Source organism: Variovorax sp. Soil_C_33 (assembly GCF_057656935.1).
On the sequence record NZ_JBDGJK010000006.1, the window covers coordinates 112696 to 166628 of the forward strand.

Genomic DNA, 53933 nt, shown 5'->3' on the forward strand with positions numbered 1-53933 from the left:
AGCGCTCTACCAGGCTAAGCTACACCCCGATGGTTGCAAGAAAAAGAATCGTCCCGGGTGCCCACTGTCGTGAGGTGTCTAGGCGCGTCGCTCAAGCAACTGAGCCGCCAATTGTAGCAAACCGGCAGAGTGCGAATTCGCGGGAAAGCCGGCGAGTGCATCCATCGCGCGCTGCGCTTCGGCTGCTGCTGCTGCCCGCGTAGCGTCCAACGCACCCGTCTCACGCACGATAGCGACGATTTGCGGCAGTTGTGCCGTATCGCCCGCCTCGATGGCGGCGCGAATGAGTTCGCGCTGCGCCGGGGTGCCGCGCTGCATGGCCAGAATCAGCGGCAGCGTCGTCTTGCCTTCGCGCAAGTCGTCGCCGACGTTCTTGCCGGTCTCGTTCGCATCGCCTGCGTAGTCGAGCACATCGTCGATCACCTGGAAGGCGGTGCCCAGCGCCTGCCCGTAGGCGGCACATGCTTCTTCCACCTCCGGCGTGGCACCTGCCAATACCGCGGCGAGCCGGGTGCTGGCTTCGAACAGCTTCGCCGTCTTCGAGCGGATCACCCGAAGGTAGGCTTCCTCATCGAGCGAGGCGTCGTGCATGTTCATGAGCTGCAGCACCTCCCCCTCGGCGATCACGTTGGTCGCTTCGGCCAGTATTTCCATGACCCGGACGTTGTTGGCATCCAACATCATCTGGAATGCGCGAGAGTAGAGGAAGTCGCCGACCAGCACGCTGGCCGGATTGCCGAAGGACTCGTTGGCTGTCGGGCGGCCGCGCCGAAGCGTGGATTCGTCGACGACATCGTCGTGCAGCAAAGTCGCGGTATGGATGAATTCCACCACGGCGGCCAAGTTGAAGCGCTGTTCTCCACGATAGCCCAAGGCACCGGCCATGAGCAGCAGCAGCGCGGGGCGCAGCCTCTTGCCGCCGGCCGAGATGATGTACTTGGAGACTTGGCGCACCAGCGGGACGCCGGTATCGAGGCGGCGGGCGATCACGAGATCTACCCCTGCCATGTCCTCTGCAATCAGGCTGAGTACGGCGGCAGCGGGGGAGGAGTCGGCGGGGGGGACTGACAAGGCAGGGGCGCTTTGTGCGCTGCGTGAGGGACGAGATGGCGCAGGGCCGGAAGGCGCAGATTATAGGGAGCCGGGTGCCTGGACGGCGCGACGCGGCGTCGCCCTATGCCGGCAAGTGCCCTCCGTGCTAGAATCTTGGGCTCTGCGGAATTCGCCGTAGAACCATCTTACTCCAAGAGGTCCACATGTACGCGGTCATAAAAACCGGTGGCAAGCAATATCGCGTTGCTTCCGGCGAGAAAATTAAAGTAGAACAGATTGCTGCGGACGTAGGCCAGGAAATCGTGATCGACCAAGTGCTCGCAGTCGGCGACGGCAGCGCAATCAAGGTTGGTACGCCCCTGGTGTCCGGCGCATCTGTGACAGCCACGGTGCTGTCGCACGGCAAGCACGACAAGGTTCGCATCTTCAAGATGCGCCGTCGCAAGCACTATCAGAAACGTCAAGGCCATCGCCAGCAGTTCACCGAGCTGCAAATCGGTGCGATCGCCGGCTAAGGAGCGAACACCATGGCACAGAAAAAAGGCGGCGGCTCAACGCGAAACGGGCGCGATTCCAAGCCCAAGATGCTCGGCGTGAAGCGGTTCGGCGGTGAACTGATCAGCGCCGGTTCGATCATCGTGCGCCAGCGCGGTACCCAGTTCCACCCCGGCGTCAACGTCGGCGTGGGCAAGGACCACACGCTGTTTGCCCTGGTCGACGGCCATGTGTCCTTCGGCACCAAGGGCGCCCTCAACAAGCACACGGTCAACGTGACCCCGGCGTAAGCCAGTCACTTCGATCTGCTCGAAGCCCCGCTTTGCCGGGGCTTCTTCATTTGTAAACTGGACATCTCATGAAGTTCGTGGACGAAGCCTTCATCGACATCGCCGCCGGCGATGGCGGCAACGGCTGCGTGTCGTTCCGGCATGAGAAGTACAAGGAGTTCGGCGGCCCGAACGGCGGCGACGGCGGGCGCGGCGGCCATGTGTTCGCGGTGGCCGATCCGAGCCTCAACACGCTGGTGGATTTCCGCTTCGCGCGCCGCCACGAAGCCAAGCGCGGCCAGCACGGCATGGGGTCCGACATGTTCGGCGCCGCCGGCGACGACATCACGCTCAAGATGCCGGTCGGCACCATCATCACCGACGCCGAAACCGGCGAGGTGCTGTACGAGCTGCTGACGCCGGGCGAGGTGATCACGATCGCCAAGGGCGGCGACGGCGGTTTCGGCAACATGCGCTTCAAGAGCGCCATCAACCGCGCGCCGCGCCAGAAGACACCCGGCTGGCCCGGCGAGAAGAAGAGCCTCAAGCTCGAACTGAAGGTGCTGGCCGACGTGGGCCTGCTGGGCATGCCGAACGCCGGCAAGTCGACGCTCATCAGCGCAATCTCCAATGCGCGCCCGCGCATCGCAGACTACCCCTTTACCACTCTGCATCCGAACCTCGGCGTGGTGCGCGTCGGTCCGGAGCAGAGCTTTGTCGTCGCCGATCTCCCGGGCCTGATCGAGGGCGCCTCCGAGGGTGCCGGCCTTGGCCATCTGTTCCTGCGCCACCTGCAGCGCACCCGGCTGCTGCTGCACGTGGTCGACATCGCGCCCTTTGACGATGCCGATCCGGTCGCGCAGGCCAAGGCGATCGTCGGCGAGCTCAAGAAATACGATGCGGCGTTATACGAAAAGCCGCGCTGGCTGGTGCTGAACAAGCTCGACATGGTGCCGGACGACGAGCGTGCCGCGCGTGTGAAGGACTTCGTCAAGCGGCTGCGCTTCAAGGGTCCGGTCTTCGAGATCTCCGCGCTCACGCGCGAAGGCTGCGAACCCTTGGTGCAGGCGATCTACCAGCACGTCAAGGCGCAGCAGGTGGCCGAGCAGCCGCCGACCGAGATCGATCCGCGTTTTGCCTGACATGACTTCAAGCTCCACCACCGGTTCCACCGCCCTGCGCGACGCGCGCCGCGTCGTCGTCAAGGTGGGCTCCAGCCTTGTCACCAACGAGGGCCGGGGCCTGGATGAGAACGCCATCGGCGAATGGTGCCGGCAGCTCGCGACATTGGTGCGCGACGGCCGCGAGGTCGTGATGGTGTCGAGCGGCGCCATCGCCGAAGGCATGAAGCGGCTCGGCTGGCGCACGCGCCCGCACGAGATCCACGAACTGCAGGCCGCCGCAGCGGTCGGGCAGATGGGCCTGGCCCAGATCTACGAGACCAAGCTGCGCGAGAACGGCATGGGCAGCGCACAGGTGCTGCTGACGCACGCCGACCTGGCCGACCGCGAGCGTTACCTGAATGCGCGCTCGACGCTGGTGACCCTGCTCGCGCTCGGCGTGGTGCCGGTCATCAACGAGAACGACACGGTGGTCAACGACGAGATCAAGTTCGGCGACAACGACACGCTGGGCGCGCTGGTCGCCAACCTGGTGGAAGCCGACGCACTGGTGATCCTGACCGATCAGAAGGGCCTCTACACCGCCGATCCGCGCAACAACCCCGACGCCCGCTTCGTGCACGAAGCGGCGGCGGGCGATCCGGCGCTCGAAGCCATGGCCGGCGGCGCCGGCAGCAGCATCGGGCGCGGCGGCATGATCACGAAGATCTTGGCAGCCAAGCGCGCTGCGGGCTCCGGCGCCTCGACGGTGATCGCTTGGGGTCGCGAGCCCGATGCGCTGCTGCGCCTTGCGCGCGGCGAAGCTATCGGCACGCTGCTGCTGGCGCAGACCGCCAAGCACCAGGCGCGCAAGCGCTGGATGGCCGACCACCTGCAGTTGCGCGGCGCGGTCACGGTGGATGCCGGTGCCGCCGCCAAGGTGCGAGGCGAAGGCAAGAGCCTGTTGCCGATCGGCATGACCAGCGTCGAGGGAGAGTTCTCACGCGGCGACGTGATCGCCGTACGCGACGCGCAAGGCGTCGAACTCGCTCGCGGGCTGGCGAACTACTCGAGCGCCGAGGCCAGGCTGCTGTGCCGCAAGCCTTCCGCCGATTTCGAGCGATTGCTGGGCTATGTCGCGGAGCCGGAAATGGTGCACCGGGACAACATGGTCCTGATGCCCGGCGGCCGCTGAGGCTTCACGGGAGCTCGCGCAGCGGATTTTTCATCTGCTGGACCATCTCGCCCACAGATGCGCGCGGCGCGTGGCCGCGGCACAGGCCCTGCGCAGACAGTTCCTTGGCATAGCGCGAGTTGCGTTCGTCGATGCGCTTCCATTCCGGATTCGTCACGTGGTGCCAGGCGCCCTGATTGAAGCGGGCGTATTGCTTCACTTCCTCGGTCGCGCAGCGCACGCCTTCGTAGAAGGCATTGGTGGCGCTGCCGGCCTTGTTGCTGGCCACGACCACATAACGCACCGTGCCGTCGCTCCCCAGCGTGATGGTGCCGGGATCGACGCCGTACTTGAGGCTCAGGTAGGGCGGCATCTCGATCGGGAGCAACCGCCTTTCGTCGAAAGCGGGAGGCGGCGGCACTTCGCCTTCCTTCCACTCGTCAGCCTGAGCCGTCACCTTCGGCGGCGGCGGCATGCCGGCTTGTGCCCAGTCCGGATTGTCGGTGTCCCGTGGGCCCGAGCCGCAGGCGGCAAGCACGCATGCGAAGGTGAAGGAAAGAACGTGCCTAGCGCGGCACATGAAGAGGATCGGTTGGGTCGGGCGCTTGATGAGGGGCATTGGGATTCGGGTCGAAACTCGCCCCGGGAGGCAGTTCGAAGTTGGATTCATGGCCTGCAGCGGGCGGGTGGCGCTCGAATTCGCGGGCGCGCACATTGCTGCGCAGGAAGCGGTTGCGGAAATCCTGCCGAGGCAGGTAGCGTGCGAGCTCGGTCAGCGCCATTTCATAGACGCCGCGCTTGAATTCGACCACCACGTCCAGCGGGACCCAGTAGTCATGCCAGCGCCAGGCGTCGAACTCCGGATGGTCGGTGGCGCGAAGGTTGAGATCCCAGTCGTGGCCGATCAGCTGCAGCAAATACCAGATCTGCTTCTGGCCCTTGTAGTGGCCCCGTGCGTCACGGCGGATGAACCGATCCGGCACCTCGTAGCGCAACCAGTCGCGGGTACGGGCCACGATGCGCACATGCTCCGGCTGGAGGCCCACCTCCTCGTGCAGTTCCCGGAACATGGCCTGTTCAGGGCTCTCGCCGCGATCGATGCCGCCTTGCGGGAACTGCCAGGAATGAGTGCGGATGCGTTTGCCCCAGAAAACCTGGTTTCTCTGGTTGAGCAAGATGATGCCGACGTTGGGCCTGAAGCCGTCCCGGTCGAGCATAATCAAACCCCAATTTTTTGAACTGAGTCGATTATGCATGCCGGGTTGCACTCGGCAAGCGACCGGTTCCGGGCCCGCTCGTGGCTCGCCCTTGCCCCTGTACCTGGAACCCTCTCTCGCGACCGATGAAAGCTTCCCGATTCTTTATTTCCACCCTCAAGGAAGCGCCGGCCGATGCCGAGGTCGCAAGCCACCGGCTCATGATGCGCGCCGGCATGATCAAGAAGCTCGGCACGGGCATCTACACCTACATGCCGATGGGGCTGCGCGTGATCCGCAAGGTCGAGGCGATCGTGCGCGAGGAGATGAACCGCGCCGGCGCGGTCGAGCTGACCATGCCGGTGGTGCAACCGGCCGAACTTTGGGAAGAGAGCGGTCGCTTCCAAGGCTACGGCCCCGAGCTGCTGCGCATCAAGGACCGCCATGAGCGCGGCTTCGTCGTGCAGCCGACCAGTGAAGAGGTCGTGACCGACATCGCGCGGCAGGAAATCCGCAGCTACAAGCAGCTGCCGAAGAACCTCTATCAGATCCAGACCAAGTTCCGCGACGAGCGCCGTCCCCGCTTCGGCCTGATGCGCGGGCGCGAGTTCGTCATGAAGGACGCCTATAGCTTCGATCGCGACCTCGAAGGCGCGAAGGCCAGCTACCAGGTGATGGCGGACGCCTACCGCAGGATCTTCGACCGCTTCGGCCTGCGCTATCGCGCGGTAGCAGCCGACAGCGGCGCGATCGGCGGCGACGTGAGCCAGGAGTTCCAGGTCATCGCCGCGACCGGCGAGGATGCGATCGTCTACTGCCCCGACAGCGATTACGCCGCCAACATGGAAAAGGCCGAGGCGCTCGCGCCTACCGTGCCGCGCGGCCCTGCGACCGAGCCGCTCGCCAAGACGCCCACGCCGGGCAAGAGCACCTGCGAGGACGTGGCGTTGCTGCTGGGTGTGCCGCTGTCGACCACGGTGAAATCGCTGGTGCTCGCGACCGATGTCGTCGATGCCGACGGCAATCCCAAGGGCTCCCAGGTCTGGCTGCTGCTGGTGCGCGGCGATCACGACATGAACGAGATCAAGGTGAGCAAGGTGCCGGGGCTGGACAAGGGCTTCCGCTTCGCGACGAACGCCGAGATCGAGGACCACTTCGGCTGCAAGCCCGGCTACCTCGGCCCGATCGCGTTGAAGCAGCCGGTGAAGATCGTCGCCGACCGCGACGTTGCGGTCATGGCCGACTGGATCACCGGCGCCAACGAGGTCGACTTCCACATGACCGGCGTCAACTGGGGCCGCGACCTGCCGGAGCCCGACGTGGTGGCCGACATCCGTAACGTGGTCGCCGGCGACGCCTCGCCCGACGGCAAAGGCGTGCTGGCGATCGAGCGCGGCATCGAGGTCGGCCACGTGTTCGTGCTCGGCACCAAGTACAGCAAGCCGATGAACGCGACCTTCCTCGACGAGGCCGGCAAGCCGCAGTTCCTCGAGATGGGCTGCTACGGCATCGGCATCACGCGCCTGCCTGCGGCGGCCGTCGAGCAGAACAACGACGAGCGCGGGATCATCTGGCCCGATGCCATCGCTCCCTTCACGGTGGTAGTCTGCCCGATCGGCATGGACCGCAGCGCCGAGGTCAAGACCGCCGCCGAAGCGCTCTACGAGCAACTGCTCGAGGCCGGCGTCGACGTGCTGCTCGACGACCGCGGCGAGCGCCCCGGCGCGATGTTCGCCGACTGGGAACTGATCGGCGTGCCGCACCGCATCGTCATTTCCGACCGTGGCCTGAAGGAAGGCCAGCTCGAGTACCAGCATCGCCGCGACACCGCCGCGACCAAGGTGCCCGTGGCCGGCGTTGCGGAATTCATCAAAGGCAAGCTCGCGGTATGAGCTTGTCGCGCCGCACGTACCTGGGCGGCGCCGCCGCCGGAACCCTGTCGCTGGTGCTGCCGCAGCCGGCGCTGGCGGGTGCGCAGATCGAGGAGCCGCTGATCGACTCGGTGCGCACCGCGCTGAGTTCGGCCATCCACAACAAGGCGCCACCGATCCCGGAGTTCAGCAACACCGAGGCGCGGCTCGCTTACCTGCGCTGGCTAGGCGCCATGAGCGAACGCCTCAAGAAGAAGCTGGTCGACTGGCCGACACGCAAGGAATTCCTGCAGACGGTCTGGTACGAATCGCGCCGCGCCGGCCTCGACGTCAGCCTGGTGCTGGGCCTTGTCCAGGTCGAGAGCAATTTCCGCAAGTACGCGGTCTCCAGCGCCGGCGCGCGCGGCTACATGCAGGTGATGCCCTTCTGGACCCGGGTGATCGGCGACAGCGACCCGGCCAAGCTGTTCCACATGCAGACCAATCTGCGCTTCGGATGCGTGATCCTGCGCCATTACCTCGACCGCGAAGCCGGGGATCTGTTCATGACGCTCGGCCGCTACAACGGCAGCCGGGGCCGGGCGCCGTACCCGAACGCGGTGTTCGCCAACCAGCGGCTCTGGGCCTTCGACGACCGGCGTTCGGACTCGGCCTCAGCCTGAGGCTGCCGCGCCGGCGCCGGCGCCGGCGCGGGTAACCATCACCTGGTCGATGCGGTGGCTGTCGACGTCCATCACCTCGAAGGTGTAGCCGCTCCAGCTCACGCTGTCGGTGCGCTTGGGCACGCGGCGCAGCATCACCATCAGGAAGCCGGCCAGCGTCTCGTACTCGTCGGCGTGCGGCAGCGCGTCGATGTCGAGCGCGCGCTGGACGTCCTGGATCGGCGTTACGCCATCGATCAGCCATGAGTTCTCGTCGCGCTTGACGATCTGCTGCTCTTCGTCCTGCGGCCCGACCAGGTCGCCCATCACCGTGCTCATCACATCATTGAGCGTGATCACGCCGACTACCAGGCTGTATTCGTTGACGATGATCGCGAAGTCCTCGTGGGCCTGCTGGAACTGCTCGAGCACCTCGGTCAGCGACAGCCGGTCGGGGATGACCAGCGCCTTGTGCAGCGGCAGACCCTGGTCGAAGGAGAGTGGCTGGCCGCTCAGCACGCGCTGGAACATGTCTTTCGCGTCGACGTAGCCCAGCACGTGGTCGATGTCGCCTTCGCACACCGGATAAGCCGAGAAAGGCTCGGCCACGATGCGTGCGCGCAGCACCGCCTCGGAATCGTCTTTCTGGAACCAGGCGATGCGGTCCCGCGAGGTCATCACGCTGCTGACCAGCCGCGTGTCGAGCTCGAACACGTTGGCGATCACCTGCTGCTCGCGCACCGCGAGCACGCCGGCGCGCGCGCCGGCCTCGGTCATGGCGAGGATGTCGGCCGAAGTGATCTTGTCGTCACGCTGCATCGGCATGCGCAGCAGCTTGAACAGCAGGTCGGTGCAGCGCGTGAACAGCCAGACCAGCGGCTTGAAGGCGGTGATGAGCACCTGCATCGGCCCCACCATGCGCACCGCGAGCCGTTCCGGATCGTTCATGCCGAGCCGCTTGGGAAACAGGTCGGCGAAGACCAGGAACACCGCGATGATCGTGACGAAGGAGGCCAGGAAGGCCGCGGTCTGCGCAGCCTCGGCGCCGAGCCATAGTTCGAACAGCCGTGCGAAGTACGGGCTCAGCGAGCCTTCGCCGACCACGCCGCCGAGGATCGCAACCGCGTTGAGCCCGATCTGGACCACGGTGAAGTAGTGACCGGGCTGCTCCTGGATGCGCATCACCCGCTCGGCGCGCACGTCGCCGCCGTCGGCCATCTGGCGCAGGCGCAAGCGGCGCGAGGCCGCCAGCGCAATCTCGGCGAGGGAAAAGAATGCGCTGGTCGCAATCAGTACGACGATGACGAGCAGGCTTTGGGTCAGGGTCACAGGATCATGCTTCGGTCGACGAGGACCGCCATGGTGCCATGACCCGTGGGCCTACTGGACGAAGCCGATCCTGCTGCGGCCCGCGCTGGCGCGCGGCAAGTCGTCGATATGCACTTCGTCGCGGCCGGCCAGCCGGGCATTGCCGAAGCCGGTCATGAGCGCGCGGCGCATCTCGCGCGGCGCGAGCGCGGCCAAGTGGTCGAGCACGTCGCCCGAAGGCTCTTCGGCCACGAGGCGGCCCCAGTCGTGCTCCCTGCGGATCGAGGCGTAGAGCTGGCGCGCGATCTGCCGTGCCGCCTCGGGCGAGGGCGCATCGACCTCGAACACGTTCATGCGGTTGAGGATGGGCTCGGGAATGCCGCGAACGTCGTTGGCCGTCGTGATCCAGATCACCTGGCTGGCGTCGATCGGCACTTCGGCGAACTCGTCGACGAAGGCATGGGCGGTGTCGTGCTCGAGCAGGTTGTAGAGCGCGCCCAGCGGGTCGTACTGGGCATCGGCGCCGGCCTTGTCGATCTCGTCGACCACCATCACCGGGTTGGCGTACTGCCCGTCGACCAGCGCCTCGAACACCTTGCCGGGCTTGGAGCCCTTCCACTGCGACGATGCGCCGGAGAGGAGCCAGCCGGCGGTCATGGAGCTCATCGGCACCAGCGACATGCCGGTGCCCAGCAGTTCGGCCAGCTTCTTCGCGAAGTGGGTCTTGCCGATGCCGGGGGGACCGAGCAGCAGCATCGGCGTGACTTCGAGTCCGTCGCGGCTGTCCTGGGCGAGCGCGACATGGCGGCGCACGTCGTCGAGCACCTCGGTGAAGTTGGGCAACTGTGCGTAGAGCGCTGCCATCTCGGGGATGCCGCTGGGCTTGACCTGGAAGCGTTCGGGGCCGCGTTCGAGCATGCGCTCATAAGTGGTTCGAAGATGCTCGTGGTCGCGTTCAGGGAGCTTGGCGAGCTTGCGTTCGACGTCGTGCGTGCGGAACACGCTGCGCAGCTGGGCGACCGGCAGCTGGAAGGACGAGGACGCGGGAACCAGATCGCGGGACATGCGGGAATCCATGGGACACCTCCGACTTCGAACACTCGGGCACAGCATAAGCCGTGCCCGATGTCCGTGCGTGCCTACGTTTTCTCGCTTTTGGGGTTTTGTGGCCGCCGCTGCCGTCGGGGGGCCGTGATCAGACGCCGCCGTGCGGGTGGGTCGGGTCGACCCACAGCACCGACTCGGGCTTCTCGACCGGTTCGATGTCGAGATTGACCGCTACCGCCTCGCCATCGCTGCGGCAAAGCACGCATTCGAGCGCCTCGGTCGTGCTGGCATTGATCTCCTGGTGCGGCACGTACGGCGGCACGTAGATGAAATCGCCCGGCCCCGCCTCGGCCGTGAATTCGAGGTGCTCGCCCCAGCGCATGCGCGCGCGCCCGCGCACGACGTAGATCACGGATTCGAGGTGCCCGTGGTGGTGGGCACCGGTCTTCGCGTTGGCATGGATGGTCACCGTTCCGGCCCAGAGCTTCTGGGCGCCGACGCGCGCGAAGTTGATCGCCGCGGCCCGGTTCATACCGGGCGTCTGTGCCGTGTTGGTATCGAGCCGGTTGCCGGGAATCACGCGCACGCCGTCGTGCTTCCAGGCGGGGCTGTCAGCCTCGTGGTCATGATCGGAGTGTTCGTGGCTCATGGTGGACGCCTCGTGGCCGACGAAGTCAGGCCCGTTGGTGAAACACCGCGGAACCGGCTTTGCCGGGCCGCTGGTGTTGCCCCCGGTAGCCACATTCAGGCCGGACTGCCGTTGAGCATCTGCTGCAATTCGCCCGACTCGTACATTTCCATCAGGATGTCCGAGCCGCCGACGAATTCGCCCTTCACGTAGAGCTGCGGGATCGTCGGCCAGTTGCTGTATTCCTTGATGCCCTGGCGGATGGCGTCGTCCTCGAGCACATTGACGGTCTTGAGCGTGCGCGTGTCGACGCCCACGGCCTTGAGGATCTGGATCGCGCGGCCCGAGAAGCCGCACATCGGGAAGCTGGCATTGCCCTTCATGAAGAGCACAAGATCGTTGGTCTTGACGAGATCGTCGATACGTTGCTGGGCGTCGGTCATGGGGGACTCCAAAAAGTAAGCTGGGCGGATTATTTCACCGTGCGCCAGATCCCGCCGGAGCAGCGTGCGATGCCGGCGAGGTCGTCGCGGCTTTGGACTTCGGCGAAGCCGCCGGCTGCCAGCAGTTCACGGACCTGGGCGGCCTGGTCGTAGCCGTGTTCGAGCAGCAGCCAGCCGCCGTCCCGCAGATGCTGCGGCGCGGCCTGGACGATGCGCCGGATGTCGTCGAGGCCATCCGGCCCCGAGACCAGGGCGCCCGGCGGTTCGTGGCGCAGGGCGGCCAGGTGGGCATCGCCGGCCGCGACGTAGGGCGGGTTCGAAACTACCAGGTCGTAGCCGGTGCCGGCGCCGTCCAGCCAGTCGGCTTCGATCCAGCGGACGGCCAAGCCGAGCCGCTGTGCATTGGCACGGGCAACCGCCAGGGCATCGGCGCTGGCATCCACCGCCGTGACCTGCGCATCGGGGCGGGCGTGCCGGATGGCCAGCGCGATCGCGCCGCTGCCCGTGCCGAGGTCGATCACGGACGGTGCCGTGCAGCCTTCCAGGCATTGCAGCGCCCAGTCGACCAGGGTTTCGGTGTCTGGCCGGGGCACCAGGACGCGGGCGTCGACCAGGAGGCCGAGCCCGTGGAACTCTTTCTCGCCGACCAGGTAGGCGACCGGTTCGCCGGCGACGCGGCGGGCACAGAGCTCGGCGAAGCGCAGCCAGGCGCTTTCCGCCAGCGCGTCCGTGTCGTGCGCCAGCAGCCAGGCGCGGTCGTCCAAGGCGCGGCCCAGCGCATGCAGCAGCAGCAACTGGGCATCGAGCCGCTCCACCCCCAGCGCCGCGGCGGCGGCGAGCATCTCTGCCGCGGTGGAGGGCGAATTCGAAACCGGCGGCATCACGCGGGCAGGCTCGCTTCCAGCTCCGCCAGCTGTTCGGCCTCGCGCGCCGACTGCAGCGCCGCCAGCACGTCGCCGAGGTCGCCTTCCATGATCGCCTGCAGCTTGTAGAGCGTGAGGTTGATGCGGTGGTCGGTGAGCCGGCCCTGCGGGAAGTTGTAGGTGCGGATGCGGTCGGAGCGGTCGCCGCTGCCGATCAGGCCTTTGCGCAGGGCGGCGTCCTTGGCCGCGCGCTCGCTGCGATCTTTTTCCTGGATGCGTGCCGACAGCACCTGCAGCGCCTTGGCCTTGTTGCGGTGCTGGCTGCGGTCATCCTGGCACTCGGCGACGATGCCGGTGGGGATGTGCGTGATGCGCACCGCCGAATCGGTCTTGTTGATGTGCTGGCCGCCGGCTCCGCTCGCGCGGTAGGTGTCGATGCGCAGGTCGGCCGGGTTGATCTGCACGGCCACCGTTTCGTCGGGCTCGGCCAGCACGGCGACGGTGCAGGCGCTGGTGTGGATGCGGCCCTGGGTCTCGGTCGCGGGCACGCGCTGCACGCGATGGCCGCCGGACTCGAAGCGCAGCTTGCCGAAGACCTCGTCGCCCGCGATGCGCACCACCACTTCCTTGTAGCCGCCGAGCTCGCTCTCGCTTTCGCTCACGATCTCGCAGCGCCAGCCGGTGCGCTCGGCATAGCGCGTGTACATGCGAAGCAGGTCGCCGGCGAACAGCGCCGACTCGTCGCCGCCGGTGCCCGCGCGGATTTCGAGGAAGGCGTTGCGCGCGTCGTCCGGATCCTTGGGCAGCAGCAGGCGCTGCAGCTCGTCCTCGAGCTGCAGCAGCTCGGCTTCGGCGCTCGCGATCTCCTCCTGCGCCATCTCGGCCATGTCGGCGTCGCCGAGCATCTCCCGCGCACCGGCCAGGTCCGATTCGCGCTGCAGGTAGCGCGCGTAGCGGCCCGCGATCTGCGTCACCTCGGCATGCTCGCGCGAGATGGTCCGGTATTGCGCCATGTCGGACATGATGTCCTCGCGTGAAAGCAGGAAGTCGAGTTCGCCGAGGCGTTGCGCGTAGCGCTCGAGTTGGTGGCGGAGAAAGGGTTTCACGAGAGGGGGCGGAAAGCGGGAAGAACGGGCCGCGCGATGCGCACGGCGGCGGGCATGGGTTGCGGCGTGCGCAACCGGCACGGCCGGCGTCGCTAACGCTCTTTGCGCAGGAAGAGCCGCGAGATGGCCTGCGCCGTGTGCTCGCGCGCGCTGGCGTCGCCGGCATGCAGCTCGGCCATCGCGCCGTGCAGCATCTTCTGAGTGAGGCCGCGCGACAGCGCCTCCAGCACGGCCTCGACCGGCTCGCCCTTGGCCAGCAGCTTGCGTGCGCGGGCCAGTTCCATGGCGCGCCATTCGTCGGTCTGGGCATTGAGCTGCTGGATCAGCGGCACGGTGCCGCGCTGGTCGAGCCAGTGCATGAAGCTGCGCACACCGGCGTCGATGATGACTTCGGCCTCTGCCACCGCGGCTAGGCGGCTGGCGTGGCCCTGCTGAACCACCTGCGCCAGGTCGTCGACCGTGTAGAGGTAGATGTCTTCGAGCGCCTTGACTTCGGGCTCGATGTCGCGCGGCACGGCCAGGTCGACCATGAACATCGGGCGGTGCTTGCGCAGCTTCAGCGCGCGTTCGACGGCGCCGAGCCCGATCAGCGGCAGGGTGCTTGCCGTGCAGCTCACGACGATGTCGAATTCGGCCAGGCGCTGAGGCAGGTCGGCCAGCCGCATGGCTTCGCCGCCGAAGCGCGAGGCCAGTTTTTCGCCGCGCTCGAGCGTCCGGTTGGCGATGACGATGGACTTCGGCTCCTTGGCCGCGAAATGGGTCGCCGCCAGGTCGATCATTTCGCCCGCGCCCACGAACAGCACGCGCGTCTGCTTCAGGTCCTCGAACAGCTGCGCCGCCAGCCGGACGGCGGCGGCGGCCATGCTGATCGAATGGGCGCCGATCTCGGTGGCGGTGCGCACCTCCTTGGCGACGGCGAAGGAGCGCTGGAACAGCTGGTTCAGCGTGCTGCCCAGCGCGCCGGCGGTTTCGGCGGCGCGCACGGCGTCCTTCATCTGGCCGAGGATCTGGGCCTCGCCCAGCACCATCGAATCGAGGCCGGCAGCGACGCGGAAGGCGTGGCGCGCAGCCTGGTCGTCGTGCAGCGCATAGGCATGCGAGCGCAGCAGGGCCGGGGCGACGCCGCCGCTCTGGGCCAGCCACTCGACCGTGTGGTCGAGCGCCAAGTGCTCGGCGGCGCAGTAGATCTCGGTGCGGTTGCAGGTCGAGATGATGGCGGCCTCCACGTCGGGATGCCGGTGGGAGCCGAAGGAACGCCGCAGGCTCTGCAGCGTGGGGGCAATCTGGTCGATCGCGAACGCGAACCGACCGCGCAGGTCAAGCGGCGCGGTCGTGTGGTTCAAGCCGAGAGCCCAGACTGACATAACCGGTGATTATAAAATCCGCCGCCGCCATAGGCCGCCGCATCCGCGGATGACCCGAAAACCGGCGGCCCCTTTGCCTTCGATGTCCGCGCTCGACCTGCTGTTCCATTTGCTCAACTTTGCGGCGCCGGCCTTCTTCGTCGCGCTACTGCTCGCAGTGCTGTTTCGGCTTGCCATGCACAAGCGCAGCACTGCGACCGGGTTGTGGACGCAGCTCGCCGTCAACTTCGCTGCCGGCCTGGCCGTGCTGATCGCCGGCCTGGTCTTCTTCGGCCGTGACGGGCAGATGGCGACCTATGCCGCGCTGGTGGCGGTCTGCGGCACCGTCCAGTGGTGGCTCCTGCGCGGCTGGCGCGGTTGAACCGAGCTTCGGCTCAAACCGGCAAGGGCGGCGTCGGCGCGGGCCGCGCCGGCGGCTCCGTCGGCGACATCACCATGGTGGGCACCGCCAGCGGCAGGCCGGCCGCCTTCAGCAGGTCGAGGATGGCGAAGAGCAGGTCGCTGCGCACCCCGCCGGCCAGGCGCGGGCTCTGCACGTAGGCGATCGCCTGGAAGATCAGCATGCCGTTCTCGATGCCCTCGAGCGTGACCGTGGGCGCGGGCGAGGGCAGCACGCCGGCATGATCTGCACAGGCCGCCAGCATCAGGTCGCGCGTGCGCTGGGCGTCGGTGTTGAGCGGCATCGGCAGGCGAATCAGCACGCGGCCCTCGGCGTTGGCCAGCGTCATGTTGCGCACGGTCTTGGTGATGAACTCCGAGTTCGGCACGATCAGCGTGGAGCGGTCGCCCAGCTGGATCTCGGTGGCGCGCACGTTGATGCGTCGCACATCTCCTTCGGCATTGCCCAGCACCACCCAGTCGCCGACCTTGACCGGGCGCTCGGCCAGCAGGATCAGCCCGGAGATGAAGTTCTGCACGATCGCCTGCAGCCCGAAGCCGATGCCGACCGACAGTGCGCTCGCCACCCAGGCGATGCGCTCGATGCCGATGCCCAGCGCCGACAGCGCGAAGGCGACCACCAGGATGCCGCCCACGTAGCCGAGCAGCGTCGTGATCGAGCTCTGCATGCCGGGCTCGAGCGCGGTTTGCGGCAGGTAGTGCGCCTCCAGCCACTTCTTGATCACGCGCAGCGCGACGAAGCCGACCGCCAGCACCGCGACCGCGCTGAAGATCGCGCCCGGCACCAGCTGGAACTCGCCGACCTTGAAGCCGGTACCGAACTGGCCGCTGCGCTGAAACACCTCGCCCGGCCCGGTGCCCAGCGGCGTGGCCAGCGCGATCAGCATGTAGAAGAAAAGCGCGACGCGGGCCAGGCCCGAAAGCACCACGGCCGCCTGGTCCAGCGTGCGCGGCGCGAAACCGAAGCTCTTCTGCAGCTTCTGGCCGAAGCTGCTGCGCGAGGCCACGGTGGCCATGAACAGGTCGTCGGCGAACTTGAAGAGCAAATAGAAGGCCGAGGCGACGATGCCAGTCCAGGTCAGCTGGTTGGCCAGGAAGCTGGCCAGCGCCACGTAGCCCAAGGCCACCAGCACCCAGATCACAACCACCGCCAGCGCCACGGCGCTCAGCAGGAAGCTGATCCACATCGGCCGCTCCGGCTCGGCGGGCGGCGCTTCGGCCTGCGGCTTGCCCCCCTCCGCGGCGGCCGCGGCATGCGTCGGCACGCCGCGGGGTTCGTGCAGGCGCAGCAGCATCGTGCCGATCAGCGCGGTCAGCGCGAGCGCCGTCACGACATGCGTCGCAACCGCGGCCGCGAAGCTGGCGTCCACCACGGCATTGACCTGGCTGGGCACCCAGACCAGCACCGCGATCAAGGCCGTGAGCCAGGGGAAGGGCGCCAGGCGCCTGGCCATGGAATCGGGGATGGGCGGCAGTCGCCACGAGGGCCGGCCGTTGGACAAGAGTGCGCGGCCCAGCCCGACCACAAAGGCGATGAAGATGATGGACTGCACCACCGCCTGGGCCAGCTTGCGGATCTGCGGCCCCCAAACGCCGTGGCGGTCCAACGTGGCGAAGACGCCCTGTGCCGCCAGCGCGATGAGCAGCACGTTGACGCCGACCACCGCGATCACTAGCAGCGAGCGGCGCAGCCGCCCGGCCGGCAGCACGCGCACGGCCAGCCGCATCAGGCCGCGTTCCGCCGCCCAGTTGCCCAGCAGCGCCAGCAGCAGCGCGACGCCCAGGCTCGCCAGCACTCCGATGCGGTGCTCTGGCGCCCGCGCGGTGTCGAAGCCGGCCAGCAGCTCGTCGCGAAGGCTGGCCAGGCGCTCCACGTCGGCGGGCCAGGCGTCGGCGATGTCGAACCAGAACTGGCGGCCGAGCGGCGAGGGCGCGCGCTCGGTGAGCTGGGCCTCGAACAGCGCGCGGCGCTTGGCCAGCAGCTCGCTGCCGCGCTGCTGTGCATCGACCGTGATCAGCCGCGCCAGGCGGATGTCGGCATCGAGCGCGTTGCGTTCCCTCAGCAGCGCGGCGCGCTGGCGGGTGATGTCGGGGTCCTCGGGCGGGGCGCCCGCGGCTGGCGGGTCCCCCAATTCGCCCAGCCGCGCATTGAGGTCGTTGAGCTGCCCGGTGCGCGAGGCGACGAACTTGTCGGCCTGGGCACCGATGGCGTTGATGCGGGCGATGAGCTCGCGCACCTCGGCGTTGGTCTCGACGGAGGCAGGGATGCGGTCGAGCTGGGCCCGCAGGTCGGCCACTGTGGCCTCCGGCGGGGCGGTGGTGCTCTGTGCAAAGGCGCCGCCGCAGAGGACGGCGGCCAGCAGCAGGGCCGCGAGGCGGTGCATCCAACTCATGGCTTCATCATAGAAGGGCTTCGCGCCGGCCCTGCGCGCCGGCTCAGGCCGCAGGACTGAAGCGGTCGACGCGGTCGGTGATGATGCCGTCGGTGCCGAGAGCGATCAGCCGCTTCGCCAACCACTCGTCGTTGACGGTATAGCTCAGCGCGCGCAGGCCGGCGGCGTGCACCTGCGCCACCGTGGCGGCATCCCACAGCGCGTAGTTGCAGACGACCGCGGCGCAATCGAGCCGGCGCGCGGTGTCGAGCCAGCCGTCCCGCAGCGTGTCGAGCAGCAGGCCGCGCGGCAGTTCGGGCTGGGCCGACCGCGCACCCTCCAGGGATTCGGGCGCGAAGGAGGTCAGGAGGGGCGGCGCGACGGCCGAGCCGGCCCACAGCCGCGCCGCGAGCTGCGCGACACGTCCGCCGGTGTTCAGTTCGACGCCCGGCGTCGGCTTGATCTCGATGTTGAGGGCATAGCTGTTGGCGAGGCAGAAGCGGATCAGGGCTTCGAGACTGGGCAGCGGCTCGCCGGCATAGCGGCGCGAATGCCAGGCGCCGGCGTCGAGCTGCGCCAGCTCCGACCATGCACGCTCGCCGGCGACGCCATGGCCGCTGCTGGTGCGTTGCAGCGTGCTGTCGTGCAACAGGAAGGGGACGCCGTCGGCGCTGAGCTTCGCATCGCACTCGAACATGCGGTAGCCGTGCTCGGCGCCGAGGCGGAAGGCGGCAAGGGTGTTCTCGGGAGCCAGCTTGCCGGCGCCGCGGTGGGCGATCCAGAAAGGGTAGGGCCAGGGGGTCATGCCGCGCGTTTGCCCGACCCGGCGTCGAACCAATGCAGCTTGTCCTGGCGCGCGGCAATCCGGACCGTATCGCCGGTGACCGGCGGCGTCTGGCTCTCGTCGGTGCGCATGATCAGCTGCTCTTCGCCGATGCGGCCGTAGATCAGCCGCTCGGCGCCCAGCAGTTCGACGTACTCGACCTGCACCGGCCAGCCGTCCGCATCGAGGGTCAGATGCTCGGGACGGATGCCGAGGATCGTGCCCGGCCGCACGCCGGGCGCGTGCTTCAGCAGGTTCATCGGCGGCGAACCGATGAAGCTCGCGACGAAGGTGGTGGCGGGGCGCGCATACACCTCCTCGGGCGTGCCGAACTGGTCCATCACGCCGGCGTTCATCACGATGATGCGCTGCGCGAGAGTCATGGCCTCGACCTGGTCGTGCGTGACGAAGAGCGAGGTGATGCCCAGCTCGCGGTGCAGCTTCTGGATCTCGAGGCGGGTCTGCGCGCGCAGCTTGGCGTCGAGGTTGGAGAGCGGCTCGTCGAACAGGAAGACCTGCGGCTGCCGCACGATCGCGCGGCCCATCGCCACGCGCTGGCGCTGGCCGCCCGAGAGCTCGCGCGGCTTGCGTTCGAGCAGGTGGCCGAGCTCGAGGATCTTGGCGGCCTTGTCCACGCGCGCCTTGATCTCGTCCTTGGGCACCTTCGCGATCTTGAGCCCGTACGCCATGTTGTCGAAATTCGACATGTGCGGATACAGCGCGTAGTTCTGGAACACCATCGCGATGTCGCGCTGGGCCGGCTCGATGTTGTTGACTACGCGGTTGCCGATCGCGATCTCGCCCGCGCTGATTTCCTCCAGGCCCGCGACCATGCGCAAGAGCGTGGATTTGCCGCAGCCCGAAGGGCCGACGATGACGACGAACTCGCCGTCGTTGACGTCGGCCGAGACGCCGTGGATGACCTGGTTGGCCTTGGCCCCGTGGCCGTAGCGCTTGATGACGTTGCGAAGAGAGATGGCAGCCATTGCGTCGTTTGCTTCTTTGTCGGTTACTTCTCGGTATCCACGAGGCCCTTGACGAACCAGCGCTGCATCAGCACCACCACGATCGCCGGCGGCACCAGCGCCAGGATGGCGGTGGCCATCACCAGGTTCCAGTCCACCGCTGCGTCGCCCGAGGCGATCATTCGCTTGATGCCGATCACCACCGGGTACATGTCCTCGCTGGTGGTGGCCAAGAGCGGCCACAGGTACTGATTCCATCCGTAGATGAACTGGATCACGAACAGTGCGGCGATCGATGTCTGCGACAGCGGCACCAGGATGTCCTTGAAGAAGCGCATCGGCCCGGCGCCGTCCATGCGGGCTGCCTCCACCAGTTCGTCGGGCACGGAGAGGAAGAACTGCCGAAACAGGAAGGTGGCAGTGGCCGACGCGATCAGCGGTATCGTCAGTCCCGCGTAGGTGTTGAGCATGTTGAGGTCTGCCAGCACCTTGTAGGTCGGCAGGATGCGCACCTCCACCGGCAGCATCAAGGTCACGAAGATCATCCAGAAGACGATCTTCTTGAACGGAAAGCGGAAGTACACGATGGCGAAGGCCGACAGCAGCGAGATCGCGATCTTGCCGATGCTGATGACGAGCGCCGTGACCAGGCTGATCCACATCATGCGGCCCACCACCACGCGCGCGCCCTGGGTGTCGGCGCCCAGCAGGGCAGCGCTGTAGTTCTCGAACATGTGGCCGCCCGGCAGGAGCGGCATCGGCACCCGCAGGATCTCGTCGCGCGTGTGGGTGGATGCGACGAAGGCCAGGTAGATGGGGAAGGCCACGATGGCGATGCCCAGGATCAGCACCACATGCGACAGGAAGGTGAGGCCGGGGCGGCGTTCAACCATGGTGTTGCCTCCGGGAAAGGGCGATGGATCGGGCGATCATCAGTACTGGACCTTCTTTTCGACGTAGCGGAACTGGATCACCGTCAGCGCGACGACGATCACCATCAGCACCACCGACTGCGCGGCCGAGCCGCCCAGGTCCAGCGCCTTGAAGCCGTCGTGCCAGACCTTGTAGACCAGGATCGCGGTGTCACGCCCTGGCCCGCCCTCGGTCGTCGCATGCACGATCGCGAAGGTGTCGAAGAAGGCGTAGACGATATTGATCACCAGCAGGAAGAAGGTGGTGGGCGACAGCAGCGGAAACTGGATCGTGATGAAGCGCCGAAGCGGCCCGGCGCCATCGATGGCGGCGGCCTCGATCAGTGCCTTGGGAATGGACTGCAGGCCGGCGAGGAAGAACAGGAAGTTGTAGGAGATCTGCTTCCAAACGGCGGCCACCACGATCAGCGTGAGGGCGTGGTTGGAGTTGAGCAGGTGGTTCCAGTCCATGCCCATGTAGCGCAGAAAGTACGACACCACGCCGATGCTGGGCGAGAACATGAATACCCACAGCACGCCCGCAATGGCCGGCGCCACCGCGTAGGGAATGATCAGGAAAGTCTTGTAGACCAGGCCGCCTCGCAGGATGCGGTCGGCGAAGATGGCCAGCATCAACGACAGCGCGATGCCGATCCCAGCCACCAGAACCGAAAAGAGCGCCGTGACCTTGAAGGACTCGATGTAGGCCGGGTCGTCGAACAGGGTCTGGAAGTTCTCCAGGCCGACGAAGGCGGTGGAGATGCCGAAGGCATCCTCCGACTGCATCGATTGCCAGATGGCCTGGCTTGCCGGCCAGAAGAAGAACACCAGGATCACCGCCATCTGCGGCGCGACCAGCAGCCAGGGCAGCCAGGCCGACCGGAAAAGAACGCGTTTCTCCATACCTCTCCAAACCCTCAACAACGAAACGCCCGCCCTCGGTTCTTCCAATGAGGGCGGGCGTGCGAGTCTACAGCGGCGCTCACCTCACCGGCAGGCACCCTCCTCGCTTGGCGGGGAGGGCAGGGTGGGGTGCCATTACTGCCGCGAAGCGAACAAGGGCGCTAGCCCTTGTTCGCTTTCTGGAAGCGCTCGAGTTGCTCGTCGCCGCGCTTGACGGCGGCGTCGAGTGCCTCCTTGGCGCTCCTCTTGCCGCTCCAGATCTGCTCGGTTTCCTCGTCGACGATGGTGCGGATCTGCACGAAACTGCCCAGGCGGACGCCGCGCGACTTGTCGGTGGTCTTGCGGATCATCTGCGTCACGGCCACGTCGGTGCCCGGCTTCTCCTTGTAGAAGCCCGAGGCCTCGGTCAGCTTGTAGGCGGCCGTGGTGATGGGCAGGTAGCCGGTGCGTTTGTGGCTCTCGGCCTGCACCTTGGTGTCGGACAGGAAGTTGAAGAAGCTGGCCACGCCCTTGTAGTGGTCGGCCGGCTTGCCGGACATCACCCACAGGCTGGCGCCGCCGATCACCGTGTTCTGCGGTGCGCCCTTCACGTCAGGGTAGTAGGGCAGGGTCGAGATGCCGTACTTGAACTTGGCGTCCTTGGCCACGCGGGCATACAGACCCGACGAGCCGGTCATCATCGCGCACTCGCCGGAGGGGAAGGCGGCGTCGGCCGTGTTGTTGCGGCCCTTGTAGACGAAGGTGCCGTCCTTCGACATCTTCGCCAGGTTCTCGAAATGGCGCACTTGCAGCGGCGAGTTGAAGGCCAGACGTGCACTGGTGCCGCCGAAGCCGTTGTTCTGCGTCGCGTACAGGGTGTTGTGCCAAGCCGAGAAACTTTCCAGTTGGGTCCAGCTCATCCAGCTCGTGGTGAAGGGGCACTTGTGGCCGCTGGCCTTGAGCTTGTCGGCCGCCGCCATGACTTCGGGCCAGGTGGTGGGCGCCTTCTCAGGGTCCAGGCCGGCCGCCTTGAAGGCATCCTTGTTGTAATAGAAGATCGTGGTCGAGCTGTTGAACGGGAAGCTCAGCATCTGGCCGTTCGGCGCCGTGTAGTAACCGGCGACCGCGGGCACGTAGACGCTGGGATCGAACTTGGCCCCGCCCGAGCTCATCACTTCGCCCACCGGCTTGATGGCCCCCTTGGAAGCCATCATGGTCGCGGTGCCCACCTCGAACACCTGCAGGATGTCAGGTGCATTGCCCGAGCGGTAGGCGGCGATGGCGGCCGTCATCGACTCATCGTACTGGCCCTTGTAGGTGGCCACGACCTTGTAGTCCTTCTGGCTCTCGTTGTATTGCTTGGCCAGGTCGTTGACCCATTCGCCGAGCGGGCCGCTCATGGAATGCCACCACTGGATCTCGGTCTGCGCCATCGCCGGTGCGAAGAGGGTTGCCGCAAGCGCCGATGCCACGGCGAGCGTTTTGAATCGCATGAAGACTCCTGAAGAAAAAGAAAGCGCGAATGCTAGGCGGCACGTATGACACGGCAGCGTCACATTTGTCGCACGCGCTTCAGGGGTTCACCAGACGGGGAAACCCTTTTCAGGGGCATGGCCGGCAGCGGGTGCTTGCTGCATTGCACCATGCTAGCATCGCCCTCCGTTTTTTCTGGCCCGTCGCCGGGGCTTCCATGAGCAAGACCTCCCTCGACAAGAGCAAGATCAAGTTCCTTCTGCTCGAAGGCATCCATCCATCGGCCGTCGATGTGCTGCGGGCCGCGGGCTACTCGAATATCGAGACGCTGGCCGGTGCGCTGCCCGAGGCGGAACTCAAGGCCCGCATCGCCGACGTGCACTTCCTGGGCATCCGCTCGCGGACTCAATTGACGGCCGAGGTATTTGCCGCCGCGCAGAAGCTGGTCGCGGTCGGCGCCTTTTGCATCGGCACCAACCAGATCGACCTGGATGCGGCGCGCGAGCACGGCGTGGCGGTCTTCAACGCGCCTTACTCCAACACGCGCTCGGTGGCCGAGCTGGTGCTGGCCGAGGCCATCCTTCTCTTGCGCGGCGTGCCGGAGAAGAGCGCGGTGGCGCATCGCGGCGGCTGGCTCAAGTCGGCCGAGAACGCCTTCGAGATCCGCGGCAAGACGCTGGGCATCGTGGGCTACGGCTCCATCGGCGCGCAGCTGTCGGTGCTGGCGGAGGCGCTCGGCATGCAAGTCGCCTTCTATGACGTGGTCACCAAGCTCCCGCTGGGCAACGCGCGCCAGGTGCGCGACCTGCACGATCTGCTGTCGCAAAGCGACATCGTGACACTGCACGTGCCCGAGACCCAGGCCACGCAATGGATGATCGGTGCGCCCGAACTCGCCGCCATGAAGCCCGGCGCAATCCTGATCAATGCCTCGCGCGGCACCGTGGTCGAGATCGATGCGCTGGCCGAGGTGCTCAAGCAGAAGAGGCTCCTGGGCGCCGCGATCGACGTGTTCCCGGTCGAGCCGCGCAGCAACAAGGACGAATTCCAGTCGCCGCTGCGCGGGCTGGACAACGTGATCCTCACGCCGCACATCGGCGGCTCGACGATGGAGGCGCAGGCCAACATCGGCCTCGAGGTGGCCGAGAAACTGGTGAAGTACAGCGACAACGGCACCTCGACCTCCTCGGTCAACTTCCCCGAGGTGGCGCTGCCGGCGCATCCGGGCAAGCATCGGCTGCTGCACATCCACCGCAACGTGCCGGGTGTGCTGTCCGATATCAACCGCGTGTTCGCCGAGAACAAGATCAACATCGCCTCGCAGTTCCTGCAGACCAACGAGAAGGTGGGCTACGTGGTGACCGACATCGATGCCGCCTATTCCGACCTGGCACTCGAAAAGCTGGCGAAGGTGCCCGGCACCATCCGCAGCCGAGTGCTGTTCTAGGCGCCCGGGCAAGGCCCCCGGGCCTGACTTAAAATCGAGCGCCCTGGTTCATGGGCGCGCAGCGCCCGACCGAGGCCACTCCCCCGATGAATGCTCCGACCGCGTTGACGGCGTTGTTGTCGCAGGCCGAAGAGCCCGCGCGACTGCGTGAGATCCCTTACAACTACACGAGTTTTTCCGATCGCGAGATCGTGATCCGCCTCCTGGGCGAGCGCGGCTGGGAACTGCTGCAGACGCTGCGGGCCGAGCGCCGCACCGGCCGTTCGGCGCGCATGCTCTACGAGGTGCTGGGCGACATCTGGGTGGTGCAGCGCAATCCCTATCTGGTCGACGACCTGCTGGACAACCCGCGCCGTCGCGGCCAGCTGGTCGATGCGCTCAACCACCGCCTGTCCGAGGTGCAGAAGCGCCGCACCCCGAACGCGGCCGCGCAGCGCGACGCGCTGGTCGGCGAGCTCACCGCGCTGGTGGCCCAGGCGGTGCAGGCCTTCGACACCATGTTCCGCGACGTCGCGGCGCTCCGGCGCAAGGCCACGCGCGCGCTGGGCCGGCTCACGGCCAAGGACAACATCAAGTTCGACGGCCTCTCGCGCGTGTCGCACGTGACGGATGCGACCGACTGGCGGGTCGAATACCCCTTCGTCGTGCTCACGCCCGACACCGAGGCCGAGATGGCCGGGCTGGTCAAGGGCTGCATCGAGCTGGGGCTCACCATCATTCCGCGCGGCGGCGGCACCGGCTACACCGGCGGCGCGATCCCGCTGACCTGGAATAGCGCCGTCATCAACACCGAGAAGCTCGAGGCCATGACCGAGGTCGAGATGGTCTCGCTGCCCGGCCTCGAGGCTCCGGTGCCCACCGTCTGGACCGAAGCCGGCGTGGTCACGCAGCGGGTGGCCGATGCCGCCGAGCGCGCGGGCTTCGTGTTCGCGGTCGACCCCACCTCGGCCGAAGCCTCCTGCGTCGGCGGCAATGTCGCGATGAACGCGGGCGGCAAGAAGGCCGTGCTCTGGGGCACCGCGCTCGACAACCTGGCCTCCTGGCGCATGGTGACACCCGAGGCCGAGTGGCTGGAAGTCACGCGCATCGGCCACAACCTCGGCAAGATTCACGACGCCGACAGTGCCGTCTTCGAGCTGCAGTACTTCGCGGCCGACGGCAAGACCCGGCTGCGCAACGAGCGGCTCGAGATCGTCGGCAAGACCTTCCGCAAGGAAGGCCTGGGCAAGGACGTGACCGACAAGTTCCTCTCGGGCCTGCCCGGCATCCAGAAGGAAGGCTGCGACGGCCTCATCACCAGCGCGCGCTGGGTGGTGCACCGCATGCCGGCGCACACGCGCACGGTCTGCCTGGAGTTCTTCGGCAATGCCAAGGACGCGGTACCCAGCATCGTCGAGATCAAGGATTTCATGTTCGCCGAGCAGAAGCGCTCCGGTGTGCTGCTGGCAGGCCTGGAGCACCTGGACGACCGCTACCTCAAGGCGGTCGGCTACGCGACCAAGTCCAAGAAGCACGGCGGCCTGCCGAAGATGGTGCTGTTCGGCGACATCGCCGGCGACGATGCCGATGCGGTCGCGCGCGTCACCTCCGAAGTGGTGCGCATTGCCAACTCGCGCAGCGGCGAGGGCTTCATCGCGATCAGCCCCGAGGCGCGCAAGAAGTTCTGGCTCGACCGCAAGCGCACGGCTGCGATCAGCAAGCACACCAACGCCTTCAAGATCAATGAGGACGTGGTGATCCCGCTGCCGCGCATGGCCGAGTACACCGACGGCATCGAGCGCATCAACATCGAGCTCTCGCTTCAGAACAAGCTCGCGCTCGCCGACGAGCTCGAGGCCTTCTTCACGCGCGGCAACCTGCCGCTCGGCAAGAGCGACGATGCCAGCGAGATTGCGTCGGCCGAGCTGCTCGAAGACCGCGTCGCGCAGGCGCTGGCGCTGGTGCGCGAGGTGCGCGCGCTCTGGCGCGGCTGGCTGGAGCAGGTGGACACGCTGTTCCCGCAGCTGCAGGACCATTCCCTGCGCGCGAGCTGGAGAACGCAGATCCGCGCGCCGCTTGCGGCCATCTTCAGCGGCGCCGAGTTCGCGCCGATCCTGGCCGAGTGCAATGCGATCCACCAGCGCGTGCTCAAGGGCCGCGTCTGGATCGCGCTGCACATGCACGCCGGCGACGGCAACGTGCACACCAACATCCCAGTCAACAGCGACAACTACGAGATGCTGCAGACTGCGCATGCCGCGGTGGCCCGCATCATGGTTCTGGCGCGCAGCCTCGACGGCGTGATCTCGGGCGAGCACGGCATCGGCATCACCAAGCTCGAATTCCTTTCCGACGAAGAACTGCAGCCTTTCACCGACTACAAGAAGCGGGTCGACCCGGAAGGGCGCTTCAACAAGGGCAAGCTGCTGCGTCCGATGATCGGCGACGGCGGCCCGCTGCATGCCGACCTGACCAACGCCTACACGCCGAGCTTCGGCCTCATGGGCCACGAGTCGCTGATCATGCAGCAGAGCGACATCGGCGCCATTGCCGACAGCGTGAAGGACTGCCTGCGCTGCGGCAAGTGCAAGCCGGTGTGTGCGACCCACGTGCCGCGTGCCAACCTGCTCTACTCGCCACGCAACAAGATCCTCGCGACCTCGCTGCTGGTCGAGGCTTTCCTGTACGAGGAACAGACCCGGCGCGGCGTCAGCATCAAGCATTGGGAAGAGTTCGAGGACGTGGCCGACCACTGCACGGTGTGCCACAAGTGCCTGACGCCGTGCCCGGTCGACATCGACTTCGGCGACGTGTCGATGAACATGCGCAACCTGCTGCGCAAGATGGGCCAGAAGTCCTTCCGTCCCGGCAATGCGGCGGCGATGTTCTTCCTCAACGCCACCAATCCGCAGACCATCAAGATGATGCGCACCGGCATGGTCGACATCGGCTTCAAGGCGCAGCGCCTGGCCAACGACCTGCTGCGCGGCCTCGCGAAGAAACAGACCGCGGCCCCGCCGGCGACGTTGGGCCCGGCGCCGGTCAAGGAGCAGGTGATCCACTTCATCAACAAGAAGATGCCGGGCGGCTTGCCCAAGCAGACCGCGCGCGCGCTGCTCGACATCGAGGATGCCGACTACGTGCCGATCATCCGCAACCCGAAGGCGACCACCTCCGAGACCGAGGCAGTGTTCTATTTCCCGGGTTGCGGCTCGGAGCGTCTTTTTTCGCAGGTGGGACTGGCCACGCAGGCGATGCTGTGGCACGCCGGCGTGCAGACCGTGCTGCCGCCCGGCTACCTCTGCTGCGGCTACCCCCAGCGCGGCAGCGGCCAGTACGACAAGGCGGAGAAGATGATCACGGACAACCGCGTGCTCTTCCACCGCGTGGCCAACACGCTGAACTACCTCGACATCAAGACCGTGGTGGTGAGCTGCGGCACCTGCTACGACCAGCTGCAGGGCTACCAGTTCGACAAGATCTTCCCGGGCTGCCGGATCATCGACATCCACGAGTACCTGCTCGAGAAGGGCATCACGCTCGGCGACGCTGGCGTTGGGGGTTACCTGTACCACGACCCCTGCCACAGCCCGATGAAGCTGCAGGACCCGCTGAAGACGGTGAGGGCGCTAGTCGGCGACCAGGTCCTCAAGAACGACCGCTGCTGCGGCGAATCCGGCACGCTCGGCGTGACGCGCCCGGACATCTCGACGCAGATCCGCTTCCGCAAGGAGGAGGAGCTGAAGAAGGGCGAGGCCGCACTGCGCGACAGCGGCATGGTCGCGCCCAAGGCCAACGTCAAGATCCTCACCAGCTGCCCGAGCTGCCTGCAGGGCCTGAGCCGCTACGGCAACGACCTGAACAACGGCCTGCTCGAGGCCGACTACATCGTGGTCGAGATGGCCAACAAGATCCTCGGCGACGACTGGATGCCCGAGTACGTTGCGGCGGCAAACCAGGGCGGCATCGAGCGCGTGCTGGTATGAGTGCCGTCGCGGGCTGTCCTTTGTGCGACGACACCGGCGGCCGCTTGGTTTTCGAGGCGGCGAAGTTTCGCGTCATCCATGCGGCGGAAGCGGGCTTTCCTGCGTTCTATCGCGTGGTCTGGAAAGACCACGTGGCCGAGTGGTCCGACCTGAGCGCCCAAGACCGCGCGCTGTGCATGGAAGCCGTGACCGTGGTCGAACAAAGCCTGCGCGATGCGCTGGCGCCGGTCAAGATCAACCTCGCGGCCCTGGGCAACATGGTGCCGCACCTGCACTGGCACGTGATCGCGCGCTTCGATTGGGACCCACGCTTTCCGGGCTCGGTCTGGGCCGAAGTGCAGCGCGAGCGCGATCCGGAACGCGAGGCCGGAATCGAGGTCAAACTACCGGCGCTGGAACGCGAGATGGTCCAGCGCCTGGCGACTAGGAGTTTTTGATGGCAGGTTTGCAAGCCGGCGCACCGACGCCGCAATCGATCACCGTGCACAACCAGTCGCGCGTGCTGGAGGTCGGTTTTTCCGACGGCGCCACCTTCCGCATCCCCTTCGAGCTGATGCGCATCTATTCGCCCTCGGCGGAAGTGCAGGGGCACGGGCCGGGCCAGGAGGTGTTGCAGACCGGCAAGCGCAACGTCGGGCTGCTGGACCTGCAGCCGGTCGGCAACTACGCGGTGCAGCCGAGCTTCTCCGACGGCCACGACACCGGCATCTTCTCGTGGGACCTTCTGTACGAGCTGGGCGCCAAGCAGGACGAACTCTGGGCCGAGTACGAGCGGCGTCTGGCCGCGGCGGGCGTCGACCGCGACGCGCCGATGGCCGACAAGGGCGGCCACGCCTGCGGCAGCCACTAAACGGTCGGGCGCGCCGTCCTTCGGCCGAAAGCAACGAATGACCGCCGTCGTCGCGGGGTCGTCGGCTTGATGTGAACGCTTCCGGCCTAACATCGGGTGCATGAGCAGTACCCATTTCGGTTTCGAGACGGTCGAGGAAAGCGACAAGGCGCAGCGCGTGCGCGGCGTGTTCGACTCGGTCGCGACGCGCTACGACCTCATGAACGACCTGATGTCGGCAGGCCTGCACCGTGCCTGGAAGGCCTACACGATCATGGTCGCCAATGTGGGCGAGGGCTCGAAGGTGCTCGACATCGCGGGCGGCACCGGCGACCTCGCGCTGGCCTTCGCGAAGAAGGTGGGCATGAGCGGCGAGGTGGTGCACACCGACATCAACGAAGCCATGCTGCGCACCGGCCGCGACCGCTTGCTCGATGCCGGCGTCGCGCTGCCCACGCTGGTTTGCGATGCCGAGAAGCTGCCCTTCCCCGACGATCACTTCGATGTCGTGAGCGTCGCCTTCGGCCTGCGCAACATGACGCACAAGGATCTTGCGCTGAAGGAAATGAACCGCGTGCTCAAGCCGCGCGGCAAGCTGCTGGTGCTCGAGTTCTCCAAAGTCGCCAAGCCGCTTTCGAAGGCCTACGACTGGTATTCGTTCAAGGTGCTGCCGCTGCTCGGCAAGGTGGTGGCGGGCGACGATGCGAGCTACCGCTACCTGGCCGAGTCGATCCGGATGCATCCCTCGCAGGAGGAGCTCAAGACCCTCATGAAAGAGGGCGGTTTCGGACATGTGGACTATCACAACATGACCGGTGGCGTCGTCGCCCTGCATGTTGGAATCAAGTGCTGATGAAGTAATTTTTTGCCGAAAGAGGAGACGTCATGAAAAGTTTTTGGTCCGTTTTGCTGGTGTGTGCGCTGGCGGCCGTGAGCATCGATGCCGACGCACGCCGCCTGGGCGGCGGAAAGTCGGTCGGCAAGCAGTCGGGCAACGTGACGCAGCGTGAAGCCACGCCCACTGCGCCGGCCACGCCTGGCGCCCCCGCACAGAACGTCAACAGCGCTGCGGCCAAGCCGGCCGCGGCCGCGCCCGCTGCGGCGGCACCCAAGCGTCCGTGGGCCGGCATGCTCGGCGGCCTGGCCGCCGGCCTCGGCCTGGCCTGGCTTGCGCACTCGCTCGGCCTGGGCGCAGCCTTCGGCAATGTCCTGCTGATCCTCCTGCTGGTGGTCGCGGCGGTGGTCGTGTGGCGCATCTTCGCGGCGCGCTCGCGTGCCAACGGCGCATCGCGCAGCGGCGGCTTCGCCTTCCAGGGCGCGGGCCATCCCGCCAACGCGACAGCGCCTTCGCAGTACAGCCCGAACAACGTCGGCAACGACGCCTCCGCCCGTCCGTGGGAGCACAACACCGCCGCCTTCGATGCCAGCTCGGCACAGCAGCCCGACCACCCGGCCGAGCGCAGCACCGGCGGTTCGTCGATGGCGGGCGCGGCAGCGGCCGGCGGCAGCCTGATCGGTTCCGCCTTGGGCGGTGCGCAGTCCTGGGGCATTCCGGCCGGCTTCGATGCCGACGGCTTCCTCGCTGCTGCCAAGCGCAACTTCGTGACGCTTCAGGACGCCTGGGACCGCGCCGACATCGGCACCCTGCGTTCGATGATGACCGACGGCATGGTCGGCGAGATCCGCCAGCAGCTGGCCGAGCGCGAGAACCACACGGGCGGCCAGCCGAACAAGACCGAGGTCGTGATGCTGGACGCCAAGCTGCTGGGCATCGAGGAACTGCCCGATGCCTACCTGGCCAGCGTCGAGTTCTCCGGCATGATCCGCGAGGACGTGTCCTCCGGCCCGAGCCCCTTCCGCGAGGTCTGGAACATGACAAAGCCGACCAGCGGCACGAGCGGCTGGCTGGTGGCGGGCGTGCAAGCCCTGCAGTAAGAGAGACCTGCCCGGCGGCCGCCCGCCGGGCCGCGCCCCGAGTCGCCGCCGGAGGCGGCGCCCCTTCAGCCCGTCCAAGCCTGCGCAAGCAGGCTTGGAGCTGCGGGCTTCAGCCCCTCCGGGGGTGGAGTTACACGGAGCGAAGCGCAGTGAAAAGCCGGGGGCAAATAGTTCATCGGGAATAATGGGGACATGGTCACACCATCGTCCCCATTTTCTTTTCTCGAGGACTTCGTCAACCGCGTCGGCAGCCGCCTGCAGCCGCCGGATTGGGTCGTCCACGAGGTCCAGCACCGCGCCGTGCTGTTTCTCAACCACGTGCTGCAGCAGGAACCCGAGGCTCAGCAGCGGCTGATGCGCCAGCAAGGGCGTGTGGTCCAGTTCGAATGGCGCTTCGTCACGATGAAGTTCGTGGCCACGCCGGCCGGCCTGCTTGACCTGGCGCCCGCGGACGCCCTCTCCGAGCTCACGCTCGCGGTGACCGAGGAATCCCCATTCGGCCTCGCGCGGGCCGCGTTTCGCGGCGACAAGCCGCCGGTGCGCATCGAAGGCGACGTGCAACTGGCGGCCGAGGTCAACTGGCTGGTCGACCACGTGCGCTGGGACGTCGAGGATGACCTGGCGCGCCTGATCGGCGACGTTCCCGCCCACACCATTGCCACCGGCGCCCGGCGCGTGGTGGCGGCACTGCGGCAGTTCGTCGGTGAGCGCGGCGGCAAGGCCGCCGGGCCCGCAGGCCCCGAATGAGGCGTTTCTACCGCGGCATCGTCATCGTCCTGGTCGCGCTGCGCTACGGCCTCGACGAGCTTGTGCTCACGAGCTTCCAGAAACCCTGGCTGCGCGTGGTGGCGCGCGTCGTCTCCGTCGGCCGCAATCTCGACGCGCCGCGCGGCCAGCGCCTGCGCGAGGCGCTGGAGAGCCTGGGGCCGATCTTCGTGAAGTTCGGGCAGGTGCTGTCGACGCGGCGCGACCTGCTGCCGTCCGACATCGCGGACGAGCTGGCCTGGCTGCAGGACCGCGTGCCGCCCTTCGATTCGAAGGTGGCGATCGCGACCATCGAGCGCGCCTTCCGCCGGCCGGTCGGCGAGATCTTCGTGCAGTTCGACGAGACGCCGGTGGCCAGCGCCTCGATCGCGCAGGTGCATTTCGCGACCATCCGCGATTCCGGCGGCGCCGTGCGCGAGGTCGCGGTCAAGGTGCTGCGGCCCGGCATGCGCAGCGTGATCGAGAAGGACCTGGAGCTCATGGCCATGATGGCCGCCTGGGTGGAAGGATTGTCGACCGACGCTAAGCGGCTCAAGCCGCGCGAGGTGGTCGCAGAGTTCGACAAGTACCTGCACGACGAGCTCGACCTGGTGCGCGAGGCCGCCAACGCCGCCCAGTTGCGGCGCAACATGAGCAAGCTCGAACTGGTGATGATTCCCGAGATGCTCTGGGACTTCTGCCATCCCGAGGTGATCGTGATGGAGCGCATGAAGGGCGTGCCCATTGCTCAGCTCGACCGCCTGCGGGCCGCCGGGGTCGACATCCCGAAGCTGGCACGCGACGGCGTCACCATCTTCTTCACGCAGGTGTTCCGCGACGGCTTCTTCCATGCCGACATGCATCCGGGCAACATCCAGGTCAGCCTGGATCCGGCCACTTTCGGGCGCTACATCTCGCTGGACTTCGGCATCATCGGCACGCTGACCGAGTCCGACAAGGAGTATTTGGCGCAGAACTTCGCCGCCTTCTTCAGGCGCGACTACAAGCGCGTGGCCGAGCTGCACCTCGAGAGCGGCTGGGTGCCGGAGGGCACGCGCATCGACGAGCTCGAGGGCGCGATCCGCACCGTGTGCGAGCCTTACTTCGACCGGCCGCTGAAGGAGATCTCGCTCGGCATGGTCCTGATGCGCCTGTTCCAGACCTCGCGCCGCTTCCATGTCGAGATCCAGCCGCAGCTGGTGCTGCTGCAGAAGACCCTGCTCAACATCGAGGGCCTGGGCCGCCAGCTCGATCCCGAGCTGGACCTCTGGCACACGGCCAAGCCCTTCCTCGAGAAGTGGATGAGCGACCAGATCGGCCCGCGCAAGCTGCTGGAGCAGCTGCGCGCCGAGGCGCCGCGCTACGCCAAGCTGCTGCCCCAGCTGCCTCGGCTTCTGCACGATTTCCTGGAAAATCGGCCGGCCGACCACCGGCGCGAACTGATCGAACTGCTGGCCGCTCAAAAGCGGACCAACCGGCTTCTGCAAGCCATCATCTACGGTGGCATAGGTTTTGTATTGGGGTTGATCGCGATGCAGGTGCTGGTGCGCGTGCGTCTTTTCTGAGAGGAGATTTCGTCGTGCTGCTGACCCTGGTCATCGTCTACCTGCTGCTCACGATCGCCGTCGGCCTGTATGCGGCCAAGCGCGTGAAGAACACCACCGACTTCGCGATCGCCGGGCGCCATCTGCCGCTCTACATGATCGTGACCACGACCTTCGCCACCTGGTTCGGCTCCGAAACCGTGCTCGGCATCCCTGCCAAGTTCATCGAAGGGGGCCTGAACGGCGTGGTGGAAGACCCGTTCGGCGCCGGCACCTGCCTGATCCTGGTCGGGCTCTTCTTCGCCGGCAAGCTCTACCGCATGACGCTGCTCACCATCAGCGACTACTACCGCGAGCGCTTCGGCCGCACGATCGAGGTCGCCTGCTCGCTGATCATCATGCTGAGCTACCTCGGCTGGGTGTCGGCGCAGGTCACGGCGCTGGGGCTGGTGTTCAACCTGCTCTCGGGCGGCGTCATCAGCATCCCGATCGGCATGGTGATCGGCGTGGTCTCGATCCTGGCCTACACGCTCTTCGGCGGCATGTGGTCGGTGGCGGTGACAGACTTCATCCAGATGATCATCCTGGTGCTGGGCCTGGCGGTGATCGCCATGTTCGCCGGCAACATGGCCGGCGGCGCCGACAAGGTCATCGCCTTCGCTTCCAGCAAGGACCTGTTCCGCTTCTGGCCGGAGCCGAATTTCAAGGACATGGTCTTCTTCTTCGCGGCCGCGATCACCATGATGCTCGGCTCGATCCCGCAGCAGGACGTGTTCCAGCGCGTCATGTCGGCCAACAGCGTGAAGGCCTCGACGCGCGGGCCCGTGATCGGCGGCATCGCCTACATCCTGTTCGCCGCCGTGCCGATGTTCCTGGTCGCGAGCGCGCTCCTGATCATGCCGGAGCAGACCGCGACGCTGCTGAAGGAAGATCCGCAAAAGGTGCTGCCGACGCTGGTGCTCGAGAAGATGCCCTTCGTGATGCAGGTGTTCTTCTTCGGCGCGCTGCTGTCGGCCATCAAGTCGACGGCCTCGGCCACCCTGCTGGCGCCGAGCGTGACCTTCACCGAGAACATCTGGCGCCAGTTCCGCCCGGCGGGCAGCGACAAATCCAACCTGATGACGATGCGCATCACGGTGCTGCTCTTTAGCGCCGCGGTGCTCGCCTATGCGATCCGCATGCAGGGCACGCCGATCTACGAGCTGGTCTCGGGTGCCTACCAGGTGCCGCTGGTGGGCGCCTTCGTGCCGCTGGTCTGCGGCTTGTACTGGCAGCGCGCGACGACCCAAGGCGCCATCGCGGCGGTGGTGCTGGGCATCGGGGTCTGGCTTCTGTTCCTGGCCATGCCCTGGGGCGAGCAGTTCCCGGCGCAGCTCGCCGGTGTGCTGGCGGCCTTCGCCGGCATGTTCGCCGGTTCGCTGGCGCCGCAGTGGGTCTCCAACACCCGCACGCCGCACCGGCCGCTGGCTGTCGACCCCGCCTGAGCCGGGAGGGGCGGCGCTTATAATCGAGGGCTTTGCGAGCGGCCGCCGGCCGCTCATCCGCGCCCCCCAACCCATGCCAATCTACGCCTACAAATGCAGCGCCTGCGGCTTTGCCAAGGACGTGCTGCAGAAACTGTCCGATGCGCCCTTGACGGAGTGCCCGAACTGCCATGCCAGCGCGTTCAGCAAGCAGCTCACCGCCGCCGGCTTCCAGCTCAAGGGATCGGGCTGGTATGTGACCGATTTCCGCGACGGCGCAGGCAACAAGAAGGGCGCTGAAAAGGGCGCCGGCGACGCGGGCGCGCCGGCCGACGGGGCTGCCGCCAAGCCTGCCGACACCTCGGGTGCGCCGGCAGCAGCGGCCGCTGCCCCTGCCGCATCTCCCGCACCGGCTCCGGCGCCTGCCGCCGCCAAGAGCGACTGACTTGAGCCGATACACCATGCTCGCGCTGCGCAAATGGCTGCTTTCCGGCTTGCTGGTCATCGTGCCGCTGGCCATCACGCTCGGCGTGCTGAACTGGATCATCGGCACACTCGACCAGACGCTGTGGCTGCTGCCGGAAGCGTGGCAGAAGTGGCTGTACGACCACAAGGTGCGCGGCCTGGGCGTGCTGTTGACGCTGGCGATCCTGCTGGCGGTCGGCGCGATCGCCAGCAATTTCGTCGGCAAGCGCCTGCTGGGATGGGGCGACGCCGTGGTTCGCCGCATTCCGGTGGTGCGCTCGATCTACTCCAGCGTCAAGCAGGTATCGGACACGCTGTTCTCCGAGAACGGCAATGCCTTCCGCACCGCGGTGATGGTGCAATGGCCGCGCGAAGGCGTGTGGACCATCGCGTTCGTGACCGGGGCGCCCGGCAGCGACGTGGTGGAACACCTCGGCGGAGGCGACTACCTCAGCGTCTACGTGCCGACCACGCCCAACCCGACGGGCGGCTATTTCGTGATGCTCAAGCGCAGCGACTGCATCGAACTCAAGATGAGCGTGGACGACGCGCTCAAGTACATCGTGTCGATGGGCGTGGTCGTTCCCGGCGGCCCCGCAACCATCGCGATCAAATAAAACGCGCCACTGTCGGCGCCGGAATCCACCTATGGCCATGCGTTCTCACTACAGCGGTCTCGTGACCGAAGCCCTGCTGGGCCAAACCGTCACCCTGTGCGGGTGGGTTAACCGCCGCCGCGACCACGGCGGCGTGATCTTTATCGACCTGCGCGACCGCGAAGGCTACGTGCAGGTGGTGTGCGACCCCGATCGCGCTGCCACCTTCGCCACCGCCGAAGGCCTGCGCAACGAGTTCTGCGTACAGGTCACCGGCCTGGTTCGCGCGCGGCCCGAGGGCACGGTCAACGAGAACCTGAAGAGCGGCAAGGTCGAAGTGCTGTGCCAGGAGATGAAGGTGCTCAATCCTTCCGTCACGCCGCCCTTCCTGCTGGACGACGACAACCTCTCGGAAACCACCCGCCTCACGCACCGCGTGCTGGATCTGCGCCGCCCCGCGATGCAGCGCAACATGATGCTGCGCTACAAGGTCACGATGGAGGTGCGCAAGTTCCTCGACGCCAACGGCTTTATCGACATCGAGACGCCGATGCTCGGCAAGTCGACGCCCGAAGGCGCGCGCGACTACTTGGTGCCGAGCCGCGTGCACGACGGCTGCTTTTTCGCGTTGCCGCAGTCGCCCCAGCTCTTCAAGCAGCTGCTGATGGTGGCCGGCTACGATCGCTACTATCAGATCGTCAAGTGCTTCCGCGACGAAGACCTGCGCGCCGACCGCCAGCCCGAGTTCACGCAGATCGACATCGAAACCTCGTTCATGGCCGAGGAAGAGATTCGCGAGATGTTCGAAGGCATGATCCGCAAGGTGTTCCGCGCGGCCGCCGAAGTCGAGCTGCCGCCGTTCCCGGTCATGAGCTATGCGGACGCGATGTTCAAGTACGGCTCCGACAAGCCCGACCTGCGCGTCAAGCTCGAATTCACCGAACTGACCGACGTGATGCGCAACGTCGAGTTCAAGGTCTTCGCGCAGGCCGCCGGCACCCCCGGCGGCCGCGTGGCGGCGCTGCGCGTGCCCGGCGGCGGCGCCGAGGGCGGCCTGTCGCGCGGCGACATCGATGCCTACACCGAGTTCGTCAAGATCTACGGCGCCAAGGGTCTGGCCTACATCAAGGTCAACGACGCGGCGCAGGGACGCGAGGGCCTGCAGAGCCCGATCGTCAAGAACCTCAACGATGCCTCGCTGGCCGAAATCATCGCGCGCACTGGTGCGCGCAACGGCGACATCCTGTTCTTCGGCGCCGACAAGGAAAAGATCGTCAACGACGCCATCGGCGCGTTGCGCGTGAAGATCGGCCACAGCGCCTTCGGCCGCAAGAACGGCCTGTTCGAAGACCGCTGGGCGCCGCTGTGGGTGGTCGACTTCCCGATGTTCGAGTTCGACGAGGAAGGCCAGCGCTGGTCGGCCGTGCACCATCCCTTCACCGCGCCGAAGGACGGCCATGAAGACCTCATGGATACCGCGCCCGAAAAGTGCATCGCCAAGGCCTATGACATGGTGCTCAACGGCATCGAGATGGGCGGCGGCTCGGTGCGTATCCACCGCGAGGAGGTGCAGAGCAAGGTGTTCCGCGCGCTCAAGATCAGTGCCGAGGACGCCCAGAACAAGTTCGGCTTCCTGCTCGACGCGCTGCAGTACGGCGCACCGCCGCACGGCGGCATCGCGATCGGCCTGGACCGGCTGGTGATGCTCTTGAGCGGCGCGGAGTCGATCCGCGACGTGATCGCCTTCCCCAAGACCCAGCGCGCGCAGGACCTGTTGACGCAGGCGCCGAGCCCGGTCGACGAGAAGCAGCTGCGCGAGCTGCACATCCGGCTGCGCAACGCCCAGCTGGTCGCCTGAGCGGACCGGGGCGCATGAGCCACCGGGCCGCCCCCAAGGTGAATACCGAAGCGCGCGGCGCGAAGGTTGGTGAGTGAACGGGCGGCCCTGGAAGATTCCCGAGTCGGTGCTGGTCGTGATCCACACGCCGGCGCTCGACGTGCTGCTGATCCGGCGTGCCGACGCGGATGACTTCTGGCAGTCGGTCACCGGCAGCAAGGACCTGGCCGAAGAGCCGCTCGCGCTGACCGCGGCGCGCGAGGTAGCCGAGGAGACCGGCATCGATTGCGGCGAAGGCAGCGCGCTCGCCTCGCAGCTTCGCGACTGGCGGCTGCAGAACATCTACGAGATTTACCCCCGCTGGCGCGCGCGCTATGCGCCGGGCGTCACCCACAACACTGAGCACCTGTTCGGCCTCTGCGTGCCCGAGCGCCTGACGCCGCGCCTGGACCCGCGCGAACACACGGCCTGGCGCTGGCTGCCCTACCGCGAGGCGGCCGACGCCTGTTTTTCCCCTTCGAACGCCGAAGCGATCCTGCTGCTGCCACAATTTGCGCAATGAACGCGCCGACCAACAGCATCCGGGTGGCGACCTACAACATCCACAAGGGTGTGCAAGGCATCGGCCCCACGCGGCGCCTCGAAATCCACAACCTGGGCCATGCCATCGAGCAACTCGACGCCGACATCGTGTGCCTGCAGGAAGTGCGCAAGATGAACCGGCAGGCCGCCGCCCGCTTCAGGCACTGGCCCGAGCTGCCGCAGGCCGACTTCCTCGCGCCCGAGGGCTACACGGCGGTCTACGAAACCAACGCCATCACGCGGCACGGCGAGCACGGCAACGCGCTGCTCACCCGCTGGCCGGTGCTGCGCAAGACCCACCAGGACATCTCCGACCATCGCTTCGAACAGCGGGGGCTGCTGCACGTGGCGATCGACGTCGAGGGCCGGCCGGTGCATGCCATCGTGGTGCACCTGGGCCTCATCAAGGGCAGCCGCGTGCGCCAGGTGGCGCTGCTGCGGGATTTCATCGAGCGCGAGATTCCGCCCGGCGAGCCGCTGGTCGTGGCTGGCGATTTCAACGACTGGGGCGCGCGCATGCGCTACGCGATGAACGCCATGGGACTGCGCGACACCAGCGACCTGCGCGGAGCGCGCACACTGACCTATCCCTCGCGCCTGCCGGTGACCCAGCTCGACTTCATCTACGGCCGCCAGGTCGAGCCGGTCGCCACCACGGTGCCGCGCGGGCCGATCTGGGCGCGCATGTCCGATCACCTGCCGCTGGTGACGGATTTCGTGCTATCAAAACAATAGCTTTGCGCGCAGGCGGGAAGCGCGCTGCAGGGTCATTCGTCCTCGATACATTCACTGTTAGGATGCCGCCATGCTAAGGAAAACCGACGCCGCAGAGCGCCCCGACGAGGGGGCCGATGACGAGGGCACGCCCGTATCCGTGAAGATCCGCGAGCGCCTTCTGGCCGCCCGCAAGCGCTTCCATGCCAACGACAACATCGCCGAGTTCATCCAGCCCGGCGAACTCGAGCGCCTGCTCGACGAGGTCGAAGTCAAGATGAAGCGTGTGCTCGAAAGCCTGGTGATCGACCTGGACAACGACCACAACACCGACAACACGGCTCGTCGCGTCGCGAAGATGTACGTCAACGAGGTGTTCAAGGGCCGTTACGTGGCCCAGCCCTCGCTCACCGAATTTCCGAATGCCGAGCACCTGAACGAGCTCATGATCGTCGGCCCGATCACGGTGCGCAGCGCCTGCTCGCACCATTTCTGCCCGATCATCGGCAAGCTGTGGATCGGTGTCATGCCCAACGAGCAGACCAACGTGATCGGGCTGTCGAAGTACGCGCGGCTGGCCGAGTGGGTGATGAGCCGGCCCCAGATCCAGGAAGAAGCCGTGGTTCAGCTGGCCGATCTGATCCAGGAGCGCACGCAGCCCGACGGCCTGGCGCTGGTGGTCGAGGCGGAGCACTTCTGCATGCAGTGGCGCGGCGTCAAGGAGATGGACAGCAAGATGATCAATTCGGTGATGCGCGGCGCGTTCCTGAAAGACTCCAACCTGCGGCGCGAATTCCTTTCCCTTCTTCCCCGCCGGAGTTGAACGCCATGCTCGTACGACTTCTCTATGCGAGCCGCGCCGTCGATACCAGTCCCGGCGCCATCGAAGCGATCCTCGCGCAATCGCGTTCGCACAATACCGCATGCGGCATCACAGGCATCCTTTGCTACGGCGCAGGCGTGTTCCTGCAGGCCATCGAAGGCGGGCGCATGGCGATCAGCGAGCTGTACGGCCACATCCAGCGGGATCCCCGCCACAAGGACGTGGTGCTGCTGCACTACGAAGAAATCTCCGAGCGCCGTTTCGGCGGCTGGACGATGGGGCAGGTCAACCTGTCCAAGCTCAACGTCTCGACCTTGCTCAAGTACTCGGAAAAGCCGGAGCTCGACCCCTATTCGGTCTCGGGCAAGGTATCGCTTGCGCTGCTCGAGGAACTGATGGCCACCGCCGCCATCGTCGGCCGGCACTGAGCCGCGCGCGGCGGCCGAGGCTGCATTCGGCATGCTGCTGCTGGGCTGCGATTTCTCGAGCGCACCGACTTCGCGCAAGCCCATCGTGCTCGCGCTCGGGGCCGCGCAGGAGGGCGGCGTCCGGCTCTCGCGGCTCGAATGCTTCGCGTCGCTCGACGCCTGGCGCCAATGGCTGGCGGACACGCCCGAGTGGGTCGGCGCCTTCGACTTTCCCTTCGGCCTGCCGCGCGAACTGGTCGCGCAGCTCGGATGGCCGCCGCAATGGCCGGCGCTCATCGCGCACTACGCCGGCCTGAGCCGCACCGGGATTCGTGAGACCTTCGCTGCGTTCTGCGCGGCGCGCCCCGTCGGCGGGAAGTTCGCGCACCGCGCAACGGACGGCCCCGCGGGCTCCAGTCCCTCGATGAAATGGATCAACCCGCCGGTCGCCTTCATGCTGCACGCCGGCGTGCCGCGGCTGCTCGCGGCAGGTGCCGCCTTGCCGGGACTGCACGTGCCGGCAAGCGGTGGCATGGCGCGTATTGCGCTGGAGGGCTATCCGGGGCTTCTCGCACGCGAGCTGATCGGGCGGCGCAGCTACAAGAGCGACGTTGCCGCTGGCCAAAGCGCGCAGCGGCGCATGGCGCGGGTCGATCTGCTTGTCGCGCTCGAAGGAGGTTCCACTCGCCTCGGCCTGCGTCTCTTCCTCGGCGATGTCGAGCGCGATCAACTGCTGGCCGATGCCAAGGGCGATTGCATGGACGCGGTGCTCTGCCTCGTGCAAGCCGCCTGGGGCGCGGCCCGCAAGTCGAGCGTCGGTCCGGGCTACGGCCTGCCGGCGGCGATGGACCCACTGGAAGGCTGGATTCTCACCGCCTGAAGTCCTACAGCAGATCAAGCCGGCTTCGGCGCGCGATCGCCAGTCGGGCTCGCTAGATTGGTTTCAGTGGTTCGGTCGAACCACTCGTTCATCCATCTTGCAAAGGAAGCGACATGAACAAGGACCAAGTGGCAGGCCGCGTCGACCAAGCCAAGGGCAAGCTCAAGGAAGCGGCCGGCAAGGTCGGCGGCAGCGAGAAGCTGCAGAGCGAAGGCGTGGTCGAGCAGGCCGGCGGCAAGGTGCAAAGCACCTATGGCGATGCCAAGGAGAAGGCCAAGGACGCCATCAAGCGCGGCGCGGACAAGCTCTGACGCCTATTCATTCGATCGACAGGAGTTTTCCAGATGATCCAACCCAATCCGACTTTCAAACGTGCTCCGACCTGGCTGGCGGCGCTCATGCTGGCGGGCGGCGCTCTGGCGCTCGGCGGTTGCAACAAGGGCAGCAACGAGACGGCGGGCGAAAAACTGGATTCCGCTGTCGCGAAGACCGAGCGGGCCGGTGCAGACGCCAAGGCCAAGACCGAGTCTTCCGCTGCGGGGGCGAAGGAAGCCGCGAAGGACGCGGGAGCCGCTGTGGCGACCAGCGTCGACGACGCTTCGATCACGGCCGCTGTCTCGGCCGGCCTCGCAAAGGACCCCGACCTGAGCGCAATCAAGATTGACGTCGATACCAAGGGCGGGATCGTCATGCTCAAGGGACCGGCGCCCAACGCAGCGGCCAAGTCGCGTGCCGAAGAGATCGCCAAGAACGTGAAGGGCGTCACCTCGGTCGACAACCAGCTGGAAGTGAAGTCGTAGACAGGTCGCCTCGCCTCGCTCGCAACCCAAGAAAAAGCCCGGATAACCGGGCTTTTTCTTGGGTTGCCTGCGCCGCGCTCAATGGCCGAGCCAGTCCTTCAGCTCGTCGGCGTGCTCTTCTTCGTCGGTAAGAATTTCTTCGAGCATGCGGCGCGTCGTCGGGTCCTTGTCGCCGATGAGCGAGATCATCTGCCGATAGGTCTCTATGGCGATGCGCTCGGCCACCAGATTGGCCCGCACCATGGCCTGCAGGTCCAGGGCTTCGTCGTATTCGGCGTGGCTGCGGTCGAGCAATGTCCTGGGATTGAAGTCGGGCTCGCCCCCGAGCTGCACGATGCGTTCTGCGATCTTGTCGGAATGGGCGGACTCTTCGTTCGCATGCACGAGGAACTCTTCGGCGATCGCCGGCGAGGCCACGCCGTTGGCGGTGAAGTAGTGGCGCTTGTAGCGCAGCACGCAGACCAGTTCGGTGGCCAGCGCGTCATTGAGCAGCTTGACGATGTCGTCGCGCCACGGGCCGTAGCTGGGCGTCACGGCGCCGTCGTCGAGATGCTGAGAGGCCGCATCGATCGCGGCTTGGTCGAGCGTCAGATGTTCCGGACGCTCCTTGATTGCCGTATTCATTCCGAATCCTTTCGTGGGGGGCTTGGGTTCTTGTGCATCAACGTCGTCACCATGTCTGCCACATCCGAGGTCTTGAGGACGGCAGCGAGTACCGCAGTGATCGACAGCAGCCGCCAGGGTTTGGCCAGCACGATCAGCGCGCCGGCAGCTGCCGCCGCGGCCATCAGCTTGACCGGCTGTTCGCGCGCATAACGATCTAGCAGCGGCCGCGCCAGCTGGCCGACCGCATTGGCCGGATGCCTGCGCCACCACCGCTGCGTGACCCTGCGCGCCATCGATATCCAGGGGACTTGGTCGAAGATGCCGGTGTGCCGTTGCATGGCCGACGGCGAGGGTTCCTCGATCTCGGCTTCACTGCCCCGGAGCTCATGAACAAGGGCGCGGCGCGAGATCGCGAGCCTCTGCTGCGGCGTCAATTCGTGCCGTTCAACGCCCATGACGTTGTCCCGCCATGTGGAGCGCCCGCGCGTCCGCGTCGAGTTGGGCCCTCAGATCGTTGAAACCATGAAACTCGCTTGGTCGCGAAGCGAAATAAGCTGAGACGATGGCCACGAGCACTGCGACGCCCGGGACGATGACCAGCACCCAATGGAAGCCATGAAGCACACCGAGCATGATGGCCATGCCGATCAGGCCGAGGGCAAGCATCGCGCTCACCGCCGCGAGCACGCCCGCAACGGCCCGCGCGATCAGTCCCCGGCTCGCTTCAGCCGCCTCGTCCTTGATCAACGCCGCATAGTTGCCGAGGTGTTCGGCAATCAACCCCGGATGCCCTAGCACCGTGGAGAAAATGGGATGAAGCATGGTGCTGCAGACAGCGGTGGAGGCGGCGGAATTTCAGATCAATAGTCGTCCCGGCTGCGGCGGCTAGCGAGGACGATCAGTGCCGTGATGGCGGCGCCGGCTGCGGCGGCGACAAGCACGGAGCGAACCGGCTGGTCGGCGATGTACTTGCCCGTGACGTCGGCGGCTTGCTCGAAGCGGCGTTGCGCACGCGCGCTGGTTGTCGACGCGGCATCCAGGCCGCGCTGGACCGCCTGCTGCACACGTGCCGCGATCTGCTCCACCGCGGGCTCCGCGTCGCGGCGCAGGTCACGAACCTTCTCTCCGGCGGCGTTCACTGCGTTCTGCGCGTAGGCGCGCGTGGTGTCGATGGCGTCAGCGGCGGTCTGGCGCGCCTCTTCGGCGATCTGCGAAGGGGTCTTGGTGGGTGTGTTCATGAAAATAGTCCTTCCGGGAGATTGTTGTAAGAACCTGCTCATCGTAACGACGCTGTCATCGTCGCATCAAGCCCGCGATAAAGCTGGCCAGGGCCAGGACGATGAAGATCACGAAAAGTATTTTCGCGATGCCGACGGCGCTGGCTGCGATGCCGCCGAAGCCGAACAGCGCGGCGATCAGGGCGATGACCAGGAATACGACTGCGTAGTACAACATGTTGAACTCCTTTTGGAGGATGGTCTCGTCGTTGTGAATGGCGGCCGGTTCCGAGGTTGAAAACGGTGTGGGGATTCACGTTAAGTGGGGGGGCGCCGAAGGCCTGTCAGCAGCAGCGGCCTGGGGGCGTAGGAGAGGGTCGAATCACGGCCGGCCCGCTCTCGAGCCGCGTATTCAGGCTACTTTGGAGGAAGCAGCCTGGGAGGCGGGGAGCATCGCGCTCAGGCGCGTTCCCCGGCCGATCGCCGACGAAACGGTGAGCTTGCCCTTGGCAGCCTCGACGCGATGCCGCATGCCTGCCAGGCCATGGGATGAAGGCCCGGTGCGGCGGACGTCGAAGCCCTTGCCGTTGTCGGCGACTTCCACGATCACGTGGTTGCCGTAGTTCTTCATGACGATGCTGGCTTCGGTCGCCTGGGCGTACTTGCTGATGTTGGTCAGGCTTTCCTGGACCATGCGATAGATGGTGAGCTGATCTGCTTCGTTGAGCACCACCGGCTCGAGCACCATCTCGATTTCCATCCCCGAGCGCTCGGCGAATTCGCGGCCGAGGATTTCGAGCGAAGCGACGAGCCCGAGGTTGGCCAGCGACGAGGGTCTCAGGTCTTCGATGATCCGGCGCTTGAGTGCGATGCCGCTGTTGAGGAGCTCGTTCAGATGCTGCAGCCGCTGGATTGCGTCCGGCAAGTCGGCGAGCCGGGACTTCAGGCGCGCCACGTCGAGCTTGGCCGCGGTCAGCAGCGAGCCCAGCTCGTCGTGCAGCTCCCGCGCCAGGAAGCCGCGCTCGTTTTCCCGCACCTGCTGCAGGTGAGTGGCGAGCTCGGCCAGCGTCGCGGTGCGTTCGCGCACCTCGTCCTCCAGGGCATTGCGTTCGCGCTGCAGCGCCTCCTGCTGCCGCTCGCCGGCCGAGCGCAGCGCATGGGTCTGGCGCAAGTACAGGTAGAAGGCCACAAGCCCAGCCAACGCCACCAGCCCGATGCCGATGCGTGCGAAGTGCAGCGACTTCGCGATCTGGACCTGCCCCAGCATCAGCGCCTCGTTGCTGATCGAGATCAGTTCGCCGGCTTGCTGGCGGATGGCTTCCATCTCCTCGCGGCCGACGTCGGTCGTGATGACGAACTTCCAGGCATCGTCGTTGCCCTCGCGTCGCAGCCGCACGCTCATGTCCATCTCCGCGAGCTTGCGCGCGACGTGCTTCGAGAGCTGGGTCAGGCGCGCAGTCTCGGCGGGCTTCCCGGCATAGAGCACCTGCAGGGCGGCCAGTTGACCATCCACCTGCTTCACGGCGACGTCATACGGCTCGCGATAGCGCGCTTCCCCCGTCAACAGATAGCCGCGCTGGCCCGTTTCGGCATCGATGATGTTTTGCAGCAGTTGGTTGAGCACCAGGCGCACGCGCTGCGCCTCGCCGACGTCGGTCAGCGCACGGGTCGACTGGCGGTAGCCCGCCTCGTTGATGCCCACGAGCACGAGGGCGGCGAGCGTCGCGAGCGTGAGGCCGAGGGCCATCTTCGGGAAAGCTAACCAGCGCATGGGGTCTCCGCGAGACGCGGGCGGTTCAAATTCGGGAATAATTGACGTGGATCAGGGGGCGGCATGCCGCGACGCAAGAAACCGCGAAACGATAAAGAAGGTACCAGATGATCAAGATCGGAATTGTGGACGACCACGCCATCGTGCGCTCCGGCTTGCGCCAGTTCTTCTCGGAGCACGTCGACCTGCGCGTTGCGGGGGAGGCGGCCAGCGGACGCGAAGCGATCGAACTCGTGCGCACCACGGAGCTGGATGTGCTCGTGATGGATCTGTCGATGCCCGGACAGAGCGGGATCGATGCCCTGGCGATGATCCGCGCCAAGGCGCCGGACGTCGGCATCCTCATCCTGAGCGGCTACCCCGAGGAGCACTACGCGATGAACCTGATCCGCCAGGGCGCGAGCGGCTATCTCAACAAGGAGTGCGATCCGATGGAGATCGTGAACGCGATCCGCACCATTTCGCTGGGTCGCCGCTACATCACGCCGGCCGTGGCCGAACTGCTGGCGCGCCAACTCGACCGCAAGGACGACGCGGCGCCGCACGAGCAACTGTCGGAGCGCGAGTTCCAGGTGTTCCTGAAGCTGGCCAAGGGCGAAACGGCGGGCGACATTGCCAAGACGCTCTCGCTTTCCGTCAAGACCGTCAGTACCTACCGCACGCGCCTGATGGAGAAGATGAATCTCTCCTCCAACAGCGACCTGACGTACTACGCGCTGAAGAACAAGTTGATCGATTGAGATTCCGGCGGCGGCTCCATTCCTGCGGGGCTGCCGCGTGCTGGAAAAGACCATCGGTCGCGATGCGCGGCTTCAGCTCGAGCTGGACGGCTGGCGAAGCGCGGAGGACTGCTCGATGCAGAAATCGATCAGCGCATCGATCTCGTTCGACTTGTCGAACACGGCGTCGACACCGAACTGGGCGCAGCGCTTGCGTATGTCGGGGGTGGCGTAATTGCTGAGCACCACCACTTTCTGGTCGGGCCGGCGCGACACGCAAGCCTGCAGCACGCCCAGACCGCTGCCTTGCTTCAGGAACAGATCGACGATGGCCAGCTCCCATTGGTCGTTGTTCTCGCTCAGCCAGCGGACTGCTTCCGTCTCGGTCTCGGCGAAACCAACGGCCGAGATGCAGGTGAGTTCCTCCAGAGTACCGACGAGATTCTCGCGGATCGTGACGTTGTCTTCGACGATGTAGGTTTTCAATCTGGGGTCCATTGGAGAACCGGCGCGTCTCTGGGGCGATCGAGCCCCGTGGATCGTGGTCCACGCGAAGGCTCATTCGCAAAATGCTACAAATCAACAGCCCCCGCATCATGCAGCGTTCGGCGCCCTGCGGCTGTAGGCTTGTTCTTACGACAGCGAATGATTTCCGGCCGTAGGCTTTGCCGCACAGCGGCTGCGGTCGAGCGCCGACCCCGGTGCCGGATGCGCCCGGCTACCCTCGATCCCGATGCGGATCGCTCCATGGGCTGCGCATCTTTCTCCAACGGAAGGCGCCGAGATGAACATCGTGTGGAACTACGTGGCCGTGGGCCTCCTGACCCTGGCGGCCGCCGCAGTCGTGGTGATCGGCGAGACCGCGAACGCCGAACTGAAGCTGGCTGAGGCAGCGAAAAACGCCGCCGCGGTTGGCGTCACCGCCATCTGCTTCCTCGCGTCCCCCGCATCCATCACTTCGACGCCGGACAAGTAGATGCCGCCGTGACCCCGACCCCCGCCCCCACGCCGCGCCGCTCGATCTGGATCAAGCTTGGCGCAGTGCTGCTGGGGCTGATCGCGGCCTTCCTGCTGGCGCTGGCGTTCTTCCCCTGGGACGCGCTGCGGGAGCCGATCAACCGCTACGTCAGCGACAAGACCGGCCGCAAGTTCGAGATCACGCGGCGGCTGGACGTGGATCTCGGCTGGCGCGGAGCGACCGTCAAGCTCGATGGCATCGAATTCGCCAATCCTTCCTGGGCACGCGACCCCTACCTCGTGCGGGCGCAGAGCGCCGAACTGGAGCTCAGGCTGTGGCCGCTCCTGGCGCGCAAGGTCGTGATTCCCCGCCTGGCCCTGGTTTCACCTTCGCTGGGCCTTCAATTGGAAGAGGACGGGCGTCGTACCTGGGCGCTGGGCAAGGACACCTCGGATGATGCAACGGTGCCGAAGATCGGCCTCCTGCAGATCGACGGCGGCGGGCTCGACTTCCTTGCCGAGCATTGGGGCGTGGACCTGCATGCCGATTTCAGCTTCGACACCAGCCGTGGTGACATGCCGCTCAGCTACCGCATCAAGGGCCGCTACCAGCGCCAGCCGCTCACGGCAGAGGGCCGCACCGGCAACGTGCTGCAGCTCAACGCGGCGGGCCAGCCGCCGTTCCCGCTCGAGATCAGCGCGGCCGCGGGCCAGACCCGGCTGAAGGCGCAAGGCACCGTGGCCGAACTCGCCAGCCTGGACGGCGTCGACGCCCGCTTCGAACTCAAGGGCCAGAACCTCGGCGATCTGTACGGACTGCTCGGCATCGCGCTGCCCCAGACTTCTCCCTACGCCCTCAGTGGCGACCTGAAAAAGCGCGCCAAGCTGTGGGAGGTGCAAGGCCTCAAGGGCAAGCTGGGCCTTTCCGATATCGGCGGCGACATGCAGTTCGACCAGGCACAGAAGCCGCCCTACCTGGCGGGCAGCCTGCGCTCGCGCGTGATGGACATGGATGACCTCGGCCCGCTGATCGGCCTGCCGCCGACCGAGCGTTCGGCCAAGGCGATCGACGGCGTCGCGCCACCGCCCACCGTTGCCCAAGTCAAGCGTGCACGCCGCGATCCGGGGCGCAAGGTGCTGCCCACTGCCACGCTGGACTTCGAGCGCCTGCGCGCCATGAATGCCGAGGTGAAGTACGTGGCCGATCGGATCCAGAACGTGCGCCAGCTGCCGCTCGACAAGGGCAGCGTGCAGGTGAAGCTGAAGGACGGCGTGCTGATGCTCGACCCGCTCGATTTGGGCGTCGCCAACGGCAGGCTGGCCGGCGCGATCCGCATCGATGCCACGAAGAACCCGGCCGACATCCGCGCGAAGCTGGACGTGCGCGCGATGCAGCTCAACCGCCTGATCCCCAAGGTCGAGACTCTGCGCACCAGCTTTGGAAGGCTCGACGGGCGGATCAACCTATCCGGGCGCGGAAACTCGGTCGCGAGCTGGCTCGGCACCTCCTCCGGGGACGTGGCGGCCATCACCGGCCGAGGGCAGTTCAGCAACCTGCTGCTGGAGTTCATGGGCCTCGATGGCGGCGAGATCATCAAGTTCCTGCTGCGCGGCGACCGGAACGTCGTCTTGCGCTGCGCCGCGGTCGCCTTCGATGTCGACAAGGGCGCGATGTATGGCCGCAGCATGGTGTTCGATACAGAAGACACGGTCTTCAACATGAGCGGCAGTGCCAGCCTCGCCAACGAGACGCTGGACTTCGTGGTCCGGCCGGAGCCCAAGGACAGAAGCATTCTTTCGCTGCGCTCGCCGCTGCTCATCGGCGGCACCTTCGCTTCGCCCACCGCCGCGGTCGAAGCGGGCCCCCTCGCGACACGCGGCATCGCCGCCCTGGCGCTCAGTGTGATCAACCCCTTGCTCGCCCTCGCCGCGACCGTCGAAACCGGCCCCGGCGTCGATGCAGATTGCCAGGACGTGCTGGCCCAGGCGAAGAAGCCGGCCTCGCGGGAGGCTGCCGCCGGCGCTGCCAAGGCGAAGAAGCAGTAGCTTTTTTTCAGCCGGCGCCCGGGCGGTGTCCGCACACGCTGCAGCCCAGATCGCGCGCCACCTGCAGGGTGTCGAAAGCCGTCCGGCGCCCGTCGAACATCAGCAGGCTGCCGGCCAGCGAAGGGGCTATGCCGGCCAGGAGCTTCAGGGCCTCGCCGGCCTGCAGGGTGCCGATGGCGCCGACCACCGGCGCGAACACGCCGAGCACGGCGCAGCGCGTTTCCTCGAAGTGGGCATCCGGCGGGAACAGGCAGGCGTAGCAGGGCGAGGCCGGATCGCGCGTGTCGTACACGCTCAGCTGGCCGTCGAAGCGGATCGCCGCGCCCGCCACCAGCGGCTTGGCATGGGCGACGCAGGCCCGGTTCACCGCATGCCGGGTGCCGAAGTTGTCGCTGCAGTCGACCACCACGTCGGCCTCGGCGACCAGCCGGGCGAGCAGCGCATCGTCGGCGCGCAGCCGATGCGTTTCGATGCGGATGTCCGGATTGATGCCGCGCATCGCCTCGGCCGCCGATTCGACCTTGGGCATGCCCACCCGTGCCGTGTCGTGGGCGATCTGGCGCTGCAGGTTGGTGAGATCGACCTCGTCGTCGTCGACCAGCGTGATGCGGCCGACCCCGGCCGCGGCGAGATAGAGCAGCACCGGCGACCCGAGCCCGCCGGCACCGATCACCAGCGCATGGCCCGCACTGACGCGGACCTGGCCGTCGATGCCGAACTCTTCGAGCAGGATGTGGCGCGAATAGCGCAGGAGGTCTTGGTCTTCCATGCGCTGCGCGGTCGATCGCCGGGTCGAGGGCTCCCGCGGGAGCCGCCCCGGGATCAGTTCTCCTTCTTTTCTTCCTTGTTCTCGACGATCACTTGCGTCTTGCTCACCAGCACGGGCTGGCCCTTGAGCCGGTTGAAGGCCTGCATGAGCGGGAAGTCCTTGTCGGTGCCGAACTCGGGCACCTTGCGGTCCTGCGGCGGCTTCTTGGCTTCTTCCTCGAGCCGCTTGCGGGCCTCGTCGCGGGCCTTTTCACGCTCGGGATCCTTGTTCTCCGGGCCCTGGCCGCTCGCCAGGTGCTTCTCGAGGTCGGCCTCGCGCATGCGCAGCGCGGCGAAGGGGCTGCCTTCGGCGCTTTCGTCGACCAGAACGTTCGGCACGATGCCCTTGGCCTGGATCGAGGTGCCGCTCGGCGTGTAGTAGCGCGCCGTCGTGATCTTGAGGCCGGTGTCGGGGCCGAGCGGGCGCACCGTCTGCACCGAACCCTTGCCGAAGGTCTGGCTGCCCATCACGATGGCGCGCTTGTGATCCTGCAGGGCGCCGGCCACGATCTCGCTGGCGGAAGCCGAGCCTTCGTTCACGAGCACCACCAGCGGCACCGTCTTGAGCGCAGCAGGAAGGTTGCGCAGCGGATCGCTGCCCGCGCGCCGCTGATAGAACTCGGGTGCAGCCTTGTAGACCGACTTGCTCTCCGCCAGCTGGCCGTCGGTGGACACGACGGTGACGTTCTCGGGCAGGAAGGCGGCCGAGATGGCCACCGCCGCGTCGAGCAGGCCGCCCGGATCATTGCGCAGGTCAAGCACCATGCCCTTGAGATTGGGTTCCTGCTTGTAGATCTCGTCGACCTTCTTGACGAAATCGTCGACCGTGCGTTCCTGGAATTGCGACAGGCGGATCCAGCCGTAGCCCGGCTCCATCACCTTGCCGCGCACCGACTGCGTGCGAATCTCTTCGCGCGTGATGGTCACCGGGAAAGTGCGGTTCTCGTCCTTGCGGAAGATCGTGAGCAGCACCTTGGTGTTGGCTTCGCCGCGCATGCGCTTGACGGCCTCGTTGAGCGTGAGTCCGCGCACGGCGGTGTCGTCGATCTTCGTGATCAGGTCGTTCGGCTTGAGGCCGGCGCGGAAGGCGGGGGAGCCCTCTATCGGCGACACCACCTTGATCAGGTTGTCCTCCTGCGAGATCTCGATGCCCACGCCGACGAAGCGGCCCGTGGTGCCCTCGCGAAATTCCTTGAAGGATTTCTTGTCGAAATATTGCGAATGCGGATCGAGCCCGGCGACCATGCCCGAAATCGCATCCGAGATGAGCTTTTTCTCGTCGACCGGCTCGACATAGTCGCTCTTCACCATGCCGAACACCGCAGCGAGCTGCTGCAGTTCTTCCAGAGGGAGAGGGGCCAGAGAACCTCGTGCAACAGTTTGCAACGAGACGGTGGTCAGCGCGCCGGCCACGGCGCCGGCTGCAACCCAGCCGGTGATTTTCAATTTCTGGCCCATGTGTAAACGTCCTTGTCGCCTGTCGAATCCAATATACACAGCTTGGAAGCAAGTTGTCTGCCGGGGTTCCGCGTACCCGTCGAAGCTGCAGCGGTTTTCGTCACGCCTTGCCCTGCGCAGCCACGGCAGCCACGGCTTTTTCGGCCGCTGCCGCGTCGCCGAGGTAATAGTGCCGCAGCGGCTTGAGTTCGTCATCCAGCTCGTAGACCAGCGGAATGCCGTTCGGGATATTGAGGCCCACGATATCGTCGTCGGAGATGCCGTCGAGGTACTTCACCAGCGCGCGGATCGAATTCCCGTGCGCCGCCACCACCAGGCGGCGTCCGGCGCGGATAGCCGGCGCCATCGATTCGTTCCAGAAGGGCAGCACGCGCGCCACCGTGTCCTTGAGACACTCGGTCAGCGGCACCTGCTCCGTGGCCAGCTTGGCGTAGCGCACATCGCTGCGTTCGCAGCGCGGATCGTTCGGCTCCAGCGGCGGCGGCGGGGTGCTGTAGCTGCGGCGCCAGACCAGCACCTGCTCGTCGCCGTACTTCTTGGCGGTTTCGGCCTTGTTGAGGCCCTGCAGCGCGCCATAGTGGCGCTCGTTCAGCCGCCACGAGTGCACCACCGGCAGCCAGGTGCGGTCGAGTTCGTCGAGCGTATGCCAGAGCGTGCGGGTGGCGCGCTTGAGCACGCTGGTGTAGGCGACGTCGAAGTCGTAACCCTCGGCCTTCAGGAGCCGCCCGGCCTGCTTGGCCTGGTCGATGCCGGTGGCCGTCAGGTCGACGTCGGTCCAGCCGGTGAAGCGGTTTTCGAGATTCCAGGTCGATTCGCCGTGGCGGATCAGTACCAGTTTGTGCATGGGGGAAGGCCTTTGGAACGCGAGCGAAAAGTCGACATTCTAAAATCCGGGGTTTGCTACTCAAGGAACACCGTGAAATTCATCGTCGACAACTGGATGCTGATCCTGATCGCGCTCAGCTCGGGTGGCATGCTGGCCTGGCCGCTGCTGCGCGGCGCCACCGCCGGATCGCTCACGGCCCAGGGGGCGGTGCAGCTCATCAACCGTGAGCGGGCGGTGGTGGTCGACGTGCGCGAACCCGAGGAGTATGCCGCGGGCCACGTGACCGGTGCGAAGAACGTGCCGCTCAACCAACTCGAGGAAAAACTCGGCGCCGCCGTCAAGAACAAATCGGTGCCGCTGCTTCTGATGTGCGCCACCGGGGCGCGGGCCCAGCGTGCGGTGGCGATGGCCAAGAAACTCGGCTACGAGCAGGCCCAAGCCGTGGCCGGCGGGCTCAAATCCTGGAAAGAAGCTAACCTGCCTGTTGAAAAGGCCTGAACTTCCCCCGACATGAGCACGATGCAAGCCGTCAAGATGTACACCACCGCCGTTTGCCCCTATTGCATTCGAGCCAAGCAAATCCTCAAGGCCAAGGGTGTCGAGCAGATCGAGGAGATTCGCATCGACAGCGATCCACAGGCGCGCATCACGATGATGAACGCCACCCAGCGGCGCACCGTGCCGCAGATCTTCATCGGCGACACCCATGTCGGCGGCTGCGACGACCTGATCGCGCTCGACGGCCGCGGCGGCCTCATGCCGTTGCTGCAAGGCGCCTGAGGCCACGGGGCGATAATCGTCCCTTTCATCCCATTCTCCAGCCCGCTCTCGGGACCTTCTCCCCGGCGGGCGTTGTTTTGACCCTCGAAAGTTCAGCCATGGCCGACCAGCAAGCCCAAGATCCCGTCTTCCAGATCCAGCGCGTCTATCTGAAAGACCTGTCGCTCGAGCAGCCCAATTCGCCGGCCATCCTTCTGGAGCAGGAGCAGCCGACCGTCGACATCCAGCTCGGCGTCGATGCCCAGCCGGTGACCGACGGCATCTTCGAGATCACCGTCTCGGCCACCGTGCAGACCAAGATCCAGGACAAGACCGTGTTCCTGGTCGAGGCCAAGCAGGCCGGCATCTTCGAGATCCGCAACCTGCCCGAAGACCAGATGGGCCCGATCCTCGGCATCGCCTGCCCGCAAATCGTCTACCCCTACCTGCGCGGCAACGTGGCCGACGTGATCCAGCGCGGCGGCTTCCCGCCGGTGCACCTGGCCGAGATCAACTTCCAGGCCATGTTCGAACAGCAGCAGGCCCAGGCGGCGGGCCAGCCCTCGCCGATCGTCACGCAGTAAGCGCAACGCAACTGCGCCGCCGCCGATGAAGATCTGCGTGCTCGGCGCCGGTGCCTGGGGCACGGCGCTGGCGGTCAATGCGGCCGGCCGCCATCCGGTCACCCTGTGGGCGCGCGATGCGGCCCAGGCTCAGGCCATGTCGGCGGCGCGCGAGAACCAGCGCTATCTGCCCGGCATTGCGCTGCCTCCATCGCTCGCCATCCGCGCTGGCGATGCGCTCGGCGCGCTGGCGGGCGCCGATCTCGCTATCGTCGCGACGCCGATGGCGGCCTTGCGCGAACAGCTCGTGCTCTTGCGCGACGCCGCCTGTCCGGTGGCCTGGCTTTGCAAGGGCGTCGAGCCGGCACGCGCCGACCCGGACGCCGTGGGCCTGCTGGGGCACGAGATCCAGGCCGCCGTCGCGCCCCATCTGATAGCCGGCGTGCTGAGCGGTCCCAGCTTTGCGCAGGAGGTGGCACAGGGTCGTCCCACGGCGCTGGTCGCCGCCAGTTTCCACCCGCAGCTGCGCGATGCGCTGGTGGCGGCCTTCCACGGCCCGACCCTGCGCGTCTATGCCAACGACGACATCGTGGGCGTCGAGGTCGGCGGGGCCGTCAAGAACGTGCTGGCGATCGCGACCGGCCTGGCCGACGGCCTGGCGCTGGGCCTCAATGCGCGCGCCGCGCTGATTACCCGCGGCCTGGCCGAGATGACGCGCTTCGGCGTCGCGCTCGGCGCGCGCGCCGATACCTTCATGGGGCTCTCCGGCCTCGGCGACCTCGTGCTCACG

59 protein-coding genes and 1 tRNA gene (2 of these 60 only partly in view) are annotated in these 53933 nt (G+C 66.6%); 33 read left to right on the forward strand and 27 right to left on the reverse strand.

The window, feature by feature from the left end:
- Both AC3A6B_RS11355 and AC3A6B_RS11360 read right to left on the reverse strand, forming a co-directional pair.
- Positions 1-29 (reverse strand) — tRNA-Pro (locus tag AC3A6B_RS11355); it reaches 48 nt to the left of the window's first position.
- A 49-nt stretch (positions 30-78) separates the two neighbouring features.
- Entirely contained in the window at positions 79-1071 is a 993-nt protein-coding gene (locus AC3A6B_RS11360) for a polyprenyl synthetase family protein (protein ID WP_487836811.1), read from the reverse strand.
- A 185-nt stretch (positions 1072-1256) separates the two neighbouring features.
- On the opposite strand from AC3A6B_RS11360, the gene rplU reads away from it, so the two are divergent.
- The 4 genes from rplU to proB all read left to right on the forward strand — a co-directional run bounded on the left by rplU (position 1257) and on the right by proB (position 4112).
- Entirely contained in the window at positions 1257-1568 is a 312-nt protein-coding gene (gene rplU, locus AC3A6B_RS11365; RefSeq protein ID WP_093105742.1) for a 50S ribosomal protein L21, read from the forward strand.
- 12 nt (positions 1569-1580) lie between these two features.
- Positions 1581-1838 (forward strand): 50S ribosomal protein L27, encoded by a 258-nt coding sequence (rpmA, locus tag AC3A6B_RS11370; RefSeq protein ID WP_487836812.1) that lies wholly within the window; start codon positions 1581-1583, stop codon positions 1836-1838.
- 68 nt (positions 1839-1906) lie between these two features.
- Positions 1907-2959 (forward strand): Obg family GTPase CgtA, encoded by a 1053-nt coding sequence (gene cgtA, locus AC3A6B_RS11375; RefSeq protein WP_487836813.1) that lies wholly within the window; start codon positions 1907-1909, stop codon positions 2957-2959.
- A 1-nt stretch (position 2960) separates the two neighbouring features.
- A complete protein-coding gene (proB, locus tag AC3A6B_RS11380) occupies positions 2961-4112 on the forward strand; it encodes a glutamate 5-kinase (RefSeq protein WP_487836814.1) in 1152 nt (383 codons plus the stop codon).
- 4 nt (positions 4113-4116) lie between these two features.
- On the opposite strand, the gene AC3A6B_RS11385 is transcribed toward proB, so the two are convergent.
- Together AC3A6B_RS11385 and AC3A6B_RS11390 are read right to left on the reverse strand one after the other, a co-directional pair.
- The gene (locus AC3A6B_RS11385; protein WP_487836815.1) at positions 4117-4671 is read right to left on the reverse strand and encodes a CNP1-like family protein; all 555 of its coding nucleotides are present in this window, start codon (positions 4669-4671) and stop codon (positions 4117-4119) included.
- Positions 4658-5308, reverse strand: coding sequence for an RNA pyrophosphohydrolase (locus AC3A6B_RS11390; protein ID WP_487836998.1), 651 nt, complete (start codon positions 5306-5308; stop codon positions 4658-4660). The genes AC3A6B_RS11385 and AC3A6B_RS11390 overlap by 14 nt, the downstream gene beginning before the upstream one ends.
- A gap of 125 nt (positions 5309-5433) precedes the next feature.
- Between AC3A6B_RS11390 and AC3A6B_RS11395 the strand changes: the two genes are divergently transcribed.
- Both AC3A6B_RS11395 and AC3A6B_RS11400 read left to right on the forward strand, forming a co-directional pair.
- The gene (locus AC3A6B_RS11395) at positions 5434-7179 is read left to right on the forward strand and encodes a proline--tRNA ligase (protein WP_487836816.1); all 1746 of its coding nucleotides are present in this window, start codon (positions 5434-5436) and stop codon (positions 7177-7179) included.
- Positions 7176-7820 carry a lytic transglycosylase domain-containing protein gene (locus tag AC3A6B_RS11400; protein ID WP_487836817.1) on the forward strand — a complete coding sequence of 215 codons (645 nt, stop codon included), beginning with the start codon at positions 7176-7178 and terminating at the stop codon, positions 7818-7820. The genes AC3A6B_RS11395 and AC3A6B_RS11400 overlap by 4 nt, the downstream gene beginning before the upstream one ends.
- Here AC3A6B_RS11400 and paeA read toward each other — a convergent pair.
- From paeA to hemA, 7 genes are all read right to left on the reverse strand, one after another.
- A complete protein-coding gene (gene paeA / locus AC3A6B_RS11405; protein ID WP_487836818.1) occupies positions 7812-9128 on the reverse strand; it encodes a polyamine export protein PaeA in 1317 nt (438 codons plus the stop codon). The two genes, AC3A6B_RS11400 and paeA, sit on opposite strands and share 9 nt — an antisense overlap.
- Before the next feature lie 51 nt (positions 9129-9179).
- Complete coding sequence (locus AC3A6B_RS11410; RefSeq protein WP_487836819.1) at positions 9180-10172, reverse strand: AAA family ATPase; 993 nt, start codon at positions 10170-10172, stop codon at positions 9180-9182.
- A 130-nt stretch (positions 10173-10302) separates the two neighbouring features.
- Complete coding sequence (locus AC3A6B_RS11415; RefSeq protein WP_487836820.1) at positions 10303-10803, reverse strand: cupin domain-containing protein; 501 nt, start codon at positions 10801-10803, stop codon at positions 10303-10305.
- 95 nt (positions 10804-10898) lie between these two features.
- Entirely contained in the window at positions 10899-11225 is a 327-nt protein-coding gene (gene grxD / locus AC3A6B_RS11420) for a Grx4 family monothiol glutaredoxin (RefSeq protein WP_126837402.1), read from the reverse strand.
- Positions 11226-11254: 29 nt separating this feature from the next.
- The gene (gene prmC / locus AC3A6B_RS11425; RefSeq protein ID WP_487836821.1) at positions 11255-12106 is read right to left on the reverse strand and encodes a peptide chain release factor N(5)-glutamine methyltransferase; all 852 of its coding nucleotides are present in this window, start codon (positions 12104-12106) and stop codon (positions 11255-11257) included.
- Positions 12106-13194, reverse strand: coding sequence for a peptide chain release factor 1 (gene prfA / locus AC3A6B_RS11430; protein WP_487836822.1), 1089 nt, complete (start codon positions 13192-13194; stop codon positions 12106-12108). Before prfA ends, prmC begins: the two co-directional genes overlap by 1 nt.
- Positions 13195-13286: 92 nt before the next feature.
- Positions 13287-14558, reverse strand: a complete 1272-nt coding sequence (hemA, locus tag AC3A6B_RS11435; protein WP_487836823.1) for a glutamyl-tRNA reductase — start codon at positions 14556-14558, stop codon at positions 13287-13289.
- Positions 14559-14640: 82 nt separating this feature from the next.
- On the opposite strand from hemA, the gene AC3A6B_RS11440 reads away from it, so the two are divergent.
- On the forward strand, positions 14641-14919 hold the full coding sequence (locus AC3A6B_RS11440; protein ID WP_487836824.1) for a hypothetical protein: 279 nt from the start codon (positions 14641-14643) through the stop codon (positions 14917-14919).
- Between the two features lie 13 nt (positions 14920-14932).
- Here AC3A6B_RS11440 and AC3A6B_RS11445 read toward each other — a convergent pair whose 3' ends face one another.
- The 6 genes from AC3A6B_RS11445 to ugpB all read right to left on the reverse strand — a co-directional run bounded on the left by AC3A6B_RS11445 (position 14933) and on the right by ugpB (position 22403).
- Positions 14933-17350: a DUF3772 domain-containing protein gene (locus tag AC3A6B_RS11445; RefSeq protein WP_487836825.1), complete on the reverse strand. Its 2418-nt coding sequence runs from the start codon at positions 17348-17350 to the stop codon at positions 14933-14935.
- A 43-nt stretch (positions 17351-17393) separates the two neighbouring features.
- Positions 17394-18134 carry a glycerophosphodiester phosphodiesterase gene (gene ugpQ / locus AC3A6B_RS11450; protein ID WP_487836826.1) on the reverse strand — a complete coding sequence of 247 codons (741 nt, stop codon included), beginning with the start codon at positions 18132-18134 and terminating at the stop codon, positions 17394-17396.
- The gene (locus tag AC3A6B_RS11455; RefSeq protein WP_487836827.1) at positions 18131-19138 is read right to left on the reverse strand and encodes a sn-glycerol-3-phosphate import ATP-binding protein UgpC; all 1008 of its coding nucleotides are present in this window, start codon (positions 19136-19138) and stop codon (positions 18131-18133) included. Before AC3A6B_RS11455 ends, ugpQ begins: the two co-directional genes overlap by 4 nt.
- A 23-nt stretch (positions 19139-19161) precedes the next feature.
- Positions 19162-20010 (reverse strand): sn-glycerol-3-phosphate ABC transporter permease UgpE, encoded by an 849-nt coding sequence (ugpE, locus tag AC3A6B_RS11460; protein WP_487836828.1) that lies wholly within the window; start codon positions 20008-20010, stop codon positions 19162-19164.
- A 39-nt stretch (positions 20011-20049) separates the two neighbouring features.
- Positions 20050-20931, reverse strand: coding sequence for a sn-glycerol-3-phosphate ABC transporter permease UgpA (ugpA, locus tag AC3A6B_RS11465; protein ID WP_487836829.1), 882 nt, complete (start codon positions 20929-20931; stop codon positions 20050-20052).
- A gap of 161 nt (positions 20932-21092) precedes the next feature.
- Positions 21093-22403, reverse strand: coding sequence for a sn-glycerol-3-phosphate ABC transporter substrate-binding protein UgpB (ugpB, locus tag AC3A6B_RS11470; protein WP_487836830.1), 1311 nt, complete (start codon positions 22401-22403; stop codon positions 21093-21095).
- A 197-nt stretch (positions 22404-22600) separates the two neighbouring features.
- On the opposite strand from ugpB, the gene serA reads away from it, so the two are divergent.
- From serA to AC3A6B_RS11565, 19 genes are all read left to right on the forward strand, one after another.
- On the forward strand, positions 22601-23830 hold the full coding sequence (gene serA, locus AC3A6B_RS11475) for a phosphoglycerate dehydrogenase (RefSeq protein ID WP_487836831.1): 1230 nt from the start codon (positions 22601-22603) through the stop codon (positions 23828-23830).
- Between the two features lie 86 nt (positions 23831-23916).
- Positions 23917-27795 (forward strand): DUF3683 domain-containing protein, encoded by a 3879-nt coding sequence (locus tag AC3A6B_RS11480; RefSeq protein ID WP_487836832.1) that lies wholly within the window; start codon positions 23917-23919, stop codon positions 27793-27795.
- Entirely contained in the window at positions 27792-28232 is a 441-nt protein-coding gene (locus tag AC3A6B_RS11485; protein ID WP_487836833.1) for an HIT family protein, read from the forward strand. The genes AC3A6B_RS11480 and AC3A6B_RS11485 overlap by 4 nt, the downstream gene beginning before the upstream one ends.
- Complete coding sequence (locus AC3A6B_RS11490; protein ID WP_487836834.1) at positions 28232-28645, forward strand: gamma-butyrobetaine hydroxylase family protein; 414 nt, start codon at positions 28232-28234, stop codon at positions 28643-28645. Before AC3A6B_RS11485 ends, AC3A6B_RS11490 begins: the two co-directional genes overlap by 1 nt.
- Before the next feature lie 100 nt (positions 28646-28745).
- Complete coding sequence (gene ubiE / locus AC3A6B_RS11495) at positions 28746-29477, forward strand: bifunctional demethylmenaquinone methyltransferase/2-methoxy-6-polyprenyl-1,4-benzoquinol methylase UbiE (RefSeq protein ID WP_487836835.1); 732 nt, start codon at positions 28746-28748, stop codon at positions 29475-29477.
- A 32-nt stretch (positions 29478-29509) separates the two neighbouring features.
- On the forward strand, positions 29510-30559 hold the full coding sequence (locus AC3A6B_RS11500; protein ID WP_487836836.1) for a Tim44 domain-containing protein: 1050 nt from the start codon (positions 29510-29512) through the stop codon (positions 30557-30559).
- A 192-nt stretch (positions 30560-30751) separates the two neighbouring features.
- Positions 30752-31306, forward strand: a complete 555-nt coding sequence (locus AC3A6B_RS11505; RefSeq protein ID WP_487836837.1) for a ubiquinone biosynthesis accessory factor UbiJ — start codon at positions 30752-30754, stop codon at positions 31304-31306.
- Positions 31303-32868, forward strand: a complete 1566-nt coding sequence (gene ubiB / locus AC3A6B_RS11510) for a ubiquinone biosynthesis regulatory protein kinase UbiB (protein ID WP_487836838.1) — start codon at positions 31303-31305, stop codon at positions 32866-32868. The genes AC3A6B_RS11505 and ubiB overlap by 4 nt, the downstream gene beginning before the upstream one ends.
- 14 nt (positions 32869-32882) lie before the next feature.
- The gene (locus AC3A6B_RS11515) at positions 32883-34331 is read left to right on the forward strand and encodes a high affinity choline transporter 1 (RefSeq protein WP_487836839.1); all 1449 of its coding nucleotides are present in this window, start codon (positions 32883-32885) and stop codon (positions 34329-34331) included.
- Between the two features lie 73 nt (positions 34332-34404).
- Positions 34405-34755: an FmdB family zinc ribbon protein gene (locus AC3A6B_RS11520; protein ID WP_487836840.1), complete on the forward strand. Its 351-nt coding sequence runs from the start codon at positions 34405-34407 to the stop codon at positions 34753-34755.
- A 16-nt stretch (positions 34756-34771) separates the two neighbouring features.
- On the forward strand, positions 34772-35392 hold the full coding sequence (locus AC3A6B_RS11525; RefSeq protein WP_487836999.1) for a DUF502 domain-containing protein: 621 nt from the start codon (positions 34772-34774) through the stop codon (positions 35390-35392).
- A gap of 31 nt (positions 35393-35423) precedes the next feature.
- A complete protein-coding gene (gene aspS / locus AC3A6B_RS11530) occupies positions 35424-37229 on the forward strand; it encodes an aspartate--tRNA ligase (protein ID WP_487836841.1) in 1806 nt (601 codons plus the stop codon).
- 73 nt (positions 37230-37302) lie between these two features.
- On the forward strand, positions 37303-37770 hold the full coding sequence (gene nudB, locus AC3A6B_RS11535) for a dihydroneopterin triphosphate diphosphatase (RefSeq protein ID WP_487836842.1): 468 nt from the start codon (positions 37303-37305) through the stop codon (positions 37768-37770).
- Complete coding sequence (locus tag AC3A6B_RS11540; RefSeq protein ID WP_487836843.1) at positions 37767-38525, forward strand: endonuclease/exonuclease/phosphatase family protein; 759 nt, start codon at positions 37767-37769, stop codon at positions 38523-38525. The genes nudB and AC3A6B_RS11540 overlap by 4 nt, the downstream gene beginning before the upstream one ends.
- Before the next feature lie 70 nt (positions 38526-38595).
- The gene (gene folE / locus AC3A6B_RS11545; RefSeq protein WP_487836844.1) at positions 38596-39327 is read left to right on the forward strand and encodes a GTP cyclohydrolase I; all 732 of its coding nucleotides are present in this window, start codon (positions 38596-38598) and stop codon (positions 39325-39327) included.
- A gap of 5 nt (positions 39328-39332) precedes the next feature.
- Entirely contained in the window at positions 39333-39755 is a 423-nt protein-coding gene (locus AC3A6B_RS11550; RefSeq protein WP_487836845.1) for a BLUF domain-containing protein, read from the forward strand.
- Positions 39756-39786: 31 nt separating this feature from the next.
- The gene (locus tag AC3A6B_RS11555; protein ID WP_487836846.1) at positions 39787-40614 is read left to right on the forward strand and encodes a DUF429 domain-containing protein; all 828 of its coding nucleotides are present in this window, start codon (positions 39787-39789) and stop codon (positions 40612-40614) included.
- Between the two features lie 113 nt (positions 40615-40727).
- A complete protein-coding gene (locus tag AC3A6B_RS11560) occupies positions 40728-40925 on the forward strand; it encodes a CsbD family protein (RefSeq protein ID WP_126837375.1) in 198 nt (65 codons plus the stop codon).
- 87 nt (positions 40926-41012) lie between these two features.
- A complete protein-coding gene (locus tag AC3A6B_RS11565) occupies positions 41013-41414 on the forward strand; it encodes a BON domain-containing protein (protein WP_487836847.1) in 402 nt (133 codons plus the stop codon).
- 78 nt (positions 41415-41492) lie between these two features.
- Here AC3A6B_RS11565 and AC3A6B_RS11570 read toward each other — a convergent pair whose 3' ends face one another.
- The 6 genes from AC3A6B_RS11570 to AC3A6B_RS11595 all read right to left on the reverse strand — a co-directional run bounded on the left by AC3A6B_RS11570 (position 41493) and on the right by AC3A6B_RS11595 (position 45008).
- Positions 41493-42038, reverse strand: a complete 546-nt coding sequence (locus AC3A6B_RS11570) for a ferritin-like domain-containing protein (protein WP_487836848.1) — start codon at positions 42036-42038, stop codon at positions 41493-41495.
- A complete protein-coding gene (locus tag AC3A6B_RS11575) occupies positions 42035-42475 on the reverse strand; it encodes a hypothetical protein (protein ID WP_487836849.1) in 441 nt (146 codons plus the stop codon). The genes AC3A6B_RS11570 and AC3A6B_RS11575 overlap by 4 nt, the downstream gene beginning before the upstream one ends.
- Complete coding sequence (locus AC3A6B_RS11580; RefSeq protein WP_487836850.1) at positions 42465-42842, reverse strand: hypothetical protein; 378 nt, start codon at positions 42840-42842, stop codon at positions 42465-42467. Before AC3A6B_RS11580 ends, AC3A6B_RS11575 begins: the two co-directional genes overlap by 11 nt.
- Before the next feature lie 38 nt (positions 42843-42880).
- On the reverse strand, positions 42881-43258 hold the full coding sequence (locus tag AC3A6B_RS11585; protein ID WP_487836851.1) for a hypothetical protein: 378 nt from the start codon (positions 43256-43258) through the stop codon (positions 42881-42883).
- A 55-nt stretch (positions 43259-43313) separates the two neighbouring features.
- Positions 43314-43475 carry a DUF1328 domain-containing protein gene (locus tag AC3A6B_RS11590; RefSeq protein WP_093105850.1) on the reverse strand — a complete coding sequence of 54 codons (162 nt, stop codon included), beginning with the start codon at positions 43473-43475 and terminating at the stop codon, positions 43314-43316.
- Between the two features lie 174 nt (positions 43476-43649).
- On the reverse strand, positions 43650-45008 hold the full coding sequence (locus tag AC3A6B_RS11595; protein WP_487836852.1) for a CHASE3 domain-containing protein: 1359 nt from the start codon (positions 45006-45008) through the stop codon (positions 43650-43652).
- Positions 45009-45115: 107 nt separating this feature from the next.
- On the opposite strand from AC3A6B_RS11595, the gene AC3A6B_RS11600 reads away from it, so the two are divergent.
- Entirely contained in the window at positions 45116-45748 is a 633-nt protein-coding gene (locus tag AC3A6B_RS11600) for a response regulator (RefSeq protein ID WP_015866882.1), read from the forward strand.
- 72 nt (positions 45749-45820) lie between these two features.
- On the opposite strand, the gene AC3A6B_RS11605 is transcribed toward AC3A6B_RS11600, so the two are convergent.
- The gene (locus AC3A6B_RS11605) at positions 45821-46225 is read right to left on the reverse strand and encodes a response regulator (RefSeq protein WP_487836853.1); all 405 of its coding nucleotides are present in this window, start codon (positions 46223-46225) and stop codon (positions 45821-45823) included.
- 286 nt (positions 46226-46511) lie between these two features.
- On the opposite strand from AC3A6B_RS11605, the gene AC3A6B_RS11610 reads away from it, so the two are divergent.
- Both AC3A6B_RS11610 and AC3A6B_RS11615 read left to right on the forward strand, forming a co-directional pair.
- Positions 46512-46703 carry a hypothetical protein gene (locus tag AC3A6B_RS11610; RefSeq protein WP_487836854.1) on the forward strand — a complete coding sequence of 64 codons (192 nt, stop codon included), beginning with the start codon at positions 46512-46514 and terminating at the stop codon, positions 46701-46703.
- Between the two features lie 8 nt (positions 46704-46711).
- Complete coding sequence (locus tag AC3A6B_RS11615; RefSeq protein WP_487836855.1) at positions 46712-48730, forward strand: AsmA family protein; 2019 nt, start codon at positions 46712-46714, stop codon at positions 48728-48730.
- 7 nt (positions 48731-48737) lie between these two features.
- Here AC3A6B_RS11615 and AC3A6B_RS11620 read toward each other — a convergent pair whose 3' ends face one another.
- From AC3A6B_RS11620 to gpmA, 3 genes are all read right to left on the reverse strand, one after another.
- Positions 48738-49499, reverse strand: a complete 762-nt coding sequence (locus AC3A6B_RS11620) for a HesA/MoeB/ThiF family protein (protein WP_487836856.1) — start codon at positions 49497-49499, stop codon at positions 48738-48740.
- A 53-nt stretch (positions 49500-49552) separates the two neighbouring features.
- Entirely contained in the window at positions 49553-50995 is a 1443-nt protein-coding gene (locus tag AC3A6B_RS11625; protein WP_487836857.1) for a S41 family peptidase, read from the reverse strand.
- Positions 50996-51095: 100 nt separating this feature from the next.
- Positions 51096-51839: a 2,3-diphosphoglycerate-dependent phosphoglycerate mutase gene (gene gpmA / locus AC3A6B_RS11630; RefSeq protein ID WP_487836858.1), complete on the reverse strand. Its 744-nt coding sequence runs from the start codon at positions 51837-51839 to the stop codon at positions 51096-51098.
- 72 nt (positions 51840-51911) lie between these two features.
- Between gpmA and AC3A6B_RS11635 the strand changes: the two genes are divergently transcribed.
- The 4 genes from AC3A6B_RS11635 to AC3A6B_RS11650 form a co-directional block, all read left to right on the forward strand.
- Complete coding sequence (locus AC3A6B_RS11635; protein ID WP_487836859.1) at positions 51912-52319, forward strand: rhodanese-like domain-containing protein; 408 nt, start codon at positions 51912-51914, stop codon at positions 52317-52319.
- Between the two features lie 21 nt (positions 52320-52340).
- On the forward strand, positions 52341-52601 hold the full coding sequence (gene grxC / locus AC3A6B_RS11640; RefSeq protein WP_487837000.1) for a glutaredoxin 3: 261 nt from the start codon (positions 52341-52343) through the stop codon (positions 52599-52601).
- A 98-nt stretch (positions 52602-52699) separates the two neighbouring features.
- Positions 52700-53164: a protein-export chaperone SecB gene (secB, locus tag AC3A6B_RS11645; protein ID WP_093105876.1), complete on the forward strand. Its 465-nt coding sequence runs from the start codon at positions 52700-52702 to the stop codon at positions 53162-53164.
- Positions 53165-53189: 25 nt separating this feature from the next.
- Positions 53190-53933, forward strand: partial view of an NAD(P)H-dependent glycerol-3-phosphate dehydrogenase gene (locus AC3A6B_RS11650; protein WP_487836860.1) — the 5' portion only. Its footprint extends 258 nt past the window's final position; only the first 744 of its 1002 coding nucleotides appear in the window; it begins with the start codon at positions 53190-53192; the stop codon falls past the right edge of the window.

Coding starts and splice junctions, on each gene's coding strand:
- rplU (WP_093105742.1), top strand. CDS start 1,257: ATGTACGCGGTCATAAAAACCGGTGGCAAGCAATATCGCGTTGCTTCC.
- rpmA (WP_487836812.1), top strand. CDS start 1,581: ATGGCACAGAAAAAAGGCGGCGGCTCAACGCGAAACGGGCGCGATTCC.
- cgtA (WP_487836813.1), top strand. CDS start 1,907: ATGAAGTTCGTGGACGAAGCCTTCATCGACATCGCCGCCGGCGATGGC.
- proB (WP_487836814.1), top strand. CDS start 2,961: ATGACTTCAAGCTCCACCACCGGTTCCACCGCCCTGCGCGACGCGCGC.
- AC3A6B_RS11385 (WP_487836815.1), bottom strand. CDS start 4,671: ATGTGCCGCGCTAGGCACGTTCTTTCCTTCACCTTCGCATGCGTGCTT.
- AC3A6B_RS11390 (WP_487836998.1), bottom strand. CDS start 5,308: ATGCTCGACCGGGACGGCTTCAGGCCCAACGTCGGCATCATCTTGCTC.
- AC3A6B_RS11395 (WP_487836816.1), top strand. CDS start 5,434: ATGAAAGCTTCCCGATTCTTTATTTCCACCCTCAAGGAAGCGCCGGCC.
- AC3A6B_RS11400 (WP_487836817.1), top strand. CDS start 7,176: ATGAGCTTGTCGCGCCGCACGTACCTGGGCGGCGCCGCCGCCGGAACC.
- AC3A6B_RS11410 (WP_487836819.1), bottom strand. CDS start 10,172: ATGTCCCGCGATCTGGTTCCCGCGTCCTCGTCCTTCCAGCTGCCGGTC.
- AC3A6B_RS11415 (WP_487836820.1), bottom strand. CDS start 10,803: ATGAGCCACGAACACTCCGATCATGACCACGAGGCTGACAGCCCCGCC.
- grxD (WP_126837402.1), bottom strand. CDS start 11,225: ATGACCGACGCCCAGCAACGTATCGACGATCTCGTCAAGACCAACGAT.
- prmC (WP_487836821.1), bottom strand. CDS start 12,106: ATGCCGCCGGTTTCGAATTCGCCCTCCACCGCGGCAGAGATGCTCGCC.
- hemA (WP_487836823.1), bottom strand. CDS start 14,558: ATGTCAGTCTGGGCTCTCGGCTTGAACCACACGACCGCGCCGCTTGAC.
- AC3A6B_RS11440 (WP_487836824.1), top strand. CDS start 14,641: ATGTCCGCGCTCGACCTGCTGTTCCATTTGCTCAACTTTGCGGCGCCG.
- AC3A6B_RS11445 (WP_487836825.1), bottom strand. CDS start 17,350: ATGAGTTGGATGCACCGCCTCGCGGCCCTGCTGCTGGCCGCCGTCCTC.
- ugpQ (WP_487836826.1), bottom strand. CDS start 18,134: ATGACCCCCTGGCCCTACCCTTTCTGGATCGCCCACCGCGGCGCCGGC.
- AC3A6B_RS11455 (WP_487836827.1), bottom strand. CDS start 19,138: ATGGCTGCCATCTCTCTTCGCAACGTCATCAAGCGCTACGGCCACGGG.
- ugpE (WP_487836828.1), bottom strand. CDS start 20,010: ATGGTTGAACGCCGCCCCGGCCTCACCTTCCTGTCGCATGTGGTGCTG.
- ugpA (WP_487836829.1), bottom strand. CDS start 20,931: ATGGAGAAACGCGTTCTTTTCCGGTCGGCCTGGCTGCCCTGGCTGCTG.
- ugpB (WP_487836830.1), bottom strand. CDS start 22,403: ATGCGATTCAAAACGCTCGCCGTGGCATCGGCGCTTGCGGCAACCCTC.
- serA (WP_487836831.1), top strand. CDS start 22,601: ATGAGCAAGACCTCCCTCGACAAGAGCAAGATCAAGTTCCTTCTGCTC.
- AC3A6B_RS11480 (WP_487836832.1), top strand. CDS start 23,917: ATGAATGCTCCGACCGCGTTGACGGCGTTGTTGTCGCAGGCCGAAGAG.
- AC3A6B_RS11485 (WP_487836833.1), top strand. CDS start 27,792: ATGAGTGCCGTCGCGGGCTGTCCTTTGTGCGACGACACCGGCGGCCGC.
- AC3A6B_RS11490 (WP_487836834.1), top strand. CDS start 28,232: ATGGCAGGTTTGCAAGCCGGCGCACCGACGCCGCAATCGATCACCGTG.
- ubiE (WP_487836835.1), top strand. CDS start 28,746: ATGAGCAGTACCCATTTCGGTTTCGAGACGGTCGAGGAAAGCGACAAG.
- AC3A6B_RS11500 (WP_487836836.1), top strand. CDS start 29,510: ATGAAAAGTTTTTGGTCCGTTTTGCTGGTGTGTGCGCTGGCGGCCGTG.
- AC3A6B_RS11505 (WP_487836837.1), top strand. CDS start 30,752: ATGGTCACACCATCGTCCCCATTTTCTTTTCTCGAGGACTTCGTCAAC.
- ubiB (WP_487836838.1), top strand. CDS start 31,303: ATGAGGCGTTTCTACCGCGGCATCGTCATCGTCCTGGTCGCGCTGCGC.
- AC3A6B_RS11520 (WP_487836840.1), top strand. CDS start 34,405: ATGCCAATCTACGCCTACAAATGCAGCGCCTGCGGCTTTGCCAAGGAC.
- AC3A6B_RS11525 (WP_487836999.1), top strand. CDS start 34,772: ATGCTCGCGCTGCGCAAATGGCTGCTTTCCGGCTTGCTGGTCATCGTG.
- aspS (WP_487836841.1), top strand. CDS start 35,424: ATGGCCATGCGTTCTCACTACAGCGGTCTCGTGACCGAAGCCCTGCTG.
- AC3A6B_RS11540 (WP_487836843.1), top strand. CDS start 37,767: ATGAACGCGCCGACCAACAGCATCCGGGTGGCGACCTACAACATCCAC.
- folE (WP_487836844.1), top strand. CDS start 38,596: ATGCTAAGGAAAACCGACGCCGCAGAGCGCCCCGACGAGGGGGCCGAT.
- AC3A6B_RS11550 (WP_487836845.1), top strand. CDS start 39,333: ATGCTCGTACGACTTCTCTATGCGAGCCGCGCCGTCGATACCAGTCCC.
- AC3A6B_RS11555 (WP_487836846.1), top strand. CDS start 39,787: ATGCTGCTGCTGGGCTGCGATTTCTCGAGCGCACCGACTTCGCGCAAG.
- AC3A6B_RS11560 (WP_126837375.1), top strand. CDS start 40,728: ATGAACAAGGACCAAGTGGCAGGCCGCGTCGACCAAGCCAAGGGCAAG.
- AC3A6B_RS11565 (WP_487836847.1), top strand. CDS start 41,013: ATGCTGGCGGGCGGCGCTCTGGCGCTCGGCGGTTGCAACAAGGGCAGC.
- AC3A6B_RS11570 (WP_487836848.1), bottom strand. CDS start 42,038: ATGAATACGGCAATCAAGGAGCGTCCGGAACATCTGACGCTCGACCAA.
- AC3A6B_RS11575 (WP_487836849.1), bottom strand. CDS start 42,475: ATGGGCGTTGAACGGCACGAATTGACGCCGCAGCAGAGGCTCGCGATC.
- AC3A6B_RS11580 (WP_487836850.1), bottom strand. CDS start 42,842: ATGCTTCATCCCATTTTCTCCACGGTGCTAGGGCATCCGGGGTTGATT.
- AC3A6B_RS11585 (WP_487836851.1), bottom strand. CDS start 43,258: ATGAACACACCCACCAAGACCCCTTCGCAGATCGCCGAAGAGGCGCGC.
- AC3A6B_RS11590 (WP_093105850.1), bottom strand. CDS start 43,475: ATGTTGTACTACGCAGTCGTATTCCTGGTCATCGCCCTGATCGCCGCG.
- AC3A6B_RS11595 (WP_487836852.1), bottom strand. CDS start 45,008: ATGCGCTGGTTAGCTTTCCCGAAGATGGCCCTCGGCCTCACGCTCGCG.
- AC3A6B_RS11600 (WP_015866882.1), top strand. CDS start 45,116: ATGATCAAGATCGGAATTGTGGACGACCACGCCATCGTGCGCTCCGGC.
- AC3A6B_RS11605 (WP_487836853.1), bottom strand. CDS start 46,225: ATGGACCCCAGATTGAAAACCTACATCGTCGAAGACAACGTCACGATC.
- AC3A6B_RS11610 (WP_487836854.1), top strand. CDS start 46,512: ATGAACATCGTGTGGAACTACGTGGCCGTGGGCCTCCTGACCCTGGCG.
- AC3A6B_RS11620 (WP_487836856.1), bottom strand. CDS start 49,499: ATGGAAGACCAAGACCTCCTGCGCTATTCGCGCCACATCCTGCTCGAA.
- AC3A6B_RS11625 (WP_487836857.1), bottom strand. CDS start 50,995: ATGGGCCAGAAATTGAAAATCACCGGCTGGGTTGCAGCCGGCGCCGTG.
- gpmA (WP_487836858.1), bottom strand. CDS start 51,839: ATGCACAAACTGGTACTGATCCGCCACGGCGAATCGACCTGGAATCTC.
- grxC (WP_487837000.1), top strand. CDS start 52,341: ATGCAAGCCGTCAAGATGTACACCACCGCCGTTTGCCCCTATTGCATT.
- secB (WP_093105876.1), top strand. CDS start 52,700: ATGGCCGACCAGCAAGCCCAAGATCCCGTCTTCCAGATCCAGCGCGTC.